Annotated in this window: 56 protein-coding genes (2 of these 56 running past the window's edge); 33 read left to right on the top strand and 23 right to left on the bottom strand. The window is 52.2% G+C overall.

What is annotated here, in order from left to right:
• Positions 1 to 199, top strand: the 3' portion of a protein-coding gene (gene lpxM / locus ACVLVH_RS05645; RefSeq protein ID WP_192411687.1) for a lauroyl-Kdo(2)-lipid IV(A) myristoyltransferase. The gene continues 779 nt to the left of window position 1, outside the view; only the last 199 of its 978 coding nucleotides appear in the window; the start codon falls outside the window, past its left edge; the stop codon is at positions 197 to 199.
• Between the two features lie 24 nt (positions 200 to 223).
• Here lpxM and ACVLVH_RS05640 read toward each other — a convergent pair whose 3' ends face one another.
• The gene (locus ACVLVH_RS05640) at positions 224 to 1,459 is read right to left on the bottom strand and encodes an MFS transporter (RefSeq protein ID WP_101764162.1); all 1,236 of its coding nucleotides are present in this window, start codon (positions 1,457 to 1,459) and stop codon (positions 224 to 226) included.
• 86 nt (positions 1,460 to 1,545) lie between these two features.
• On the bottom strand, positions 1,546 to 3,021 hold the full coding sequence (gene pyk, locus ACVLVH_RS05635; protein ID WP_498948943.1) for a pyruvate kinase: 1,476 nt from the start codon (positions 3,019 to 3,021) through the stop codon (positions 1,546 to 1,548).
• A 182-nt stretch (positions 3,022 to 3,203) separates the two neighbouring features.
• Here pyk and ACVLVH_RS05630 point away from each other — a divergent pair, with 182 nt between their 5' ends.
• The 7 genes from ACVLVH_RS05630 to ACVLVH_RS05600 all read left to right on the top strand — a co-directional run bounded on the left by ACVLVH_RS05630 (position 3,204) and on the right by ACVLVH_RS05600 (position 10,401).
• Complete coding sequence (locus ACVLVH_RS05630) at positions 3,204 to 3,524, top strand: hypothetical protein (protein ID WP_498948941.1); 321 nt, start codon at positions 3,204 to 3,206, stop codon at positions 3,522 to 3,524.
• Positions 3,525 to 3,786: 262 nt separating this feature from the next.
• Positions 3,787 to 5,259 carry a tyrosine-type recombinase/integrase gene (locus ACVLVH_RS05625; RefSeq protein WP_498948939.1) on the top strand — a complete coding sequence of 491 codons (1,473 nt, stop codon included), beginning with the start codon at positions 3,787 to 3,789 and terminating at the stop codon, positions 5,257 to 5,259.
• A gap of 1,102 nt (positions 5,260 to 6,361) precedes the next feature.
• Positions 6,362 to 7,141, top strand: a complete 780-nt coding sequence (locus tag ACVLVH_RS05620) for a KilA-N domain-containing protein (RefSeq protein WP_498948937.1) — start codon at positions 6,362 to 6,364, stop codon at positions 7,139 to 7,141.
• 11 nt (positions 7,142 to 7,152) lie between these two features.
• Entirely contained in the window at positions 7,153 to 7,431 is a 279-nt protein-coding gene (locus ACVLVH_RS05615; RefSeq protein ID WP_275234856.1) for a hypothetical protein, read from the top strand.
• Positions 7,432 to 8,205: 774 nt separating this feature from the next.
• Positions 8,206 to 8,520: a hypothetical protein gene (locus tag ACVLVH_RS05610; RefSeq protein ID WP_275234857.1), complete on the top strand. Its 315-nt coding sequence runs from the start codon at positions 8,206 to 8,208 to the stop codon at positions 8,518 to 8,520.
• A 226-nt stretch (positions 8,521 to 8,746) separates the two neighbouring features.
• Positions 8,747 to 9,166, top strand: coding sequence for a DUF6971 family protein (locus tag ACVLVH_RS05605; protein WP_458038679.1), 420 nt, complete (start codon positions 8,747 to 8,749; stop codon positions 9,164 to 9,166).
• 98 nt (positions 9,167 to 9,264) lie between these two features.
• Complete coding sequence (locus ACVLVH_RS05600; protein WP_498948935.1) at positions 9,265 to 10,401, top strand: hypothetical protein; 1,137 nt, start codon at positions 9,265 to 9,267, stop codon at positions 10,399 to 10,401.
• Positions 10,402 to 10,646: 245 nt separating this feature from the next.
• On the opposite strand, the gene ACVLVH_RS05595 is transcribed toward ACVLVH_RS05600, so the two are convergent.
• Complete coding sequence (locus ACVLVH_RS05595) at positions 10,647 to 11,888, bottom strand: hypothetical protein (RefSeq protein ID WP_498948933.1); 1,242 nt, start codon at positions 11,886 to 11,888, stop codon at positions 10,647 to 10,649.
• A 57-nt stretch (positions 11,889 to 11,945) separates the two neighbouring features.
• Positions 11,946 to 13,766: a DUF4365 domain-containing protein gene (locus ACVLVH_RS05590; RefSeq protein ID WP_498948931.1), complete on the bottom strand. Its 1,821-nt coding sequence runs from the start codon at positions 13,764 to 13,766 to the stop codon at positions 11,946 to 11,948.
• A gap of 1,013 nt (positions 13,767 to 14,779) precedes the next feature.
• Between ACVLVH_RS05590 and ACVLVH_RS05585 the strand changes: the two genes are divergently transcribed.
• Entirely contained in the window at positions 14,780 to 15,367 is a 588-nt protein-coding gene (locus tag ACVLVH_RS05585; protein WP_498948930.1) for a hypothetical protein, read from the top strand.
• A gap of 522 nt (positions 15,368 to 15,889) precedes the next feature.
• Here ACVLVH_RS05585 and ACVLVH_RS05580 read toward each other — a convergent pair.
• Positions 15,890 to 16,744 carry a MurR/RpiR family transcriptional regulator gene (locus ACVLVH_RS05580; protein ID WP_101764164.1) on the bottom strand — a complete coding sequence of 285 codons (855 nt, stop codon included), beginning with the start codon at positions 16,742 to 16,744 and terminating at the stop codon, positions 15,890 to 15,892.
• Positions 16,745 to 17,116: 372 nt separating this feature from the next.
• On the opposite strand from ACVLVH_RS05580, the gene zwf reads away from it, so the two are divergent.
• Together zwf and ACVLVH_RS05570 are read left to right on the top strand one after the other, a co-directional pair.
• Entirely contained in the window at positions 17,117 to 18,592 is a 1,476-nt protein-coding gene (gene zwf / locus ACVLVH_RS05575) for a glucose-6-phosphate dehydrogenase (RefSeq protein ID WP_064738913.1), read from the top strand.
• 187 nt (positions 18,593 to 18,779) lie between these two features.
• Positions 18,780 to 19,421, top strand: coding sequence for a bifunctional 4-hydroxy-2-oxoglutarate aldolase/2-dehydro-3-deoxy-phosphogluconate aldolase (locus ACVLVH_RS05570; protein ID WP_008110463.1), 642 nt, complete (start codon positions 18,780 to 18,782; stop codon positions 19,419 to 19,421).
• Between the two features lie 43 nt (positions 19,422 to 19,464).
• Here the strand turns inward: ACVLVH_RS05570 and purT are convergent, their stop codons facing one another.
• The gene (gene purT, locus ACVLVH_RS05565; protein ID WP_312463971.1) at positions 19,465 to 20,643 is read right to left on the bottom strand and encodes a formate-dependent phosphoribosylglycinamide formyltransferase; all 1,179 of its coding nucleotides are present in this window, start codon (positions 20,641 to 20,643) and stop codon (positions 19,465 to 19,467) included.
• 161 nt (positions 20,644 to 20,804) lie between these two features.
• Between purT and ACVLVH_RS05560 the strand changes: the two genes are divergently transcribed.
• Positions 20,805 to 21,446, top strand: a complete 642-nt coding sequence (locus tag ACVLVH_RS05560; protein WP_192411689.1) for a tellurite resistance TerB family protein — start codon at positions 20,805 to 20,807, stop codon at positions 21,444 to 21,446.
• A 139-nt stretch (positions 21,447 to 21,585) separates the two neighbouring features.
• Positions 21,586 to 23,649: a prolyl oligopeptidase family serine peptidase gene (locus tag ACVLVH_RS05555; protein ID WP_498948929.1), complete on the top strand. Its 2,064-nt coding sequence runs from the start codon at positions 21,586 to 21,588 to the stop codon at positions 23,647 to 23,649.
• Here the strand turns inward: ACVLVH_RS05555 and exoX are convergent.
• Together exoX and ACVLVH_RS05545 are read right to left on the bottom strand one after the other, a co-directional pair.
• The gene (exoX, locus tag ACVLVH_RS05550) at positions 23,643 to 24,311 is read right to left on the bottom strand and encodes an exodeoxyribonuclease X (protein ID WP_101764169.1); all 669 of its coding nucleotides are present in this window, start codon (positions 24,309 to 24,311) and stop codon (positions 23,643 to 23,645) included. The two genes, ACVLVH_RS05555 and exoX, sit on opposite strands and share 7 nt — an antisense overlap.
• 3 nt (positions 24,312 to 24,314) lie before the next feature.
• Positions 24,315 to 24,545 carry a DNA polymerase III subunit theta gene (locus ACVLVH_RS05545; RefSeq protein ID WP_008110458.1) on the bottom strand — a complete coding sequence of 77 codons (231 nt, stop codon included), beginning with the start codon at positions 24,543 to 24,545 and terminating at the stop codon, positions 24,315 to 24,317.
• A 153-nt stretch (positions 24,546 to 24,698) separates the two neighbouring features.
• On the opposite strand from ACVLVH_RS05545, the gene copC reads away from it, so the two are divergent.
• The 7 genes from copC to ACVLVH_RS05510 all read left to right on the top strand — a co-directional run bounded on the left by copC (position 24,699) and on the right by ACVLVH_RS05510 (position 28,228).
• On the top strand, positions 24,699 to 25,076 hold the full coding sequence (gene copC, locus ACVLVH_RS05540; protein WP_192411691.1) for a copper homeostasis periplasmic binding protein CopC: 378 nt from the start codon (positions 24,699 to 24,701) through the stop codon (positions 25,074 to 25,076).
• Positions 25,077 to 25,079: 3 nt separating this feature from the next.
• Positions 25,080 to 25,961, top strand: coding sequence for a copper homeostasis membrane protein CopD (gene copD / locus ACVLVH_RS05535; protein WP_192411692.1), 882 nt, complete (start codon positions 25,080 to 25,082; stop codon positions 25,959 to 25,961).
• A 33-nt stretch (positions 25,962 to 25,994) separates the two neighbouring features.
• A complete protein-coding gene (locus ACVLVH_RS05530; protein WP_192411967.1) occupies positions 25,995 to 26,342 on the top strand; it encodes a YebY family protein in 348 nt (115 codons plus the stop codon).
• A 719-nt stretch (positions 26,343 to 27,061) separates the two neighbouring features.
• On the top strand, positions 27,062 to 27,274 hold the full coding sequence (gene cspE / locus ACVLVH_RS05525) for a transcription antiterminator/RNA stability regulator CspE (protein WP_007889586.1): 213 nt from the start codon (positions 27,062 to 27,064) through the stop codon (positions 27,272 to 27,274).
• Positions 27,275 to 27,276: 2 nt separating this feature from the next.
• Entirely contained in the window at positions 27,277 to 27,420 is a 144-nt protein-coding gene (gene ymcF / locus ACVLVH_RS05520; protein ID WP_312463974.1) for a cold shock small protein YmcF, read from the top strand.
• A 202-nt stretch (positions 27,421 to 27,622) separates the two neighbouring features.
• Positions 27,623 to 27,943 carry a hypothetical protein gene (locus tag ACVLVH_RS05515; RefSeq protein ID WP_192411693.1) on the top strand — a complete coding sequence of 107 codons (321 nt, stop codon included), beginning with the start codon at positions 27,623 to 27,625 and terminating at the stop codon, positions 27,941 to 27,943.
• Between the two features lie 117 nt (positions 27,944 to 28,060).
• A complete protein-coding gene (locus tag ACVLVH_RS05510) occupies positions 28,061 to 28,228 on the top strand; it encodes a hypothetical protein (protein ID WP_168197457.1) in 168 nt (55 codons plus the stop codon).
• 78 nt (positions 28,229 to 28,306) lie between these two features.
• Here ACVLVH_RS05510 and ACVLVH_RS05505 read toward each other — a convergent pair whose 3' ends face one another.
• Positions 28,307 to 29,038, bottom strand: a complete 732-nt coding sequence (locus ACVLVH_RS05505; RefSeq protein WP_192411694.1) for a class I SAM-dependent methyltransferase — start codon at positions 29,036 to 29,038, stop codon at positions 28,307 to 28,309.
• 255 nt (positions 29,039 to 29,293) lie between these two features.
• Here ACVLVH_RS05505 and ACVLVH_RS05500 point away from each other — a divergent pair, with 255 nt between their 5' ends.
• Entirely contained in the window at positions 29,294 to 29,941 is a 648-nt protein-coding gene (locus tag ACVLVH_RS05500) for a metallophosphoesterase (protein ID WP_101764177.1), read from the top strand.
• A 3-nt stretch (positions 29,942 to 29,944) separates the two neighbouring features.
• On the opposite strand, the gene rsmF is transcribed toward ACVLVH_RS05500, so the two are convergent.
• From rsmF to yebS, 3 genes are all read right to left on the bottom strand, one after another.
• The gene (gene rsmF / locus ACVLVH_RS05495; protein ID WP_192411695.1) at positions 29,945 to 31,369 is read right to left on the bottom strand and encodes a 16S rRNA (cytosine(1407)-C(5))-methyltransferase RsmF; all 1,425 of its coding nucleotides are present in this window, start codon (positions 31,367 to 31,369) and stop codon (positions 29,945 to 29,947) included.
• Between the two features lie 78 nt (positions 31,370 to 31,447).
• Positions 31,448 to 34,081 carry a PqiB family protein gene (locus ACVLVH_RS05490; protein ID WP_192234080.1) on the bottom strand — a complete coding sequence of 878 codons (2,634 nt, stop codon included), beginning with the start codon at positions 34,079 to 34,081 and terminating at the stop codon, positions 31,448 to 31,450.
• Complete coding sequence (yebS, locus tag ACVLVH_RS05485; protein WP_498948923.1) at positions 34,050 to 35,294, bottom strand: membrane integrity lipid transport subunit YebS; 1,245 nt, start codon at positions 35,292 to 35,294, stop codon at positions 34,050 to 34,052. The genes ACVLVH_RS05490 and yebS overlap by 32 nt, the downstream gene beginning before the upstream one ends.
• 217 nt (positions 35,295 to 35,511) lie before the next feature.
• Between yebS and ACVLVH_RS05480 the strand changes: the two genes are divergently transcribed.
• The 4 genes from ACVLVH_RS05480 to htpX all read left to right on the top strand — a co-directional run bounded on the left by ACVLVH_RS05480 (position 35,512) and on the right by htpX (position 39,950).
• Positions 35,512 to 36,012, top strand: a complete 501-nt coding sequence (locus ACVLVH_RS05480; RefSeq protein ID WP_101764180.1) for a free L-methionine (R)-S-oxide reductase MsrC — start codon at positions 35,512 to 35,514, stop codon at positions 36,010 to 36,012.
• Positions 36,013 to 36,108: 96 nt separating this feature from the next.
• Positions 36,109 to 36,789: an RNA chaperone ProQ gene (gene proQ / locus ACVLVH_RS05475; protein ID WP_110866294.1), complete on the top strand. Its 681-nt coding sequence runs from the start codon at positions 36,109 to 36,111 to the stop codon at positions 36,787 to 36,789.
• A gap of 19 nt (positions 36,790 to 36,808) precedes the next feature.
• Entirely contained in the window at positions 36,809 to 38,848 is a 2,040-nt protein-coding gene (gene prc, locus ACVLVH_RS05470) for a carboxy terminal-processing peptidase (RefSeq protein ID WP_498948922.1), read from the top strand.
• Positions 38,849 to 39,068: 220 nt separating this feature from the next.
• Positions 39,069 to 39,950, top strand: a complete 882-nt coding sequence (gene htpX / locus ACVLVH_RS05465; RefSeq protein ID WP_101764183.1) for a protease HtpX — start codon at positions 39,069 to 39,071, stop codon at positions 39,948 to 39,950.
• A 47-nt stretch (positions 39,951 to 39,997) separates the two neighbouring features.
• Here htpX and ACVLVH_RS05460 read toward each other — a convergent pair whose 3' ends face one another.
• On the bottom strand, positions 39,998 to 41,380 hold the full coding sequence (locus tag ACVLVH_RS05460) for an MFS transporter (RefSeq protein WP_498948920.1): 1,383 nt from the start codon (positions 41,378 to 41,380) through the stop codon (positions 39,998 to 40,000).
• 192 nt (positions 41,381 to 41,572) lie between these two features.
• Here ACVLVH_RS05460 and kdgR point away from each other — a divergent pair, with 192 nt between their 5' ends.
• A complete protein-coding gene (kdgR, locus tag ACVLVH_RS05455) occupies positions 41,573 to 42,364 on the top strand; it encodes a DNA-binding transcriptional regulator KdgR (protein WP_101764185.1) in 792 nt (263 codons plus the stop codon).
• A gap of 36 nt (positions 42,365 to 42,400) precedes the next feature.
• Here the strand turns inward: kdgR and ACVLVH_RS05450 are convergent, their stop codons facing one another.
• Positions 42,401 to 42,637, bottom strand: coding sequence for a YobH family protein (locus ACVLVH_RS05450; protein WP_008110416.1), 237 nt, complete (start codon positions 42,635 to 42,637; stop codon positions 42,401 to 42,403).
• 216 nt (positions 42,638 to 42,853) lie between these two features.
• On the opposite strand from ACVLVH_RS05450, the gene ACVLVH_RS05445 reads away from it, so the two are divergent.
• The 4 genes from ACVLVH_RS05445 (at position 42,854) to rlmA (ending at position 45,128) form a co-directional block, all read left to right on the top strand.
• A complete protein-coding gene (locus ACVLVH_RS05445; RefSeq protein ID WP_008110415.1) occupies positions 42,854 to 43,129 on the top strand; it encodes a YebO family protein in 276 nt (91 codons plus the stop codon).
• A 683-nt stretch (positions 43,130 to 43,812) separates the two neighbouring features.
• The gene (locus ACVLVH_RS05440; RefSeq protein WP_110866451.1) at positions 43,813 to 43,887 is read left to right on the top strand and encodes a DUF2627 domain-containing protein; all 75 of its coding nucleotides are present in this window, start codon (positions 43,813 to 43,815) and stop codon (positions 43,885 to 43,887) included.
• A gap of 83 nt (positions 43,888 to 43,970) precedes the next feature.
• Positions 43,971 to 44,180, top strand: a complete 210-nt coding sequence (gene cspE, locus ACVLVH_RS05435; protein ID WP_008110414.1) for a transcription antiterminator/RNA stability regulator CspE — start codon at positions 43,971 to 43,973, stop codon at positions 44,178 to 44,180.
• 141 nt (positions 44,181 to 44,321) lie between these two features.
• Positions 44,322 to 45,128 (top strand): 23S rRNA (guanine(745)-N(1))-methyltransferase, encoded by an 807-nt coding sequence (gene rlmA / locus ACVLVH_RS05430; RefSeq protein WP_192411698.1) that lies wholly within the window; start codon positions 44,322 to 44,324, stop codon positions 45,126 to 45,128.
• Here rlmA and ACVLVH_RS05425 read toward each other — a convergent pair.
• The 4 genes from ACVLVH_RS05425 to manX all read right to left on the bottom strand — a co-directional run bounded on the left by ACVLVH_RS05425 (position 45,125) and on the right by manX (position 48,366).
• On the bottom strand, positions 45,125 to 45,583 hold the full coding sequence (locus ACVLVH_RS05425) for a DUF986 family protein (protein WP_110866290.1): 459 nt from the start codon (positions 45,581 to 45,583) through the stop codon (positions 45,125 to 45,127). The two genes, rlmA and ACVLVH_RS05425, sit on opposite strands and share 4 nt — an antisense overlap.
• A 92-nt stretch (positions 45,584 to 45,675) precedes the next feature.
• A complete protein-coding gene (locus ACVLVH_RS05420) occupies positions 45,676 to 46,521 on the bottom strand; it encodes a PTS mannose transporter subunit IID (protein ID WP_008110411.1) in 846 nt (281 codons plus the stop codon).
• A gap of 14 nt (positions 46,522 to 46,535) precedes the next feature.
• Complete coding sequence (locus tag ACVLVH_RS05415; protein ID WP_064738889.1) at positions 46,536 to 47,336, bottom strand: PTS mannose/fructose/sorbose transporter subunit IIC; 801 nt, start codon at positions 47,334 to 47,336, stop codon at positions 46,536 to 46,538.
• Between the two features lie 58 nt (positions 47,337 to 47,394).
• A complete protein-coding gene (gene manX / locus ACVLVH_RS05410; RefSeq protein ID WP_101764188.1) occupies positions 47,395 to 48,366 on the bottom strand; it encodes a PTS mannose transporter subunit IIAB in 972 nt (323 codons plus the stop codon).
• 511 nt (positions 48,367 to 48,877) lie between these two features.
• Here manX and ACVLVH_RS05405 point away from each other — a divergent pair.
• Positions 48,878 to 50,443 (top strand): TerC family protein, encoded by a 1,566-nt coding sequence (locus ACVLVH_RS05405; RefSeq protein WP_101764189.1) that lies wholly within the window; start codon positions 48,878 to 48,880, stop codon positions 50,441 to 50,443.
• A 54-nt stretch (positions 50,444 to 50,497) separates the two neighbouring features.
• Here ACVLVH_RS05405 and pdeD read toward each other — a convergent pair whose 3' ends face one another.
• The 4 genes from pdeD to pabB all read right to left on the bottom strand — a co-directional run bounded on the left by pdeD (position 50,498) and on the right by pabB (position 56,310).
• Complete coding sequence (pdeD, locus tag ACVLVH_RS05400; protein WP_192234061.1) at positions 50,498 to 52,060, bottom strand: cyclic di-3',5'-guanosine monophosphate phosphodiesterase PdeD; 1,563 nt, start codon at positions 52,058 to 52,060, stop codon at positions 50,498 to 50,500.
• 219 nt (positions 52,061 to 52,279) lie between these two features.
• Positions 52,280 to 53,644: an L-serine ammonia-lyase gene (locus tag ACVLVH_RS05395; RefSeq protein WP_101764191.1), complete on the bottom strand. Its 1,365-nt coding sequence runs from the start codon at positions 53,642 to 53,644 to the stop codon at positions 52,280 to 52,282.
• Positions 53,645 to 54,380: 736 nt separating this feature from the next.
• A complete protein-coding gene (locus ACVLVH_RS05390) occupies positions 54,381 to 54,950 on the bottom strand; it encodes a CoA pyrophosphatase (RefSeq protein WP_137385915.1) in 570 nt (189 codons plus the stop codon).
• Position 54,951: 1 nt separating this feature from the next.
• On the bottom strand, positions 54,952 to 56,310 hold the full coding sequence (gene pabB / locus ACVLVH_RS05385) for an aminodeoxychorismate synthase component 1 (protein ID WP_192411699.1): 1,359 nt from the start codon (positions 56,308 to 56,310) through the stop codon (positions 54,952 to 54,954).
• 110 nt (positions 56,311 to 56,420) lie between these two features.
• Here pabB and ACVLVH_RS05380 point away from each other — a divergent pair, with 110 nt between their 5' ends.
• A complete protein-coding gene (locus tag ACVLVH_RS05380; RefSeq protein WP_008110398.1) occupies positions 56,421 to 56,618 on the top strand; it encodes a YoaH family protein in 198 nt (65 codons plus the stop codon).
• Between the two features lie 14 nt (positions 56,619 to 56,632).
• Here ACVLVH_RS05380 and ACVLVH_RS05375 read toward each other — a convergent pair whose 3' ends face one another.
• Positions 56,633 to 56,977: a RidA family protein gene (locus ACVLVH_RS05375; RefSeq protein WP_061718729.1), complete on the bottom strand. Its 345-nt coding sequence runs from the start codon at positions 56,975 to 56,977 to the stop codon at positions 56,633 to 56,635.
• 124 nt (positions 56,978 to 57,101) lie between these two features.
• Between ACVLVH_RS05375 and yoaA the strand changes: the two genes are divergently transcribed.
• A protein-coding gene (gene yoaA, locus ACVLVH_RS05370) for a DNA repair helicase YoaA (protein WP_176970030.1) crosses the window boundary here: on the top strand, positions 57,102 to 57,335 show its 5' portion. It continues 1,677 nt past the right edge of the window; only the first 234 of its 1,911 coding nucleotides appear in the window; it begins with the start codon at positions 57,102 to 57,104; its stop codon lies beyond the right edge, outside the window.

Genomic DNA, 57,335 nt, shown 5'->3' with positions numbered 1-57,335 from the left:
AATCTATGTGCGTCCGCCAATGGATGACTTGCTGGATGCCGATGACAATACGCTTGCGCGTCGCATGAATGAAGAAGTTGAAGTGTTCGTGCGCCCGCATCCGGAACAGTACACCTGGATTCTGAAGCTGCTGAAAACGCGTAAGGAAGGGGATATCGAACCTTATGCGCGCAAAGATCTTTATCCTCGTAGGAAATAAACATGGGGCCGTCTGGCCCCTTTATCATTCTATTGCCGCCACGTGACTGCGACGTTTACGTTCGCGCAGGAACAGGGTCACCAGACCAAACCACAGCACGCCAGCGGCGAAGTTAATTCCGCTAAACCACGGTGTGCCGCCGCTGAAGTAGCCACTTTTTGCCAGCTCAATGCCTACCGCTAAGGTCAGAATACTGATCATACCGAGCATCGCCGCCACGCTGCCTTTACCTTCGTTGCTGGAGTAAAGCGTCAAACGGTACAGACCGGCATTCACCATGCCTGCGCCGAAAGCGTACAAGCTTAACCCGGCTGTCAGCAGCAGATAGGTGTGACTATCGAGCAAATTAGCCAGCAGCGAAATACTCAAACCAATCAGAATCGGCCAGGCGGCAAACTTCACCGGCTGCTCAATCGGCACGCGTCCAGCCAGTTTGCCGAGCGTGATGTTGCCGGCAATCATCGCCAGAAACACCGGCAGCTGCAGCAACGCATACTGCATGCGTGACAATCCTTCATCGTGCATCAAAATCACTGGCGACAGCGCTACCCACGTCAGGATCGGAATAAACACTAAACCAATGGCAAAAGATCCGTACATCACCTGACGATCGCGCGCCAAACGCGCATAGCCGCGCGCCAGCGTTGGCAGGGCGATAGAGTGACTGCGATCGCCAGCGGTTTCCGGCATGACGCGCCACAGCAGGGCAAACGCAATCACGCTGCAAATCGCAAACAGCCAGAACATGCTGCGCCACTCGCCAACGGTGAGCCACGCGGCTCCGGCCAGCGGACCAGCGAGCGGTGCCAGCAGCGCGACGTTGGCCATCAGCGCCATCATGCGTACTGCCAGCGCCTCGTCAAAGGCTTCCTGCACCGCTGCGTAGCTGACGGCGCCAATAAAGCACAGGCTAATACCCTGCACAAAGCGCAGCGCGACAAACTCCTCAATGCTGCTCACCCACGTTGTCAGAATACAGGCGGCGGCAAAGAACAGGATGCCAAACAGCAGCACCGGCCGGCGGCCATATTTGTCAGAGAGCGGACCGAGCAGCCATTGCAGCACCACGCCGCCCATCAGATACGCGGTCAGCGAGGTCGAAACCCATTCCGGGCCGACGCTGAATTCAGACGTCACCAGCAGCATGCCGGGCTGAATCATGTCATGCGCGATATAGGTGGCGAACTCGAAGAGTACCAGCGCGAGCGGGAACAGCAGCACGCGCCCGGTGAGTTGAGTGATAGGTTGATAGCGGGCCATCTGGCCTCCTTGTCAAAAAAATAAAAACGCGACTGCCAGGCAGTCGCGTTTGTCCATGTTGTTACAGCCGCTGTGGGTGGTGCGTATTAGTCTACGCGCAAAACACGGCTGGTATTGGTGGTACCGGTGGTCGACATCACGTCGCCCTGGGTGACAATCACCAGGTCGCCTGAAACCAGGAAACCTTTTTCGCGCAGCAAATTCACTGCATCGTGCGCGGCAGCAACACCATCGTTATTGCTGTCGAAGAACACTGGCGTAACACCACGGTACAGCGCCGTCAGGTTCAGCGTACGTTCGTGACGTGACATGGCGAAGATCGGCAAACCGGACGTGATACGTGAGGTCATCAGCGCGGTACGGCCCGATTCGGTCATGGTGATGATCGCTGAAACCCCTTGCAGATGGTTGGCAGCATACATCGCCGACATGGCAATCGCTTCTTCGACGTTATCGAACTGTACTTCCAGGCGGTGCTTAGAAACGTTAACGCTCGGGATTTTCTCTGCGCCGAGGCACACTTTCGCCATCGCTGAGACGGTTTCAGCCGGATACTGGCCAGCAGCGGTTTCCGCCGACAGCATCACCGCATCGGTACCATCCAGCACGGCGTTCGCCACGTCCATGACTTCGGCACGCGTTGGCATTGGATTAGTAATCATCGACTCCATCATCTGCGTGGCGGTGATGATGGTGCGGTTCAGCTGGCGAGCGCGACGGATCAATGCTTTCTGAATACCCACCAGCTCAGGATCGCCAATCTCCACACCCAAATCGCCACGCGCAACCATCACCACGTCAGAGGCGAGGATGATGTCATCCATCGCTTCCTGTGAGGCAACGGCTTCAGCACGTTCCACTTTCGCCACCAGTTTGGCGTCGCAGCCAGCGTCGCGCGCCAGACGGCGGGCATAATTCATATCTTCGCCGTTACGCGGGAAGGAGACCGCCAGATAATCCACGCCGATTTTCGCGGCGGTAACGATATCAACTTTGTCTTTTTCGGTCAGCGCATCGGCAGAGAGACCGCCGCCGAGTTTGTTGATGCCTTTATTGTTAGAGAGCGGGCCGCCGACGGTGACTTCGGTGAACACTTTTACGCCCTGAACTTCCAACACTTTCAGCTGCACGCGACCGTCGTCCAGCAGCAGGATATCGCCGGGCACTACATCTTCTGGCAGGCCTTTATAGTCGATACCGACTTTTTCTTTATCGCCTTCGCCTTTGGTTAAATCAGCATCCAGCAGGAAACGATCGCCGACGTTGAGGAACACTTTGCCTTCTTTGAAGGTCGATACGCGAATTTTTGGGCCTTGCAGGTCGCCAAGGATCGCTACGTGACGACCCAGTTTCGCCGCGATTTCACGGACTTTATTGGCGCGCTGCTGATGATCTTCCGGTGTGCCGTGGGAGAAGTTGAGTCGTACAACGTTAGCACCCGCCGCGATGATTTTTTCGAGGTTGTTGTCGCGATCGGTGGCTGGACCGAGGGTTGTAACGATCTTGGTTCTTCTGAGACGTCTTGAAGTGGACTTTTGGATGATTGCTGTAGGGCTGGTCATTCGATGATCCTTTTGTTCTAACTGATTGATTAGCCTGATGTTTAATCGTGCGTGCCAGTGTGGGTCTACTTGTTGAGCATATCTTAGCGTCTGTCCGTTGCTATCTGTTTAGCGCTTAAGGTGACACAAGTAGTGCTCCAAATACTGACACAAGGTAAACGCTTACACCTAAGGTACACCAAATGTTTGACACTGTTAAGATGACCTCAAGCCATGCTCGACCTGTATTTACTTATGCCATCCGCAAAGCGGACTCGGTGGTTACTCATAGTGACCAGAGAGGAGTCCACATCTACCATCAAGGCCCATCTGTGCGCACCATGACGCTAGGTCTCATCATGGAATTATCAATCGGTTCTGATTTAGCGTGTTGGTCGATTGTTGATTACCAGACTGCGGGCCCACACACCGTTCTCTATCAGGTCAGTTATTCACTCCTCGATAACCCGGCGGCTCACGACATTACCATTGAGTTGAACTCAAAAGAGGAGGGCGCTCTGTGATGTGTGCTACTGAGTCTTTTTCTTTGGGTGACTTTCCGTGGGTTACGTTAATTATTTCATCTGTGCTTTTCGTCTACTTGCTGAGTTTGGTCTGTCTGGTCTACTGGTGCATGACAGCACCTGATTATGTTGATGCTGATTTCAATCCACACAGGGAAGGAAGCCATTTAACACCCACTTACAGGGGTGAGGAGGTAATTGCGACTCACGATTTGGGAGAGGGCAGCGTGTCCACTCAAAACGAGTCAAAAGGAATCACATCATGAACACTCAGTCGTTATCTCTATCAAGACTAGCTGTCCCTCAGCTTGTCAGACGTCGAGGCTCAGGGCGTTATACAGTTCGATTCAGGGAGATAGGTAATGCGTCTTCTCTGGTCTCTATAGGTCTGCGCACCTCGGACAAGAGGGCTGCAATGATAAGAGCAAGAGAGTTAGCTCAGACCGCTAAAGCGTTCCTTCTTGATAACTCACAGGTCACCAGCAAGGAACTGAACGAGCACCTTAAATCTATGGCCTTAACGTTCCTTACTGACAAGGTAGGGGACTTCTGGTCAGGTCTGGAGGTGGACCACATCGAAGACGCCAGCGTTAATCTACGGTCACTCGCAAAGGAATCAATGACAGTAGACCAGCAAGCACACATCGTTAAGGCGCTGGAGGTCCTGCAAGCTGCGCGGCGTCGTGCGCACAGTGGGGACACTCAGCCTTTACTGTCTGTGCTGGCCTCGTTGGACGGTGATAATGATAAGGGAGTGAACAAAGCAGACGCTCCTACGCGAAATCTGAGAGATGACCAAGCAGTTACCTTTGGAGAATCCAAGCAGGAGCCTCTGAGTTTTGAAACATTATCAGAAATGTATATCGAGGAACACACGGTCAACCTCAAGCCAGCCAGCGTGAGAGACATTCAGTCCGCACATAAGGCGCTCAAGCTGTTCACTGGTTCGATTGATTGGCGTACTCATACAAGGGCTGAGGTCTCAGCTATGCGTGACTCAATGAGGGACTCGGGGCGCTACGCTGACGCTACCGTTAATAAGATGATGGCTAAACTGTGCGCTGTTATGAATTGGGCCTATCAGAATGGACACATCCCGCATGACTACACCAAAGGCTTAAAGGTGAAGGGCGTCAGGAGCGCACGTAGGGCCTACACAGAGGATGAGTTGTCTAAGGTAGTGGACAGGGTTAAGGCTGAGAGAGAACCTCACAAACGCCTTTTTGGGCTGCTTGCTGTTATCACTGGAGCACGAGCCGGGGAGTTAACGCAACTGACCAAGGCTGATGTAGTAGAGGTGAGCGGAGCAAACGGGGAGGCTAGTCATCTATGTATCGACATTAACGATAATGGAGACAAGAGCATTAAGACCGCTGCGAGTGCTCGCTTAGTTCCGCTGACTGATGGCGCTATGGGCTTCTCACTGACAGAGTTCCGGGAGTGGGTCAAAGCGTTGCCCTCTAAAGACTCGTTAGTATTCGGCATGTCCAGAGATACAGCCTCACAGTGGTTTAACAGAGAGGTCCTACCGCAAGCACTACCAAACCGCACAGGTGATCTCGTGCTGCACTCTCTGAGGCACACGCTGGCTACCCTATGTAAACAGGCTGGCATCGCTGAGAGCACGGCTGGTGATATCTTAGGACATACCGGGCAGGGCATAACGTTCGGCCTCTACGGTAAGGCTAAGTCGATTGACCAGATGGCTACTGCTCTCGCTAAGGCTCTGATGTAGATGGTTTCATCGAGTGATCTTTATGGGCTGGCCTAGTGCTGGCCCTTAGTTCTTCGTGGTCTATTGATGATGCTTTAATATTCCATTTAATTATAACTCACTCTTGGGAGATACTGACCAGATCTATTGATTACATACCGTGACCATTAGGCTGCAATTTACACCCACTTTAGGGAAGAGCACACAACACAACGCTCTCTCTCTCACATTCAACTTTCCTTTCAATAAATAGTTATCTGCGCTGGCTTTCAGGGTGGACACACAGACACGCAATCCGGTTTAAATAACTGGCTCTTTGCTATCGGTCTGTGAGTGGATAACCGTAAAGCCTTAATGACCATTATTCTTAATTGGATTATGACCATTATTCACAGGGTGGAAACTCTAAGATTCTTATAGTCTCTCTTTAAGTCTTAATAATAAGATTTAAATAATAAGATTATTAACTCTAAGAGTAACTCAATGAGTAACCCTTTAAGATGCCTCGTTGTTTGATGGTCATCATGCGATAGCAACCATCCCTATAGGTCATCCCTGTATGATCCTCTCAGCGCCTCAGCGGTTACCTCAAGCAAACACATGGCCTAACTCAGTGCGTGGCTCTCCGCTGCTCCTGTGCGGTCTGGTAAGTGTTTGACTACTGGTGTCCTGCTGGTGCCCCATCCTTATATGTATACATGGCCTATCTGATGTTCCCCGCTCATGGTTCCGGCTGTAGGTGGTCATCGGGTGCTCTCCTTTCTGGAGGCAACAGGTCATCCCTCCACGTAGTAACTCAGTGTGACTATTAGGCTGCAATTTACACCCACTATAGGGAGACACACACCTCTCACCGATCACCTCTCACGGTTCTCACTGACACAGTAGCTCATGCTACGACACGCTCAGTTCCCGTAACTTTCAGGTGGTCTCTTTGAGTGTGTTTGTTTTGCTCAACATTGAATACCTCACGCGCATCGCAGCGCATCCACTTTATTTTAAACAAGATCGTCATTCTGTTTGTACTTTGATCTGCTGATACTGATTCCCTTATTTGAGTGGGTCGGTCTGGTCAGTAATCAGGTGCGAACATTTCAGAGTGCAAACAAAAGGAAATACTCAAATGTCTACCTTAAACAATTCAAATATTAATAACGTTAAGCCTCTCATGAAACACGAGGTTGTCTTGCCTGTTATCGTTGACGGCTATTACTGGCATTGTAACGAAGACCGTATGTGGAATCTTAACGAGCTACATAAGGCGCTGACCCTTGGTGATAACAAGGTTCCATCTGAGTGGAATAACCAAGTTAGGCTACATCTTGACCACTCCGGAAATTTCCGGACTGCTTTAGGTGGTGCCAATCCGGGCACATGGGCGACCGAGCAAGGCGCTATCGCTTACGCTATGTGGGTCTCTCCAGAGTTCTACCTGAAAGTTATCAATGCTTTCATCGCTATTCGTAATGACAAGGTGGCCGAAGCGAAAGCACTAGCACAAGACGTAAAGGCGCTTAAGGGTATGAAGCCCGTCAATGATGTGTTCGTGCGCAAGCTGGAGACCGTGGGTCATTCGCTCACCGAGTGCCTTAACGTCCTAGAGTTTCCTAATGTCGGTAAGGTTCGAGAGGTTCTCAAGGACCGTATCTACACCAATCCTTTCTGGTCAAGCTACACGGCTCCTACAGGTCGCGCAGTGGATATCTTCAAGACTACCGATAAGACTGCCAACCTGAACCATAAAGGCCGCGAGAATGGCTACTGGCGCAATCCAGAGGGTGACGCACGGTTCAACAAAGAGGGCGTTAAGGTCCTGACAAAGGGCTTCGAGTGGCTCAAAGAGAACCGCTTAGAGATCATCAAGGTCGCACACGCTAACCTCAAACAGAAACCAAAGAAGTAAGGACTTCTAATATGGATAACTTCAAGCGTATGAATGATGATGAAATCAGACACGAGATTGAACTGATGAGGCACGCAGAGGACCGCCTCAATGGTAACGATGCGCACAGCCTCCGGTGCCTACGTGTGGCCTTCGTGTCTCTCATGGACAGAATCTATGAGGAACTCTCAATCCGACACGATGAGAAGATCACCGAGTCTCTAACAGGACTAACCGGTCCAGACTTCAATCCGGGCATCATAGAAGATGAACCCGAGTGGTCAGGTGATTGGCCTGATGTGGACTACTGACCTCTTAAAAATCCCTATAAATCAATCACCTCAATTACACTCGGTAATGGGAGACAATCCCGACCCAATTATCACCCACTTTAGGGAGACACACACCAGACCTCAGCGGCTCTTTATGACTATGCTCATATTCCGCACATGGTCTAAATCTAAAAGAGGAAAATTTCCTTTATTAGATAACCTCGTGTGTGTGTGTCGTCCCTCCCACACAGCTACATAGTCAATCAGCCAGCGTCCTAGACAGGGCCTAACCGTTACAAACATCAGACAATCCATTTAAGAAATCAATTATGTAATAAATCAAAACTGATAAAGATATTCCTTGCGTATATCCAAGGGTCATCCAGTGATGTTTTAGGCATGAGCGTTTCTCCTCTCAAACTTATGTTAACTCCCCGAGTAACGGCGGGTGTCTGATGGCGACCATTTCGGGCGCTGACTGATTCACTATGACTGTGATTCTATTCCTGTGCGATTAGAGGCCCAGACTGATTCCCTGCGGCCTCGCTTTAATTCTTCACCTCTATATCAAGTTAATCGGACAGTGCTCCGTTAAGGCAGCACATAACGCATACAAACGCTAGACGCCATCTCTTATCAGAGTAACTCACTTGAGTATGCGCAAGAGTCTGGCTGTGAGCACCGGGAGTGCTGTCCGATTCACTTGATGTAATCCTGATTTATCTACCTTTCAGCGGTCCTTTATTGGGCCGTTCTTTTTGCTCAACTCTGAACACCTCCACCTATCCGCATCTATCACAAAGGATTCCTACCATGACCACTATCCGCAAACCTGCCACGGTTGACCGTGAGTCTCTCCGTGAGCACTTATCGGTGTGGCTCTCTGATCCTCAAGGCTACACGGTCTCACTCGAAGACCTTGCCGTTATCACTGGCAAAGTGAAACGAAACGTCAAGCGTGACGTAAAGCGCCTGATGACCCTCAAGAATCAACCTAATTGGGACGGTGAGTTTATCCACGGTTCCGACTTCGTGACCCTCTTAGCTAGTTATCAATCCGCTGTGAGTTTCATTGTGGTTGACACATTGGCTGAACTCTACGCCGAACAACAGGAGCAACCATTATGACATTCCCTAGCGTATTCGATACGAGCAAACCTGAAGGCCGTAAGGCTCTCAGATTAGCCACAGTAAGCAGCAAAGCATTAGCTGACAGATTAGCACTCGGAACACTTGAAGGCCGCGAGAAGCTACCTAAAGCGACCCTGTGTCACATGGCTGTTGCCGCTGGTCTGACCCTGCGTGACTTCGCTTAATTAACATTAACTTAACATTTATTCAGAAGGTACAAACTATGTCTATTTCATATCGCAAACTCGACCTGACCCTAAGCGCAGATAAGGAAACCGTAATGATCTTTGGTCAAGAGATGGCGACCAAGTATTTCACTGAGATTGTCGTGGTGACCATGCTCAACGGCTGTGGCAATGACTTCGGTAAGAGCAACGCGATTCTAAACGCTCTGCACTCCGTTGGTCTGAACGCTGGCGACTACAGCAAGTATTCCCGAGAGTGGGCGCACAGTAACGCTGAGGCACGTAAAGAGGCTGAACGTAAGCGCATTGAAGCCGAGAAGGACCGAGAGCGTGTAGCCGCTATGCACGCGACACCTGCTGAGATCGCTAAGGCCGTTGCTGAACGTAAAGCGCGTGAGGAAGAGATTGCCCGTAAGTTCGGCGCTCGTGGTCAGGCTGCACACTTTGGCGGCTTCTAATAGCCACTCTTTGAGGGTCTGCAATCCGTGGACCCTTAGTAACAAACTCTATGCACATTCAGTGCAATTCTATTCATATTCCAAATAAGGTACATACCATGTCTTTTAACTCAACTCCTAAATTCACTACCCCGGCCCGTAACGCAGACGCACAGGTTAAACCTTTCGCGCCTAAGATGGCTGACGTAAACAACTCAACGTACATTGAGGCAACTGGTGAGGACACTGTAGCCTCTGGCATCCTGCAAGTGAACGGCACAGGCTTTAATGACCTGCCGTTACCGGGTGGTAATGACAGCGCGTCTTACTCTAAGGCTCTGGCTGCTTCACTTGATGCGACCTTCAATGACGGTGAGTTCAAAGTGGGCATTAACGAAGTTGTCTTACCGTCTGAGTTCCGTGATTTCCGCAATGACCCAACTCCGGTACAGCGTCACACTCTGGTTGACCGCTCAGTCATCTACGACCGCAACAGCCCGTTTGACCCCGCGAAGGATGCACCAGAGGTGACCATTCCGGCTAACACAACGATCATCATTAACCCACTGTTGAACCCTCGTGACGATAAGCCTATGGCTACTGGAATCATGGTCTCTGCTGTGACCTTCGTTAGTGACTTCAATATGATTGGCGGTTACACACACGGTTCACTGGAGGCATCCGTTAAGGATGTGAAGTATCAATTTGAACAGAAGATGTTCGCACAGGTGGCGGGAGTTCTCGATAAGGCTGCAACGCTGAACGATGTAGATCGCTTTGTTGCTCCGGGTCTCGCTATGGTCACTCCAAGCAAAGCCGCTGAGGAAATCTTAGATTGGCTGACCGAGTACATGCCGACCCACTTAGGCGATTCACTGTCTGATTTCGCTATCCTGCTGCCTGCTAAGATGCACGGTAAGTTAGAACGTGCTGCACACAAGGCGGGGATGGCTGACGTAAGCGACCTGATTGGTGCCTCAGTGTTCTCCTATGAGGGAACGGCTAACACTACCGTTTACCTACTGCCTAAGCGTTATGCGATGCTGTCATTCCGTACCATCAACGGAGATGTAGCTAAGGTTATCCGTAGCCGTGATGCTGGTCGCCAAGGCTGGAACGTTGAGATCATTCTGATGCTTGAGGTTATGGCTGCGCCGTCCATCAAGATTAAAGACGGTGACGGTTTCCCGATTGAATTGGTTAACGGTTTCCCTCTGGTGACCGCTATCGACTTCTCTGGTGAGCGCATCAAGTAATCGCAATGATCATAACGATATCTAGCAAACTCGAAGGCTCACCTTTAGTTAATTCTATTGGTGAGCCTTTTTTATTTCTCATTCCTAAAACTTCATGGCATCTATAGGTGAATCTTGCAGGGTATTACCCCTTATCATCTCACCAGTTTTATATGGGGGATCATGAATTGCATATGAAATAATTATCCATAAATAAATCGTAAAGCAATCTCCTTGTGTCTAGTGTAACTTTAAGCTCAATTTCGCTACAAGGTGAAAGACGGAAGCTCTCCAGACTCAGACTCAAATAAGTACTGCAAGTGCATTTCAATAAACCACAAAGCTACTATCTTTATCGTAAGTTTGTTACATAAGTATAAGAATCGAGTGTAGCTAATATCTCTTTGTGCCCCTGTTCCACCACTCCGATACTTGATCACCTCTCCGTCGTGCCATATAGATGCATGGTGCGAACCATTTCTTATAGTAGATTCCAAGTCACTCTCACAGAAAGCAGACATTAATGGGTTTGTTTTAAATGGATTTGTTTTATTTTCTTTGCTCACATCTTTTATATATTTGTTTAAAGTCATTGATTTAAATTCATCATAGCCTCTACCGTCAGTTATGTTATTTATACACGCGAGGACAGTTACATTGGAAGTTAAAGTTTCGTATGCGTCCCCATAAAAATTCTTGATTGAATCAAAGTTTTTAGAGCTAACAATGAGGTCGTCAATATCATCGTAAGATACTCTTGCGTAATACATTAATTGACCGAAATGATCACGATTGACCATATATGACGATAGAATATTAATGTAGCGCTGAAGGTTTTCTGTTTTGATTTCTTGTTTATAGAAGTTGTAGAAATCATCAAGCTTACCCTCTGCTTTTAAAATATCCAGCTTATCAATTATGGGATCAGCTATGGCAGGTGCAAGTGGGTAATGAAGTTTTTCAAGGTATTCATATAGTAAACTGAAGTGGGAATAATTTTCTCCGGAAACATAATATCGCCCATCCTCATTACGTTTCTTCATGTATATTTTCGCAATTCTCTCTGCATTATCCTTCTTATCATTTAAAAGCATTTGTAAGGCAGTCTTTAATTGTGACCATTTAGTTGGCGCATTAGGCACATCAAAATCATGCGACAAGCTAATCATTCGCTGGTTTTCATGAACTCTTAAGTGTTTATGTAGTAGGCTAAGCATATCCATAGAAGCGAACTTTCTAGGGTCGTGTAGGTCTTCTTTATTAAAGGCGCAAGCAGGGTGGAAGTTGATAATAGTTAATTGATCGTCGGGGATCCTTGGGATAACTTCGCAATTACTAGTTGCTTCTATGCTTGCATTCGGAGGGTCTGCTCTTACGGCAAGTACAATCGGTAAAAAACATTTTATGCAATCTAAATAATGTTGCTGATAACCGTCAATCCCTACACCGATTCTTGCTCTGTACACCTCTCCACAGGAAGAGCATTTAATGACTTCTGAAATTACCATGACCCATTTCCTCTATGAAATAACTATTATAAAATTAACTCTTTACTGTAATCACTTCTAAAATTTATATTTTTTCAGTAAGGAGTTATGCTTCTCTACTGCCTGTTCATACCAACCAAGAGTCCACGACCAGTCATCCTTTCTGGGCCGACAATCTGAGCATTTATCACAGAATGATTGTTTAAAGCTGTATCCAAAGTCGGGGCCACCAGTGTTGTCATAAAGCATATTCAATAGATTACCTGTTCCCTGAGCGTGACCATGCTGTAGACAAATCATCATGTGCATTCCGCCTAAAGAATGCATTCTAAGTGATTGCGCTAATAAACCGCCGGGTCGATAGTGCACGAATAAACTCTCACAGTTCTTCATAATAACTGTAGGATCATAATTTGCGAATCCAATTTTCATAAATTCGTAATGTTCTCCTTCCGTATCATCTGGGTCTAAGCCAAGATTTTTTGCCATGCTCAGAAAGTAATTTTTCTGTTCCTGAATTGTTAGCGAGAAGAAGTCTTCCTGACTATTTAAGTTGATCACGTATTGTTCCATTTCATTTAACACTTGGTTAAACTCAGGAATAGAAGAAAGGATGATTTCACGGGCATTTTTAGTTGCATCAGGGTTATCTTTTAGTGAAGCACTAAGAAGAAGATACAACCTTTCAGTTTTATTTATATCACCTGAGATAACACAGTAAGTCATGACAAGAGAAGATAATTTCTCGCTCCAATCGTCAAGGAACTTAATTGATTCTTTAGAGCCGCGAGCTTTGTGAATACCTTTGAATGCAAAAATTGAGGGGTATACATCAACGAAGATGTCCGTAAGAATATGGAACTGCCCATCACGAGTTACTCGATTACATAGCTCGATGATTTTTTGTAGAGATAAACAGCACTTTCTATAAAAATCTTGAGTTTGGTTGTTAAATATATAATGTTCAAAGGAGTCTTTCTTGAAATGATTTACCGAATGATGATGTGCATAAAGTTGATCAATCTGAATCTTAAATATAGCCTGTCGTGATTTACCAAAAGCTATAAGTCTATGCAAGCGACTCTTTTGGTCACGCGCCAGAGAAATCAGTGAAGAGCATATATTATAGTTCTCCCGTAAGATTTCCCTTTTAATATTTGTGAAAGGTGATATTTGAAATGCCTGCCAATAGTATAAAAGTGCCGTGAATCTATCTTTAGCTGGGACTATAGCTGATGCATAGAGTTCAAAAGAACGTGAGAGAACATCATTGTATTTCTTATCTGATAAAAGATTATGTAATTGTTGATGGTATGCCTTAAATAATGCCTCACCAATGTCCTCAATTTTCTTATTAAGAGTGGCTGGAGAGACCATGGGGTATCTAATGATTGATTCTTTAAGACCCTTGATGTCCAGATAATCCCAACAATCTGTGACTACATCCAGTATCCTAGAGGCCGAATGGTCGTCTTTTCTAATTAAGGTGTTTTCGACGGGGATATGAATCTGAATGAATTCGTTTAAGTTGGCACCCGCTGCCTTAACTCTAAGATCTTCATCATTGGTTAATGGTAACCAGTATATTTTTTCTGATGAAACTTCAACAACTATTAAGATAACCGGCACTTTAAATTCAAAGTAGTATCGTAGTCTCTCTAATTTTAGAGTGAAAGACAGAAGAGAGTTACCCTTAATATAATTTGATTGCTCTTCACCTTTGATTTGTACTTTAAATACGCTTTCTTTTCCGATAGCTTTGCCGCTGCTATCTTTAATTTCAATTTCACCGTCAATGCCAAAATCATTCTGGTCTTCCTGACTGCGAAATATCCAACTATTTGGAAGGTTGTATTCAAAAATGCGCCCAGCTTGAGTACCTATTTCACCAGAGTTCATTATGCACCCACTTAATTTTTATACTTTTAGTTAGAAAATGTTTGGAGTAAAGATCGGTGCTGAAGATGTTTAGCCTTCAGGATTTAGTTAGGCGAAGATACTGTTTGTAGGAATGCCCTAACTCTACGCAATAGCCCATTCGGAACGGTGCACACACTCAACGTCTGAGCTTGCGACTTCATGAGACTAATCTTAAACACGATGGCATCACATGGCAAGAGCTACATATACACTTCCCAACTTGAACCGGAAGTGGTAGTCAAGATTTTTAATTAACACCCACTATAGGGAGGGCACTCAGAATAATTCTTTCAGGGGATTACGATAGGTGCCACTAGCAGTGAATTGAGATAGAACTTTGAGACCACTGTCAACAAGTTTAATTACGACTCACTACTGGGGAGAGACTCAGAATAATTTATGTAGACACGCTCTGACCCACTTGTTACTCGCTTCTTTTCAGGGTGGGAACACTGTTACGCTTCGCGGTCTCTATGAGCCTGCTTCTTAGCTATTGGACAGTGAGGGTAATGAGTTTAGTAGACGCTAAGTCTACAGGGTGGAAAATCATAAAGATAAGACTTTGAGTGATGGTGATTATTAGCGATGAGCTAGACACCTTACTTTATGTTTATTCTTTTGGTTTAAAACCTAAGACACTTTAGATACTTACAGTGTAAAAGAATTGATTTAATTAAAAGATAATACTCTTTGATTAACTCTAAGATACCTCTAAGTAAGATGGCCATCATGTGATAGCAACCATCCCTCTTTATTCCCTCTCATAGTCACTCTGACCTATTCGCTTCGATTTAATCAAGTGGATCACTTTCTGACCACACCTTGTTAGACCCTGTAGTAAACCCCAAGCCATCGCAGGGCTTACCTTAATATAATCTTACACAGTCATTCTGTTTGCACTCTCAGTGCCTCTGCTGGTCCCCTTTTTGGTGGGACTGTGTAGGCCATCGGAGGGTGCGACTCTGAGAATGCAAACAAAAGGAAATACCAAAATGTTTACCTCATCTAATTTGAAGAATCACAAGCACGCCGACCATATCATTATTATTGAAGACCACGCCTTTAGAGCTAACGCTGACGGTATGTGGAATCTTACAGAGATCTGGAAGGTGCTCGAACTGACCCGCTCAAAAGAACCGGGCCGATGGGTCAATAAAGAATCTAAAGCCCTACGCGACAGGAACGAAATTTCGGTTCTGAAAGTCGGCAAGGTTTCACAGACGTTCGGCTCCAAGTTCGCAACCCTGCAATACGCTGGGTGGGTCTCTATGGAATTTGCTATGACTGTTTATGCCGCCTTTGAAGCTATCCTAGAGATGCCAGAAGTTGCCACAGTGGTGGCTAATAAGATGGTAGAGCTAGGCTACAACAAAGAAGCTGAACTCCTAGAGCGACAGAAAGATGCTCACCGCTACGCTATGGGTGAACTCAAAGCAATCTCTACTCGGGTCGATGGTCAACAGCCAGCCCGTATCTACGAGGCCCTTAAGCGCGGTAACGTGACCAAGGAGCTAGCCTTAGAGATGATCCCTGTGAAATCCGTTTGGCATAAACGAGTGGTGACCTTTGGGGTCATCTAAGCACAACAATGACAAGGAGGCTCCTATGGGTCATTCAAACTATGACCTGTCGGACCTCTTACTGATTCTGCAAGTGCTCCTATGGTCAATCAAGGTGGTTACTTAGTGACCTCTTTAAAAAATATAGCTCACGTGTGAAAGACCATTTAATAGATAAAGGTTCCCACTTTACCCCCATAGGGTGCCACTCTATGACCCTCTAAGTTCACCCTGTGTGATTCCCTTCCTTTATACGTTGCGTGTCTCTCCGTGATTCCCACAGCGTCTGGCGGTGACTCTCAGTGCTACCTACTGACACAAATACTGATACACGAGTGACACAAATAGTCTTGACCTAACGTGTAACCCTATGATCTACTGAGGGTCCTCCACCTAGTATCACCTCATGTTTCGTTCTTCTGAGACGTCTGGACATGAAGGACTCCGTTAGCAAAGTATCGTGTCGCTCTCAAGTGACACGTAGTGTTCATCTATTCTATATGATCGATGGGCTGTGATTCGACTCACATTGTGAATGTGATGTTAATTATTTTCCTGCGCCTGTTTCTCCAGGCGTGAATCTTTCAGCGCTTCTTTCACCCGTTTTAAATTTTCACGGAAAGCAGCGCCGCGCTCAAGGGTAAACCCTGTCGCCAGAACATCAATCACGGTTAATTGTGCGAGGCGGGAAACCATTGGCAGGTAGATATCGGTATCTTCGGGTACGTCGAGCGTCAAAGCCAGCGTGGCTTCCGCCGCCAGCGGGGAACCCGGAGAAGTGATAGCCAGCACAGTGGAAGCGTTTACACGCGCCAGGCGAGCCAGTTCTACCATATTTTTGGTGCGACCAGTATGTGAGATGAGAACAAACACATCGTTTGGACCACTATTTATGCAACTCATGCGCTGGATCACAATATCCTCTGACCAGATGACCGGCAGATTAAATCGCAAAAATTTATTGGTGGCGTCATGTGCCACCACGGCGGAGGCACCAAGGCCAAAAAAGGCAATTTTATGCGCCTTTGACAGCGCCTGAACCGCCTGACGAATCACCTGAGAGTCGAGTTGCTGGCGGACGCGGCTGAGGCCGGCTAACGCGGAATCAAAAATTTTGTGGCTATAGCTTTCCACACTGTCATTTTCTTCCACATCGCGGCTCACCCAGTTCGGGCTTTTGACCAGGCTCTGCGCGAGTTGCAATTTGAAGTCAGGAAAGCCGCGCGTGCCCATACGATGGCAGAAGCGATTCACCGTCGGTTCGCTGACGTCAGCGGCGCGTGCCAGCGTGGCGATGCTGGAGTGCATCGCCTGTTGCGGCGCGGCAAGAATCTGCTCTGCGACTTTACGTTCTGATTTGCTTAACGCATCGAGTTGCGCCTGAATCTGTTCCAGCATGGTTTAACCTAATGAGCGTCAATCACTTTTTCGCGTTCATCAATCAATGAAATCGCTGCCAATTCACAAGAATATACCGTGTAATAGCCCCTCGCACGCAGCGGAGGACAAATGTAAACGCGATTTTTTTGCGATACTTTGATCGCTGACGTGTTTTGCCACGACAAATATCGAAACAGAAAATGTGCTCAAATGGCACGCTACAACACACTTAACACCTTTATTACGTTCACAGTTAACGCCAGCAAAACACTGCGTTCGGGTTGTCCTAAACCCGCTAAAAACGTACATTGTGCTGTAAGAAAATTACAATAAGGACCTGGCGTGATGAGAACGCTCAAGCCGGGTATATCCTGCAACGAGGAGAGGAAAATGGCGGTTACACAAACAGCCCAGGCATGCGATCTGGTGATTTTCGGTGCCAAAGGCGATCTCGCGCGCCGTAAACTGTTGCCATCACTGTATCAGCTGGAAAAAGCCGGTCAGATTCATGAAACCACTCGCATTATTGGCGTGGGTCGCGCGGATTGGGATAAAGCCGCGTATACCAAAGTGGTACGTGAAGCGCTGGAAACCTTCATGAAAGAGAAGATCGATGAAGCGCTGTGGGACACCCTCAGCAGCCGTCTCGACTTCTGTAACCTCGACGTAAATGACACCTCGCATTTCACCAAACTGGGCAAAATGCTTGACCAGAAAAACCGCGTCACCATTAACTACTTCGCCATGCCGCCAAGCACCTTTGGCGCGATTTGCGACGGTCTGGGCGCCGCCAAGCTGAACGCCAAACCGGCACGCGTAGTAATGGAAAAGCCGCTCGGCACCTCATTGGAAACCTCACAAGAGATCAATGACAGCGTCGGCAAATACTTCGAAGAAGGCCAGGTTTTCCGTATTGACCACTATCTCGGTAAAGAGACGGTGCTCAACCTGCTGGCGCTGCGTTTTGCCAACTCCATCTTCGTCAACAACTGGGACAATCGCACCATCGATCACGTGCAGATCACCGTGGCAGAAGAGGTGGGCATCGAAGGCCGTTGGGGTTACTTCGACAAAGCCGGCCAGATGCGTGACATGATTCAGAACCACCTGTTGCAGATCCTCACCATGATTGCCATGTCGCCGCCGTCCGATCTGAGCGCGGATGCGATTCGTGATGAGAAAGTGAAAGTGCTGCGCTCACTGCGTCGTATCGATCAAACCAACGTGCGCGAGAAAACCGTACGCGGTCAGTACACCGCCGGCTTTGTGCAGGGCAAGAAAGTGCCAGGTTATCTGGAAGAAGAGGGCGCTAACAAGCAGAGCGCCACGGAAAGCTTTGTTGCTATTCGCGTGGATATCGATAACTGGCGTTGGGCTGGTGTGCCGTTCTATCTGCGTACCGGCAAGCGCTTGCCAACCAAATGCTCTGAAGTGGTGGTGTATTTCAAGAATCCTGAGATGAACCTGTTTAAGGATTCGTACGCTGAACTGCCGCAGAACAAGCTGACCATTCGTCTGCAGCCGGACGAAGGCGTGGATATCGAAATACTGAACAAAGTGCCGGGACTTGACCACAAGCATAAACTGCAGACCACCAAGCTGGATTTGAGCTACTCCGAAACCTTCAACCAGTCGCATCTGGCCGATGCTTACGAGCGTCTGCTGCTGGAAACCATGCGCGGTATTCAGGCGCTGTTTGTGCGTCGTGATGAAGTTGAAGCAGCGTGGGGCTGGGTGGATTCGATCATTGATGCCTGGAGCGCCGATGCCGAAGCGCCGAAGCCGTATCAGGCGGGAACATGGGGACCGGTTGCCTCTGTCGCGATGATTACTCGCGATGGCCGTTCCTGGAACGAGTTCGAATAGAAACCTCATGCTGAGCCCGCCAAATGTGCGGGCTTTTTTACGTCCACAATTCATTTTTCTGAAAAGTGAACCAGAGTTTCAAAAAATTCTGATATCCGATGGACGCCGCTCCAGACGATCTTGTATGGTAGAGCCCAATTATTGACAGCGTGGCTAAACGCCGGGCTGATGCAACTAAGGAAACGTGATGAAGAACTGGAAAACAAGTGCTGAACAGATCCTGAAAACTGGCCCGGTCGTGCCGGTTATCGTGGTGAACAAGCTGGAACACGCGGTGCCGATGGCGAAAGCGCTGGTGGCTGGCGGTGTGCGCGTGCTGGAAGTGACGCTGCGTACCCCGGTGGCGATGGACGCGCTGCGTGCCATGATTAAAGAAGTACCGGAAGCGATTGTCGGTGCGGGCACGGTGATCAACACCCAGCAACTGAAAGAAGTCACTGACGCCGGTGCGCAGTTTGTCATCAGCCCAGGATTGACGGAATCGCTGCTGAAAGCCGCGGTTGAAGGTCCGGTGCCATTGATTCCAGGTATCAGCACGGTTTCAGAACTGATGACTGGCATGGATTACGGCCTGCGGGAGTTCAAATTCTTCCCGGCGGAAGCCAATGGTGGCGTGAAAGCATTATCCGCGATTGGCGGTCCGTTCCCGCAGGTGCGTTTCTGTCCAACTGGCGGCATCTCGCCAGCCAACTATCGAGACTATCTGGCGCTGAAAAGCGTGCTGTGCATTGGCGGTTCGTGGCTGGTACCGAATGATGCGTTGGAAAGCGGTGACTGGGATCGTATTACGCGTCTGGCGCGTGAAGCGGTTGAAGGGGCTCGCGCATAAGTTCATGAAGTGGTCGTCATTGATGGCGACCACTTCATCTTACTTAACCTTCGACTTGTACCGCGGCCGCACTCGCCACGGCGCGCGCGATAGCGTCATCGGTGTTTTCACCGGTTGCCAAAGCCACGCCTAAACGGCGCTGACCGGCGATTTCCGGCTTACCAAACAGGCGCAGCTGCAATCCGGCACCCAGCGCGGCTTCGATATTGCCGAACACGACGTTCTGGCTGTTCAGCTCAGGCAAAATCACTGCCGACGCAGCGGGACCGTATTGACGAATGCCGCCAATCGGCAGGCCGAGGAAAGCGCGCACATGCAGCGCGAACTCGGACAGATCCTGCGAAATCAGCGTGACCATGCCGGTATCATGCGGACGCGGTGACACTTCGCTGAACACCACTTCATCACCGCACACGAACAGCTCCACGCCAAACAGGCCGTATCCACCGAGCGCTTTTACCACGTTAGCGGCGATATCCTGCGCGCGTTGCAGCGCCAGTTCACTCATCTGCTGCGGCTGCCATGATTCACGATAATCGCCATCTTCCTGACGATGACCAATCGGCGCGCAGAAGTGAATGCCATCTACTGCGCTGATGGTCAGCAGGGTGATTTCAAAATCAAACTTCACCACGCCTTCAACGATCACGCGGCCCGCACCGGCACGTCCGCCTTGCTGCGCATAATCCCAGGCTTTGTCCAACTGGCTGGCTTCGCGAATAAAGCTCTGGCCTTTACCGGATGAGCTCATCACCGGCTTAACGATGCACGGGAATCCAATCGCCTCAGCCGCGGCCACAAAATTCTCTTTGCTGTCAGCAAACTGGTAAGTCGATGTTGGTAAGGACAACTCTTCCGCCGCCAGACGGCGAATGCCTTCGCGGTTCATGGTCAGACGTGCGGCGCGTGCGGTCGGCACCACTTTCTGACCTTGCGCTTCCAGCTCCAGCAGTTTTTCGGTGGCGATGGCTTCAATTTCTGGTACCACGAAGTGCGGCTTTTCCTCTGCAATCAGCGCGGCCAGCGCGTCGCCGTCCAGCATGTTGATCACATAGCTGCGATGCGCAACGTGCATCGCCGGAGCATCGGCGTAACGATCCACCGCGATCACTTCCACACCAAGACGCTGGCACTCAAGTGCCACTTCTTTGCCTAATTCGCCTGAACCTAACAGCATGACACGCGTAGCGGCAGGGCGCAGCGCGGTTCCGAGAGTCGTCATAATTTCACCTTAGCAGTCAAAATGCGCGCGCAGTATAAACGAAAACGTTTGCGTACTCACGCTTTCGCCGCGATGAGGTTTGCCATACTTTTCCCGCTCTGACGTTAACTGACACAGCCTGCGGCAGCATGGAGAACGGAAAAGTAAACAGGAGTTAAACTATGAGCAATTGGCTGCAGCAAATTCAATCGGTGCTGGCGAAAAAGTGTGGAGACGGAAAATCGGGCGGTTTAAGTGACATGCTGGCCCCCGGCGCATTGGGCGGGCTGGCGGGATTGCTGGTAGGCAGCAAATCCACGCGTAAGCTGCTGACCAAATATGGCGGCAAAGCCTTGCTGTTGGGCGGCGGCGCGGCGGCGGGCGCGCTATTGTGGAACAAATACAAACAGCGCATACGTGAAACCCATCAGGACGATGCGGGCTTTGGCCAGCTGCAAACGCCGATGGATCAACGCGCAGAGCGTTTAGTCACGGCGCTGGTGTTCGCGGCGAAAAGTGATGGTCACATTGACGATCAAGAGCGTGCCGCAATTGAGCAAAATATCCAGCAGGCCGGCTACGGCGCACAAGCCGAAGCGCTGATTCAGCAGGCGATGAATCGCCCGCTCGATCCCAACTGGCTGGCCGCTGACGTTAAAAACGAAGAAGAGGCGCTGGAACTCTATTTCCTCAGCTGTGCAGCCATTGATGTCGACCACTTTATGGAGCGTAGCTATCTCTCCGCGCTCGGCGATGCGCTGAAAATTCCCCAGGATGTGCGCGACGGTATTCAGCGCGATATCGACGCGGAAAAAGCTGCTTAATTCCGTGCGAAGGTTGCATCCGCAGCCTTCGCTTTTCATCTTTTGCTTACCCTGCGTAAAGTGATGCTGCGTGTAGCTTGGCATCGTGCGTGATTAGTGCCACGCTTGCTGAATGTTGTCCTTCAGGGAGAAGAGCCTAATGAATCAGCCACACGCGAAAAAAATTCCCCATGTCATGAAGCTGCACGGTGAAACGCGCATCGATAATTATCATTGGTTACGTGATGACGACCGCGAGAATCCAGAGGTGCTGGCCCATCTGCACGCCGAAAATGATTACGGCCGTGCGATGATGGCGTCGCAGAATCCGCTGCAGGAACGGGTGTTGAAAGAGATCGTTGACCGCATTCCACCGCAGGATCACTCGGTGCCCTATGTGAAAAACGGTTATCGCTATCAAAGCCGCTATGAAGTGGGCAACGAGTATCCGGCTTATTTCCGGCAGCCCGTTGACGCGCCAGCTGATGAGCCCTGGCAGCTATTGCTCGATGGAAACCAGCGGGCTGCGCACAGTGATTTTTACACCATGGGCGCGCTGGCGATTACACCGGACAATCAGGTGATGGCCTTAGCGGAAGACTTCCTGTCGCGCCGCCAATACGGCATTCGCTTCCGTAATTTGCAGAGCGGTAGCTGGTATCCGGAAGTGCTGACCAATGCGTCATCCAGCGTTGCCTGGGCCAACGATTCCCGCACGCTCTATTACGTGCGTAAGCATCCGAAAACGCTGCTGGCGTATCAGGTGTGGCGCCATGAGCTGGGCCATCCGCAATCTGACGATCAGCTGGTGTATGAAGAGAAGGATGACTCTTTTCACCTCAGCGTTCATAAAACCACCTCCGAGCACTTCATTCTGATTGCGTTGTACAGCACCAACACCAGCGAGATTCTGCTGATCGACGCCGAATATCCGGATGCGCAGCCGCAAGCCTTTTGTCCACGTCGCCGCGACCACGAATACAGCATCGATCACTACAATCATCAGTTCTACATTCGCTCAAATCGCGATGGCAAAAATTTCGGGCTTTATCGCAGCGCGTGGCTGGCGGAAGCACGCTGGCAATCGCTGATCCCGGCGCGTGACAATGTGGTGCTGGAAGATTTTCAGCTGTTTCGTCATTGGCTGGTAGTCGAAGAGCGTCAGCACGGCGTAAACACCTTGCGGCAGATAAACTGGGAGAGCGGCGAAAGCTTTGGTATCGCCTTCGACGATCCCGCCTATGTCACCTGGCTTGCCTACAATCCTTCGCCAGAAAGCGACACCTTGCGCTACGGCTACTCTTCCATGACCACGCCGACTACCTTGTTTGAACTGAACATGGAAACCGGCGAGCGTCGCGTGCTAAAGCGCACGCCGGTGCCGGGCTTCAAATCGGAGGATTACAAAAGTGAGCACCTGTGGATCACGGTGCGTGATGGCACAGAGGTTCCGGTTTCGCTGGTCTATCACCGCAAGCATTTCCAGCGCGGCAACAATCCGTTGCTGGTGTACGGTTATGGCGCTTACGGCAGCAGCATGGATGCCAGCTTTGGCACCAGCCGCATCAGCTTGCTGGAGCGCGGCTTCGTCTACGCGATAATTCACGTGCGTGGCGGCGGCGAGCTCGGCCAGCAATGGTACGACGGTGGCCGCCTGAAGAATAAAATCAACAGCTTCACCGACTTTATTGATGTCACCGAAGCGCTGGTGGCGAAGGGTTATGGTCATCGCCAGCAGCTCTACGCGATGGGCGGCAGCGCCGGCGGATTACTGATGGGCGGCGTGGTGAACATGGCGCCGGAGCTGTTCCACGGCGTGGTGGCGCAGGTGCCATTTGTCGATGTGGGAACGACCATGCTCGATCCGACGATTCCGCTGACCACCGGCGAATACGATGAGTGGGGCAATCCCGAACAGGCGGAGTTCTATCACACCATTCGCCAATACAGTCCGTATGACAACATCGAGGCCAAAGCCTATCCGCATTTGCTGGTTACCACCGGTTTGCACGATTCGCAGGTGCAGTATTGGGAACCGGCTAAGTGGGTGGCGAAACTGCGTGAGCTGAAAACCAACGATTCACTGCTGTTGCTCTGCACCGAGATGGATTCTGGCCACGGCGGTAAATCGGGCCGCTTCAAAGCGTATGAAGGGGTGGCGCAGGAGTTCACTTTCCTGATTGGCCTGGCGCAGGGCAGCTTGCCAGACCGCGTCGATTACTGATCGCTCTTCACATACTTGCGCAGCGCCTGCCGTAACGGTGGGCGCAAATCACGCACATTTTCCAGCACCCAACGCAGATAGCCGGGATCTTTACGCGCGATACTGCCAATACTCTGACCGCGATATTTGCCGAACGGGAACACATCGCCGCTCACGGGCGCGGGCTGGCACAAATTCGCCATCTGCTCGGCGTTCCAGCCGGAGGTTTCCATAATGCGGATCAGTAGCGCAGCGGTGACGTAGCAGTCATACAATGCGCGGTGCGCATGCAGTTCGGCCGGTGGCGTGACATCCAGCTTCAGGCTGTGGCGCAGCGCCTGATTGCCATATTTGATGCCTGGCCACAGCTGACGCGCCAGCGTCATGGTGCAGATCCATTCGCCCGGCATAGTGGGCAACATGCGGCGATCAAAACTGGCGTTGTGTGCCACGTAATGCGGACTGCCGTGATAGCGGCCAATCGCTTCTTCGATAGTGGGTTTTCCCATCACCATCGCTTCAGTAATGCGATGTACCGCCATCGCCTGACGACTGATTGGGCGATCCGGGCAGATTAAGTCGCTCATCGGATTGACGATCTGACCATCAATGACATCCACCGACGCCACTTCCACCACGCCACCCTGCAGGCCGCAGGTTTCGGTATCAATTACACGTAACATAAATTACTTCTGCTTCGGTTCGTAGGGCAGGCGCGACAGGCTAAGCGAAGCCTGGCGATAGTTCATTAAGCGCTGACGAAACCAGTCACGCAGCGCTTCGGGCTGCTCGCGTTCCACCATTTCGGCAATCACCGGCATATTGTAGCGCTCTTTGAATGCAACGCCCGCGGCGGCCAGATCGACATTGACTTTGTCTTTCTCTTCCTGCGAGAGCAGGGCAAGGTTTTGGCTCATGCTTTTCTCCTGATAAACAGGGGCAAAAGTAATGGTTTCGGACCCTGGGATCAAGCGGATTGGATCGCACCGCAAGTCTCGACACCTGCGGATCGGCGGCGTATCCTGCTGCCACGTTTGCGGTGGTTTGCCGCAGTTAATAGGGAAGAAGTCATGAAGAAAACTGCGTTCAACGCTGTCGTCGCGCTACTTCTGGCGTCATCAACGCTGGCCTTCAGCCAGGTTGCTATGGCACACGCTCACCTGAAAACCCCGGTACCAGCCGACAAAGCGGTGGTGGAAACCTCCCCGCAGAATTTAACGTTGACCTTTACCGAGGATGTTGAAGCGGCATTCAGTGGCGTGGATGTGCTCGATGCACAACATCAACCCATTACGGTCGGGAAAGCCAGACTCAACGATAAACAACACCATCAGCTGATTGTACCGATCAGCCAGCCGCTGCCGTCGGGCAACTATCAGGTGAACTGGCATGTGCTGTCCGTTGACGGACATAAAACTAAAGGCAGCTACACCTTCAGCGTGAAGTGATTGATGAGTTTGAGCACGCTGTGGATTGGACTGCGAGCGCTGCATTTTTTGTCGGTGCTGCTGCTCGCCGGTAGCGCCTTTTATACCGCGCTACTGGCGCCGCGCCGCTATCGTCCGCTGCTATCACAGCGTTTAGCTTTACTTCTCCGTACCAGCGCGCTGCTGAGTTTATTCAGCGCCCTGTTGATGCTGGCAACGCAAACCGGCTTGATGAGCGGCGACTGGCGTAATGTCAGTGACAGCGCAACCTGGCAGGCGGTGCTCAGCACGCGCTTCGGCCAGGTTTGGTGTTGGGAAATCGCTTTTGCACTGCTGAGCACGTTAGCGCTGCTGCTGCGTGGCACACTGCGGCAAAATCTGCTGCTATGCAGCGGCCTGTTACAGTTGGTGGCGTTAGCCGGTGTTGGGCATGCCGCGATGCGCGATGGCTGGCCCGGATTGCTGCAACAAGGCAATCACGCGCTGCATTTAATTGCGGCTGCATTTTGGGCGGGCGGATTACTGCCGTTGTTATTACTGATGCGTGAAGCGCGGCAGATCGCTTTTCGCACCGATGCGATTCGCTGCATGATGCGCTTCTCGCGTTACGGTCACCTGGCGGTGGCGCTCGCGCTGCTGACGGGCATCATCAATAGCGTGCTGATTGCCGGTTCGCCGTTGCATTGGCAAGCCACGCTGTGGAGCGAACTGCTGGTGGTGAAAGTGCTGCTGGTCATGCTGATGATCGCTATTGCGCTGACCAATCGCTATCTGCTGGTGCCGCGCTTTCGCCTGGCGGCCAGTAACGCAGCGCATCTGTTTATTCGCCTGACGCAGCTTGAGCTGCTGCTGGCCATTATTGTAATTGGGTTGGTGAGCGTGTTTGCTACGCTGTCACCGGCCTGAATGTGACATTCAAGAAGATGAAATGAGGTCGATATTTTGCTGAAGAAACTGATTCCAGCTTGCGTATTGATGGCGCTGTGCAGCCAGGCGATGGCGGCACAGATTATTACCGTCAGCCGTTTTGAGATTGGAAAAGACAAATGGCCCTTCACCCGCGAAGAGGTGATGTTGACCTGCGAGAAAGACGGCGCGCTGTTCGCGATTAACCCGGGCACTTTGTTGCAGTATCCGCTCAACGATAAAGCCTTTGCGCGCAAAACGGCCGGGCGGGGCACACTGCAATCGATCGACACCATTGTCGCCGTTGATAAAGCCCATCCAGGCCAGAAAATGAGTCTGCAACCGATCATCGACCGCGCGCAGCAACTGTGCGGTAAGTAATCCCTATATTCTCAGGCGTAGCGCACAATTCTGCCGCTACGCTTGCTTCCTCGTTCTGTCACCACGATCACAGAGTTGTCACCTTTCGCGACCAAACCGCATGATTGGCTGGAAAACCAGCAATCCTGGTCTACCTTTAAATGGCAAGGCGTCCTCGCCTGCAAAAATGCCAACTTTTAGCGCACGGCTCCCAAAGAGCCATTTCCCTGGACCGAATATAGGAATCGTATTCGGTCTTTTTTTATCTGCATAATAATGAATTGTCTGCACGCGTTAGGCTTACCTTTATGCTGGCATCTACACTTAATTCTCTTAGCAACTCAGGAGGATTTATGTCTGATAGACCGATTGAAGCGGATGAGCTTGAAGAAGATACTAAGGTGAAGCCGGATGAGCATGAAAAAGACGATGAGAGTCTGGCACCGGAGTCGGGCGACAAGCAGCCTGATTGATGATTAAACCCACTTCGGTGGGTTTTTTATTTTCTGTTTTTCTTTTTTATATGAAATAAAAATTTTTTTACCTTGCTACCTGGTAAGATAAATGCGTTAATGCGTCGTCGGTCTGAATAGCAGACAGTTAGAAGGTTAGTTCCCATTGTATTTCTCATCCCGGTTAGTGCCGCTTCAAGCCCTTTCTCTTTGAGTCTTATCCTAAGTTCTGATTCGTATCTGCAACTCGGCCCTTACGCCAATAGGCTCATTTAAAAGGTAAAAATTATGTCTAATAAAATTCTTGGAACGGTAAAATGGTTCAACTCAGAAAAAGGCTTCGGCTTTATTTCTCCTGAAAATGGCAGCAAGGACGTTTTCGTCCACTTCTCAGCCATTCAGGGCACTGATTATCGCTCACTTGATGAAGGTCAGCGTGTTGAGTTTTCAGTTGAAGATGGTCCAAAAGGTCCGTCTGCAACAAATGTATTAGGTCTGTAATTATTCGCATTTATAATCGTTTAAGATGTCCGCATTGCCAGAGTTCACAATATCGTACCTCCGCGTTCGATATTACGAAAGTGAACCCACATGGCGCTAAATGTATTTTCTGCAAATCATCAATGATTGTGTTGAAAACTGCTTAATAGCGGATATTCTGCCCTGATAATTATCAGGGCTTATCAGGCAATTGCCTGATATCAGAATCATTAGCACTGCTCAGGCAGTGCTTTTTTATTTTAAATACCCCCGCACATCTTCACTTATTCCCACGTTTACCCTCTTACCCACATGCTACTTTTTCTCTTATTCCGAAATAAATTACCGTCGTAGAGAGAATCTTGCGAGATGCACAAGCCCGTTATCCTGATCGCCTTGCTGCTGAGTGGTTGCGCACTGAAACAGTATCCGCAGTCCGCCAAAGTGAGTGATGCCGAAGCGCAAACCTATGACTGTGCAGCACTGAATCAGGAGATCGCTAAAAGCCAAAGCGTTCAGCAGCAGATTGATAAAACCGGCGAGTTTGATGCGCTAACGGTATTGGGATTCGTCGGGGATTTTGGTATCGGTAACGGCGTTGCAAAGGTCAGCGCTAACAATAAAGCTGCGGCGCGTTTGCAACAGCTGGAAAATCTCAAAACAGTGCGTTGTGCGCATAACGCGACTTGATCGTTAACGGGTGGCAAATAACCTGCAAAAAAGATGCGGTCATATAGCAGCAGTCAGCCTGTGCGAAAAATGGTATAACGTTGGCGCATCTGATTAATGGCCGGATAAGGATCCTTCATGGCAAATACACAATATCTACTTTGGGTAATGATTGGCACACTCACGCTGCTTTGTATCTTTATTGGTGTGGTGGTTGGCCGCGCCAAAACGCCGCGCATTGGAACGCTGACATTCGCCGGTTTATTAGCCTTCTTCTTGATGGCGATCTTTTTAATCACACGCTAGTACGCAATGCGCGCTCAATGCCGTTAATAGCGCTGCAGAGATTTGTAAAAGGCTGCAGTGCGCAGCCTCAATTCAACGTCACAGCGGTTTACGCGCGGCCAGCAAGAACATCATCGGACGATCGCGTTCTTCCGCCAGCGCGGGATTGAGTGCAACCATCTCTTCGCTCGGGCCCCATTCATCAAGATGTACGATCTCAAATCCTGCGCCAATTAACGCATTGATCCAGGTTGCCAGCTTGCGATGTTGCTTCTTCACGCCATCGGCAAACCAGTTGCTGATGCGTTCCCCTTCCTGCTGGTAATGATTAACTGGCCAGCTGCGCTGCTGCTGTTCATCCACAATCCACTGCTGTTGAGTAGGTGCAGTGTAAATCGGATGCTCACAGGAAAACACCAGCGCGCCGCCCGGCGTTAGCGCCTCAAACACGGTTGCGAAGAGTGCGTCAATATTGCTGAGGTAGTGCAGCGCCAGCGAGCTGTAGGCGAGATCATAGGATTCGTTCAGTTGCAGCGATTCTAAATCGGCGCGCTGATAGCGAATCCCGGTTCCCTGCGTCATGGTCGCGGCTTGCGCTAACATCTTCTCGGAAACGTCCAGACCTAGCACCTCGCGCGCGCCTTGCTGCTGCGCGTAGCGGCAAAACCAGCCGTAACCGCAGCCGAGATCGAGAATACGTTTATCATGCAGGACGGGTAGTAGCGCACGCAGTGCGGGCCATTCTGGCGCGCCGTCTAATCCCTTAACGGAACGTGGCAAAGTGGCGTAACCGGCAAAAAAAGTGGGGTTGTCGTAAATATTCTGGCTCATACAGGCTCCTTTATATGATGCGCAAAGGAGTTTAGGCGTTTAGCGCGGAATGTAAAGTCGCGTAATTATCCCACAAATAATAGATGTACCAGACGAGCGAGTGATTCCAGCAGCAGCAAGCTACCGATGAAAATAACGATTAATACACCAATGAATTGCTTCCGTCCGCTCATGCTGTTCCCTCCGCTGGCTAACGTTGCCGGACTATACTTTAAGCCGGGCTCACTAAACTTCCAGTCAACCGGGGAAGATTACATGCTTTACCAAAAGGTGAACGCGCAAATGTGGCGAAATATTTGGGTGGTTGGCGATCTGCACGGTTGCCGCGCCCAACTCGATGCGCAACTGCTCAAGCGGGATTTTGATAAGCAGCAGGATCTACTGCTGTCGGTGGGCGATTTAATCGATCGTGGCCCGGACAGCCCCGGCTGTTTAGCGCTGATGCAGGAGCCCTGGTTTCGCTGCGTGCGCGGCAATCATGAGCAGATGGCGCTCGCTGCGCTGGATGGGCGCGACCAAACCTTGTGGATGATGAACGGCGGCGAGTGGTTCTGGCAACTCAAAGGCGCAGCGTTGATCGCTGCGCGCCATGCGTTGAAGCGCTGTGCTGAGTTACCGTTGATCCTGCATCTGGATTTCGGCGATCGCGTGGTGGTGATTGCCCACGCCGATTATCCCGCCAGTCATTATGCGTTAGGGAAAGAGGTTGACTGGCAGCAAGTGGTGTGGAGTCGCGATCGACTGGGACGCCATCAACGCGGCAGTTCAGCCCACATCGATGGCGCCAGTGATTTCTACTTCGGCCACACGCCGTTAGAACAACCGCTCAATGTGGCGAATCAGCATTACATCGATACCGGCGCGGTCTTCGGCAATCGCCTCACCCTGGTGCAGTTGCAGTAACGCTTAGCGGAACAGACGTCCGTCGCGCACCAGTTCACGCGGATAACTGTTTTTAATCCGATTACCCACTTTCTTCGCCAATCCCAGCGGCTGCTGCTGGTAAGTGACGATCACCTCATCCCGGCTGGGCAACGTGTCCGGATGAATATCCTGACCGCGATACCAGGTTTCCGCTTCTGCATCGGTGAGTTCGAAATCCAGCGCGCTGCCTGGCTGCGTCAACGCCACGACCGCTTCATGCTGCCAGCGATAGCCTTTCGGGAAGGTCTCGGCCAACTTGAGGCCGATGCGTGAGAAGCGCACTTTACCCAGCCAACCCTCCAGCGCCGCGGGGAACAGCCACAGCTCTTTATCGCGCTGCCACAGCGTGTGATTTTCATCCCACCGCAAGCCGACTTTGGCCGCGGCCTGTTGCACTTCGACGCTCAGCTTGCGGCTGGCCGGAGAGAAGGGCAGTTTGCCGACTTTGTAGGTTGGCGTTGGCAGCGCGGGAATGCTGGCGGTTTTACGCAGACGCGCGACGAAAAAACCTTCACTATCGAAAATCTGCGGGAATACGTGCAGGAAACCTTCGGCGGTTAACGCCTGATCGGCTCCGTCGAATAAACCGTTCAGCGGCACGATTTCAACCGCGTCGGGATAACGCTGCTGCAACCAATGAATCACCTGCTGATTCTCGATTTGATTCAGTGTGCAGGTAGAGTAAATCAGCGTGCCGCCTGGCTGTAAGGCATGGAAAGCGCTGTCGAGCAGATCGCGTTGGGTTTCCGCAATCGCTTCAGTGCTGGCCAGCGTCCAGTTACGCAACGCATCAGCATCTTTGCGCACCACGCCTTCGCCAGAGCAGGGCGCATCGAGCAGAATGGCATCGAAACGCTCCGGCAGCGCGGCGCCAAATACACGGCCATCAAAATGGGTCAGCGCAACATTGCTGACGCCACAGCGGCTGATGTTAGCGTGCAGCACTTTAACGCGGCTGGCCGAGTATTCGTTCGCCAGAATGGCGCCTTCATTGCGCATCAGCGCGGCCATCTGGGTGGTTTTAGAACCGGGCGCAGCAGCCACATCCATCACCTGACGCGCACCGGGTGCGGCGTCAAACAGCGCGGTAACCGGCAGCATCGAGCTGGCTTCCTGAATGTAGAACAGTCCGCTCAGATGCTCCGCCACGCTACCCAGCGGCAGCGATTCGTCGTCACGCTCGATCCAAAACCCTTCGGCGCACCACGGAATGGGCGATAAGCGCCAGCCATAGTCGGCGGTGCGGGCGAGGAAATCATCCACGCTAATTTTTAAGGTGTTGACGCGTAAGCTGCGACGCAGCGGTTGCTGGCTAATGGCGAGAAAGCGCTGCAGTTCGGCGTCGTCAGCAAGGCTGGCGCGCATCAGCGCGAGGAAATCTTCGGGAAAGCGATCGGACACGGGCATCTACCGGGAAACGAAATGAGCGCGAAGTGTAACACGCGAAAAAGAATCGGGCAGCCAGGCTGCCCGATTTGCTTAAGGTTAATGAGGGTCCGGAATCGCCGTGCCCCAGTCGCGCCACGCTTTCGGCGCTTCATCCTGTAGCAGGAAGTGTTTGTTGGCGCCGGCCTGCGGTGCTAATGGCACCGTCGGCGGCGTGGCAAACTGTACGCCGCCGCGAATGAACTGCTGGAAGGTGCCGGTTTTCAACACGCCGCCGATCAGACCAAAATCGAAGTTATAGCCGGAAGCCAGCCAGAACACCGAGTTGTTGCGCACCAGATGTTGGTACTTTTTGCTGATACGCAGCGCAATCTGCACGCGATCCGCCATATTGCCCAGCGACGTTCCGGTGACGGTGCCCACTTCAACGCCCCGGAACAGCACTGGCGTGCCCACCGACAGCGATCCCGCGTCGGCGGCATCGACATATATTGTCAAGCCGTTCAGGTAGCGTGAATCGGTGATGGTGCTTTCCTGCAGTTCAAAGGTGCGCGCCGGCGAACCTTTGCCCGGATCGACGTTGAGATAAGGCTGCAGCAGCGTTTCGATATGGTTAACGCCCGCCGCAGAAATCTCCGGCGACACCACCGAGAAGCGGCTGCCGATGCGCGCGAAGTCCTGCACGTATTCCGGATAAAGCACCGCTTTGGCGACAACCTGATTGTTATCAGAACTCAGCGCCAGTGATTCAACCTGACCAATGTTGATGCCGAGATAGCGAATCGGCATGCCCGCCGCCAGTTTGCTGGCATCGAAGGTGTGCAGCGTAATCTGGCTGCCAACTGCACGCGCCGCGGTTTCAGACGAGTAGAGCACGCGTTTCACGCCTTTCGCTGCCTGCGCGCCGGTGAGATTATCGAAACTGATCGCGCCTTTGAGCGCGCGGTTGAGCGGGGATGCTTGCACGGTCAAACCGCTGCCGTTGAGCTGCACTTTCGCGCCACCTTCGGCCCAGAACACACTCTCGCTGGTCAGCAACTTGCGATACTGCGGCTGGATGTGAATCGAGATTTCAAACGCATCCGCGCGCGGCACTACATCCACCACTTCACCGACCTGGAATTTGCGGTACAGCAGCACTGAACCGGCCTGTACATCCGGCAAGCTTTTGGCGGTAAGTTTCAGCGTGGTTGGCGGCTGTTCACCCACGATGCCTTCTTCGGCACGTTCCGCATCCGCATATAAAGGATAACGACTGGAAGGATTGCCTTTCGCGCCGGGAATCAGGCGAATGCCGCCATCTACCCACTCGCGCGCGCTGGCGCCCAGCACTTTCATCCCGTCGAGTCCAAACTTCACATCGAGGCGGCTATTCACCACAAACTTGCTGTCAGCGTGTACCAGATTACGGTGCTCCGGATTGATGGCCGCCACAAAGCTGATGCCATTTTCATCCAGCGTGCGTGAAATCACCTGACCGATTTTCATGCCATACAACATCACCGGCTGGCCGGCATCGATACCGTAGGTTTCCGGCGCGCTGAGTTTTACCGTCAGCACGTCAGGTTTCTGCAGCAATGTTTCGCTGGCTGGCAACACGGTAAAGTGATCCTGCGGCTCGCCTTCGCCTGGCACCAGTTCAAAAGTATTACCGGTTAACAGGCTGCTGAGATTGGTGTCTGTCAGGCTGATCTTCGGCGTGCGCATTTCAATGCGCGTCCCGCTGCGCATCAAACCGGTTACTGAAGGATCAACCGTCAGCTCGCCGGTGACTTTGCCGCCATCCAGCAGGTTGAGTTTGGTTAAGGTGCCGACTTCCAGTCCCTGATACATCAGCGGTGTGCTATCGGCTTTCAGGTTATCGCCGCTCGGCAGGTTCAGTTTCACTTGCACGCCGCGCTGACTGCGTGCCAAATCCGGATAGAGCTGGTAGTTGGCATCCACCTGAGCTTGCTCGCCGTCATTAGGTGAATCGAAGGCAATCGCGCCATTCACTAACGCGGCCAGGCTTTCCAGCTTCACTTTGGCACCGCTCAGGCTGACATCCGCATCAACGCCGGAAACATTCCAGAAGCGGCTCTGCTTTTTCACCAGATTGATAAAGCGGCGCTCAATCAGCACATCAATGGTGACGCCGTCGGTGCTGTTGTTGAGGCTGTAATCGTAAACGCGACCCACCGGAATTTTGCGGTAATAAACCAGCGAACCGGTGTTGAGCGAGCCGAGGTCGGGCGCGCGCAGGTGGATAAGCAGTTCGCCGGTATTAACGCGATACTTCGGTTGGGTATCGAGTGCGGTGAAGTGATCGCTCTCTTTACCTTTACCCGGCATCATGCCGATGTAGTTACCGCCGACCAGCGCATCAAGCCCGGAGACGCCCGCCAATGACGCTTTCGGCGTCACCAGCCAGAACTGAGTGTCTTCACGCAGTGCATCGCGCATGTCGCTTTTGATGCTGGCTTTAATCTGGATGCTGCGATAGTCATCACTCAGCACAATGCCTTGCACCGTACCCACTTCCACGCCCTGATAACGAATCGGCGTACGGCCTGGCACAATCCCGTCGGCAGTCTGGAAGTTAATGGTGATCGTCGTACCGCGCTCCTGATAGTTGGTCCATAGCAGCCAGCCAGCAATCAGCAGGGCGATGATGGGCAATAACCAGAATGGCGAAATCTTGCGCTTGTTGCGCAGATTAGCGCTAGTCGGTGTAGTCGGCGTTTCCTGTTGCATGTGCATCCCAGATCAGGCGGCTATCAAGCCACTCTACAGCCATAATGGTCAGGACAACGGCGGCACCAAAATAGAAGGCGGCCGGTCCCATGGTGAAAGCCAGCAGCTGATCACGATTGACCAGCGACATGGTTACAGCAATGACGAACAGATCCAGCATCGACCAGCGGCCCACCCAGGTGACGGCGCGCAGCAGGCGAATGCGGGTTTTTAAGCCCTGTTCGCATTTAAAGTGAATGCTGAGTAACAGAGTCAACATCACTAACACTTTGGTAAAGGGCACCAGAATGCTGGCGATAAACACCACTGCGGCCACCGGTATATTGCCCGATGCCAATCCCAGAATGCCGGAGAAGATGGTGTCTTCACGGCGTGCGCCATTAACATAGACCACCGAAATCGGCAGCAAATTGGCGGGGATCAGCAGCACAATCGAGGCGATGAGCGCTGCCCAGGATTTCTGCAAACTGTGGCGTCGGCGGTAGTCAAGCGGCGTGTGACAACGCGTGCAGCGCCCACGCTCATCGGCTACACCGGTTTGATGGCAATTCAGGCACACTTGCCACTCTTCAGGCGGGGAAGTGGGCATCGCTTGCGGATAATAGTGTTCCCACAGTTGCTCGACGTTCAGGTGGATCAGCGTCAGCAGGCTCAGCACCGTCAGCGCAATATAGGCCACTAAACCGTAGCCCACTTCCAGTGAGGCGTAATCCTGCACTTTGATCGATGCCACCGCCACGCCGACCAGATAGATATCCAGCATCACCCACTCTTTGAGCTTGTCCATCATCAGCAGGACCGGGCGCAGGTTCATTCCGAGCGCGTTGCCCACCCACAAATAGAGAATGCCGATGACCAGCGTAACCGGCGCGCCAATGGTGCAAAACGCCACCATTGAAGCGGTGAGGATGTTGCCTTGCTGCGTCATTTGGATTACGCCCTCCAGCAGGCTGGCGTTAATACGCATGCCCAGCAGGCGAATATCAACTAACGGCAAGCTAAAGGCGAACGGCATCAGCACGATCATGACCACCGCCATGGCGGTGAGTCGCGTCATCGACCAGTCACGACCGCTCTGAATTTGTGCATGGCAGCGCGGGCAATAGGCTGTCTGATGCGATTTCACATCCGGTATGGAAAAAAGGGTATCGCATTGCGGACAACGCTGATAACGTGCGTGGGGCAACGTCTGGCTGATAGCGTGAATTTTCATAGGTGACGCAAGTGCCCATCGTTCGTTACGGTTACCGGCATGCTGAGTAGCGCAAAGTTGCCTGCAATATTCGGTGGTACCAGAATACGCTTATCCACCGACTGCTAAGGGTATAGTAACTAACAGAATGATTCACCTTCTGCGCCTGGATTATTAGTGCTTATTTTAACAACTGAGTGACAACAAGGTCACCCCAGTGACGAGTTATGGTTGAACAATGAACAAAAAAGCTTTTTACGAGGATTTGAATCGCGATGTCCGCGCCCTGTTGGCGGGTGAAACCTCGTTCCTGGCCGCGCTCGGCAATTGCAGTGCACTGCTTTTCGAACGCCTGGAAGGCGTGAACTGGGCTGGATTCTATTTACTGACGGAACCGAACACGCTGGTGCTGGGCCCGTTCCAGGGCAAAATCGCCTGCGTACGTATTCCGGTTGGCAAAGGCGTGTGTGGAACCGCGGTAGCCGAGGACAAAGTGCAATTGGTGGAAGACGTGCACGCGTTCCCTGGCCATATCGCGTGTGACGCCGCCAGTAATGCCGAAATCGTGATTCCTCTGAAAGTAAATGGCACCCTCGTGGGTGTTTTAGACATTGATAGTACGGTTTATTCTCGCTTCGATAGCGAGGACGAAGCGGGGCTGATGGCCCTTACCGACGGGCTTTGTGAAGTGCTGGCGGGCAGCGACATCGTAAAATTTATTCAGCTGACGCACAGCTAATCGACTGGATCACATAGCATTTGGCGATGTTGTCATTATAATGTCGCCTGTTCATGCCTGCTCTGGTCGGCAAATCCGTTGTAATCAGGAAATTTCATGGAAAATCAACCTAAGTTGAATAGCAGTAAAGAAGTCATCGCCTTTTTGGCGGAACGTTTTCCGCAATGCTTTAGCGCCGAAGGCGAGGCGCGTCCGCTCAAAATCGGCATTTTTCAAGATCTGGTCGAGCGTGTTCAAGGCGAACTGAGCCTGAGCAAGACGCAACTGCGTTCTGCCTTACGTCTTTATACCTCTAGCTGGCGTTATCTTTATGGCATCAAAGCGGGTGCCATTCGTGTCGATCTCGATGGCAACGCCTGTGGCGTGCTGGATGAGCAACACGTAGAACATGCGCGCAAGCAACTGGAAGAAGCGAAAGCCCGCGTTCAGGCGCAGCGCGATCAGCAGAAAGCGAAGAAGCGTGAAGCCGGTGAAGAGACCGCTGAACGTCGTCCGCGCAAGCCTGCTCCGCGTAAAGCTGCCGAAGGTGATGCAGCGCGTAAGCCACGTCCTCAGGCGCCGCGTGCGGCCGCGACTGAGCGTGCAGCCGCACCGCAGCCACCGCGGGCCAAACCTGTCACTGATACCTCAACGTTGCAGCCCGGCCAGAACATTAAAGTGACTGCAGGCAAAGGTGCAATGGACGCTACCATTCTTGAAATTACTAAAGATGGCGTTCGGGTTCAGCTCGCTTCCGGCATGGCTATGATTGTGCGCGCAGAACATTTGCAGTTCTGAAACGGAGGCTGACCCTGGCATGAACAACATTTTAAAGATCGGTATGATCGCGGGCCTGCTTTTAGCAGGCCCCACCTTTGGTGCAGATAATATTACCCGCGCCGACCAGATTCCCCAGCTACACGAAGAGCCACAGCATCCCACCGTCAGCGAACGCGTTACCTCGCGTTTCACCCGCTCTCACTATCGTCAGTTCGATTTAAATCAGGACTTCTCCGCGAAGATTTTTGATCGCTACCTGAATCTGCTCGACTACAGCCATAACGTGTTGCTGGCATCGGATATCGCGCAGTTCGCCGATAAGAAAACCACCGTGGGTGATGAGTTCCGCAGCGGTAAGCTGGATGTGTTTTACGATCTCTACAATCTGGCGCAGAAACGCCGCTTTGAGCGCTATCAATATGCGCTGAGCGTGCTGAATCGCCCAATGAATTTCACCGGCAATGACACCATTGACATTGACCGGGCAAAATCGCCATGGCCAAAGAGCGTCGATGAGCTCAACGCGCTGTGGGATGCCAAAGTTAAATATGACGAACTGAGCCTGAAACTGGCCGGTAAAGATGAGAAAGAGATCCGCGAAACGCTGACCAAGCGTTACAACTTTGCCATCCGTCGTCTGGCGCAAAGCAACAGTGAAGATGTGTTCCAGCTGGCGATGACTGCGTTCGCGCATGAAATCGACCCGCACACTAACTATCTTTCGCCGCGCAACACCGAGCAATTCAACACCGAAATGAGCCTGTCGCTGGAAGGTATCGGCGCTGTGCTGCAGATGGATGACGATTACACGGTGATCAACTCGATGGTCGCAGGCGGTCCGGCGGCGAAGAGCAAAGCGATCAGCGTGGGCGACCGTATTGTCGGTGTCGCTCAGCCGGGCAAACCGATGGAAGATGTGATTGGCTGGCGTCTGGATGATGTGGTTTCAAAAATCAAAGGACCGAAAGGCAGCAAAGTACGCCTGGAAATCCTGCCTGCTGGCAAGGGCACCAAAACCCGTACCGTGACGCTGACGCGTGAAAAAATCCGTCTGGAAGATCGCGCTGTAAAAGGCACCGTGCATAACGTCGGCAAACAGAAAGTTGGCGTGCTCGACATTCCTGGCTTCTACGTTGGTCTGACTGACGATGTGAAGGTGCAGCTGCAGAAGCTGCAGAAGCAAAACGTCGACAGCGTGGTGATCGATCTGCGTACCAACGGCGGTGGCGCGTTGACCGAAGCCGTTTCACTTTCGGGCCTGTTTATTCCAAGCGGTCCGGTGGTGCAGGTGCGTGATAACAATGGCCGCGTGCGTGAAGACAGCGATAACGACGGCATCGTCTATTACAAAGGTCCGCTGGTGGTGCTGGTCGATCGCTTCAGTGCTTCGGCTTCTGAGATCTTCGCTGCGGCGATGCAGGATTACGGCCGTGCGCTGATTGTTGGTGAGCCGACCTTCGGTAAAGGCACTGTGCAACAGTATCGTTCGCTGAACCGTATCTACGATCAGATGCTGCGTCCAGAGTGGCCAGCGCTGGGTTCTGTACAGTACACCATTCAGAAGTTCTACCGCATTAACGGTGGCAGCACCCAGCGTAAAGGCGTAACGCCAGATCTGCTGATGCCAACCGGCGTTGAAGCGGCAGAAACCGGCGAGAAGTTCGAGGACAACGCGCTGCCTTGGGACAGTGTGAATGCGGCAAGCTACACCAAAACCGGCGATATCGCGCCGCTGGTACCTCAGCTGACCAAAGAGCACGGTGATCGCATCGCTAAAGATCGCGAGTTCCAGTACATCATGAAAGATATTGCGCGTTTCGATGCGATGAAAGACAAGCGTAATATCGTGTCGCTCAATCTTGCCCAGCGTGAGAAAGAGAACCGCGAAGATGATGCACTGCGTCTGGAGCGCATTAACGCGCGCTATCAGGCGGAAGGTAAAGCGCCGCTGAAGAGCATCGAAGATCTGCCGAAAGACTATAAAGAGCCGGATCCGTATCTGGATGAAACGGTGAAAATCGCTAACGATATGGCGCAGCTGGAGAAATCTCAGCCTGCTGCCGCAACCGCGAAGTAACCGTCTGGCTTGTGAAATAGCACCGCTTCGGCGGTGCTTTTTTTTACGCTAAAATCGTTGTTAAGCCTTACTAACGCAGCGAACTTCGCACTTCATTGCCTAATGTAAAGTTATGTCTTTTTAGGCACTTAAAGATTAAGGTTGCTTGAAATGCGCGGCGATGACCATAGGATAGATATCCGCGCATATGCGCGTGCACAACTGAGGAAGATTAACGTTTATGATGCGTATTGCTCTTTTCCTGCTCACCAACTTGGCGGTGATGTTGGTATTCGGACTGATTTTGAGTCTGACAGGAATCCAGTCAAGCAGTGTTATGGGTCTGATGATTATGGCAGGTCTGTTTGGCTTCGGCGGTGCGTTTGTTTCACTGCTGATGTCTAAATGGATGGCGTTACGATCCGTTGGCGGTGAAGTCATTGAACAACCGCGTAATGAGACGGAACGCTGGCTGATGGATACCGTCGGCCGCCAGGCACAACAGGCTGGCATTGCGATGCCGCAGGTGGCGATTTATCACGCGCCCGACATTAACGCCTTTGCGACAGGCGCACGCCGAGACGCGTCGCTGGTCGCTGTTTCCACCGGCCTGTTGCAAAACATGAGCCGTGATGAAGCGGAAGCGGTGCTGGCGCACGAAATCGCCCATATCGCCAACGGTGACATGATCACCATGACGCTGATTCAGGGTGTTGTGAACACCTTTGTCATCTTCATCTCGCGCATTTTGGCGCAAATCGCTTCCGGCTTCCTGTCGGGTAACCGCGACGGTGAAGAGAGCAGCAACGGAAACCCGATGGTGTATTTCGCGGTCTCGATGGTGCTGGAACTGCTGTTTGGCTTCCTCGCCAGCATCATCACCATGTGGTTCTCACGTCACCGTGAATTCCACGCCGATGCGGGTTCTGCCAAACTGGTTGGTCGCGAGAAGATGATTGCCGCACTGCAGCGTCTGAAAACCAGTTACGAGCCGCAGGAGCCAAGCAGCATGATGGCATTCTGCATCAACGGTAAAAACAAATCGTTGAGCGAGCTGTTCATGTCGCATCCGCCGCTCGATAAACGTATCGAAGCGCTGCGTAGCGGTGAATACCTGAAGTAGTCGGTAATAGACAGAAAAAAGGGCGCCAGATGGCGCCCTTGCTGTTTCTATGACTCAGCAGCCTGCCTCGACTGCGTCATGCGCGCCAGGCTCACTACGGCAGCGACGCTGGCAAAGCTACCCGCTAGCAGCAGTGAGGCGTGTGTACCGCTGTCGTTAAACAGATTAAACATTAGCGCCACTAGCGCCGCGCCGCTGCTTTGTCCCACCAGACGCGCGGTACCCAGCATTCCGCTGGCACCACCGCTGCGGTTACGCGGTGCTGCGGTGATGATGGTGTGATTGTTAGGCGACTGGAACAGGCCGAAACCGGCACCGCACAGCATCATGCGCCAGATGATATCCACGTCAGTTGGCTGCGTCGGTAAAAGCGCCAGCAGGAATAGCCCGGCAGCGAACATCGCTAATCCCAATCCGCCTAATAATCCGGCATGGAACTTCTCGATCAGGCGACCTGCAATGGGTGCCATCACCATGGTTGCCAGCGGCCACGGCGTGAGCAGCAAGCCGGTTGCCATTTCATCCCGGCCCAGCACGTTTTGCAGGAAGAACGGCAACGCCACCATCGCCAGCATCTGCGCGCAGAACGAGCAAATTGAGGTGCCTATCGACAGTGAAAAGATCGGAATGCGCAGCAAGTCCACCGGCAGCAATGGCACCGGCATCGCTAACTGGCGACGAACGAAAACAATGCCCACCAACACCAATGCCACCAATTCGGCCACAATCAGCCAGCCGTTTTGTCCCTGCGAGAAACCGCTCAGTGCAGATATGAGCAGGCCAAAGAACAGCGCATTCATCACCGCGCTTGGCACGTCGAATTTCTGTTGTTTGGCTTTCTGGGTGTTATCCGGCAGGAAACGCAACGCCAGCCACAGCGCAACGATGCCGAGCGGAATGTTGATCAGGAACAGCCATTTCCAGCTGGCGACAGACAGAATCGCCGCCGCTACGGTTGGACCGGCCGCGCTGGAGACCGCGACAATCAGCGAATTGATCGCCATACCGCGCCCGAGGAAGCGCTGCGGATAGATGATGCGGATCAGCGCCGTGTTCACGCTCATCAATGCGGCACCACCAAAGCCTTGCAGCACACGCGCCACGGTCAGCGTATTCAACGATGAGGAGAGGGCGCAAAACAGTGAGGTAGCGATAAACAGCGCGAGTCCAACCTGATAGACGCGGCGGTAGCCGAGCATATCGCCGAGAAACGACAGCGACAGCAGCGAAATAACGATGGCGATTTGGTAGGCGTTAACAATCCAGATCGATTCGGCTGGGCTGGCATTCAATTCACGCGCAATGGTTGGTAAGGCCACGTTGGCGATAGCTCCATCCAGCACCGCCATCATAATACCGAGTGCAATGGTGATGATCGCGCCATAACGCTGTGGAAGGGGTAATCCATCCTGGGCAACAGTAGAAGGCATAAGTAAAGTAAGTAAAGAGAGTGAATATCATCATGCTAATCAATTCGCTGCCGAAAAGCACCGCATTCATTGACATAAAATTACGTGTGGATGTGTCACTTAGCGTCAGTCGTTGCCGCCATCAGGCTGAAACGCATATACTGGCGCTTCTGTTCCGTTTTTTTTGAAACACTGTCAAAAAGGATACGCGCCATGGCGAGCAGTGATAATGATAAACAGCCAGACTCGGTTTCATCAGTGATGAAAGTGTTTGGCATTCTGCAGGCGCTGGGCGAAGAGCGCGATCACGGCATCACCGAACTGTCCCAACGCGTGATGATGTCAAAAAGTACCGTTTATCGCTTTTTACAGACCATGAAATCGCTTGGCTATGTGGCGCAGGAAGGAGAAAGTGAGAAATACTCGCTGACGCTCAAGCTGTTCGAACTCGGCGCCAAAGCGTTGCAGAACGTCGATCTGATTCGTAGCGCCGATATTGAGATGCGTGAGCTGTCGCGTCTGACTAAAGAAACCATTCACCTCGGCGCGCTGGAAGAAGACAGCATCGTCTACATCCATAAAATCGATTCTCTTTATAACCTGCGTATGTATTCGCGCATCGGCCGCCGTAATCCACTGCACACCACCGCGATTGGTAAAGTGCTGCTGGCATGGCGCGATCGCGCTGAAGTGCAGGAGATCCTGAGCGAAGTGGAATTCCGCCGCAGTACCGCGAAAACCATTGTCACTGCAGAAGCATTGCTGGCGGTGTTGGATCAGGTAAAAGTACAGGGATTTGGTGAAGATAATGAAGAGCAGGAAGAGGGCTTACGTTGCATCGCGGTGCCGGTATTTGACCGTTTTGGCGTGGTGATTGCGGGGCTAAGCATCTCGTTCCCCACCATTCGTTTTTCCGAAGAAGCCAAAAATGAGTATGTGGCGATGCTGCATCGTGCGGCGCGCAATCTGTCTGAACAAATGGGCTACCACAACTATCCTTTCTGAAATGAAAAACGGGCTGTTGCCAGCCCGTTTCAACGCTTAATTGTCGACCACTTCGCCACTTTTCTTCAGCAGTGGACAATCCGTTACGCCGACGATACCGCTGTCTGTATGCAGATACTGTGCCGTAATCATACCGCGTGCGGTCAGATAGCTGCATTGCAGCCCCAGTCCCGCCGCATTCTTATTGCTGCCGGTGAGTACGCCATAGCCGGTCAGCAGCATCGCTAACCAAATTAATGCCACCAGCATAATCGTCCGAATAAGTAGTTTCATCTTATCTCCTTGTGATACACAACGCAGCGCATCCAACCTTGCTGCGAATCTACTGTAACAGCATGCCGCGCTTTAGCCATCGAATCGATCAGAGATAACTGAAAGAGAGGGCAGGCGGGATAATCTGCTTTCCGTCGCTACCCATTATCTTTTGCGTCGGCAGCGAGTAGAATCAGCGGCGGAGTAGATGTTTGATTTTTGACTATAGAGGCAGTTATGAACGAATTAGCCGCAAACACCAGCCCGCTGTTTAACTATGGCGTTCTGGCCATCATCATTCTTGTGGCCTTTATTGTCTGGTTCTTTGTCAACCGGGCTAGCGTGCGCGCCAGTGAGCAGATCCGTTTGCTGGAAGCCGTTATCGAAGAGCAAAAGAAACAGAATGCGCTCCTGCGCCGTCTGGTTGACGCACAGCCATCCACAGCAAAACCACCAGCGGATGAAGACGCGGATGAAAAACGCGATTTTATTCGGATGATCCCGGAACGTTAAGCCGTTAAAAGGGGTGAAATAATCGCCATTATGGCAACCGATGCGCACTGAAATGGTGCGTGGCGGGATAATGACTTTTAGTAAATTCCCTTCTAAGCCAGGTATGAATAGCAACAATCCCTGCCCGAATGAATATCAACTAAGATTTATCCTAAGGAGTTTTTGTTAAATCAAGCTCTTCAATGTTCTTTTTAACATTTAATTGTTGGGTAGATAGTTAAAATTGAGATAAATGCCACCTAATGTTAATGCGTTTATATGGGGCGCATATTATTGGTTTCTCCTGATTTTGGTGCAAAGCAATTAATAACTTATACCTGAGAAAACTATTTGTACAAGATTTGAACGGCGCGCAGTTGTTGTGTGGCGAGCGAAGTTTTCAGTGGAATATTTTATTGATGCCATATTAGTGCAATATTTTTGTCGTACTGTTAACCCCTAAAATTGTACCAATATAGACATTGCCGCTGCGCTTGACTAAGCGGCAATCAAGCGCTAACTATACTGACTGATAACCTTTTTTTGCGCACCTTCCGCGCTGGGTGTCAATATGTTGATTGATGAAGTGCCGCGCCTATTAACTAATTATGTGCGTCACGTCGATCACCGTTTAAAAATGGCTTGCCATTAATTTACGGATATGTGATAACAAATCGTAGGTCAAACGAGGTACAGTTCTGTTTATGTATGGCATCTTCAGTAAAGAAGTTACGAGTAAAGACGTTGACGTTGAATACCGCTTCCTTGCCGAACCTTAAATTAGTGCCTCATTCAGTAATGTCTCTGGTTTATCTGTAAGTCTGCCTGCGGGCAATATAATCATTGAAAGGAAATTTGCGAAATGGCAAAGATTAAAGGTCAGGTTAAGTGGTTCAACGAGTCTAAAGGTTTTGGTTTTATTACTCCTGCTGATGGTAGCAAAGATGTGTTCGTACACTTCTCTGCAATCCAGGGCAATGGTTTTAAAACTCTGGCTGAAGGCCAAAGCGTTGAGTTCGAAATCCAGGATGGCCAGAAAGGTCCTGCTGCGGTCAACGTTACCCCAATCTGATTTCGCCCTCAGGCTCGGTGCCATGCACCACTGAAACGAATCCTAAAGCCCCGTTCACTGAACGGGGCTTTTTCTTTTATCCTTTCTGTAGCCAGATGATCAGGGTAAACTGCGCCGCGAATTGCTAACCCGGAGTTATCTATGTCTTTGATTTGCCCACTTTGTCATCAGCCTTTATTGCAGCAGGTGAATAGCTTCCGCTGTGATGCAGGTCATCAGTTTGATCAGGCGAAAGAAGGGTACGTCAATTTACTGCCGGTGCAGCACAAAGGTTCGCGCGAACCGGGCGATAGCGCCGAGATGCTGCAGGCACGACGCGCCTTCCTCGATGCCGGACACTATCAGCCGTTGCGCGCGGCTGTCGCCGGGATCCTCGCGCAGCATCTGGGTGAGCAAGGTACACAGCTGTTAGACCTCGGATGCGGGGAAGGTTATTACACTGCGGCGATGGCCGATGCGTTACCACAGGCGCAACTCTTTGGTCTGGATGTGGCGAAAGCAGCGATTCGCATGGCCGCTAAACGTTATCGCGAGGTGAAATTTTGCGTGGCGTCCAGCCAGCGTTTACCTTTTGCTGATGCTTCTCTGGATGGCGTGGTGCGCATCTATGCGCCCTGCAATGAAGATGAGCTGAGCCGCGCGATCAAAGCGGGGGGTTACCTACTAACGGTGACGCCGGGACCGCATCACTTGCAGCAATTCAAGGCGCTGATTTATCGCGAAGTGCAGCTGCACGCGGCGGAAGAGAAAGTGTATGCCGGCTTCAGGCAGGTCGATCAACAAAACCTGCATTACAGCATGACGTTGAGCGGAAGTGAGGCGGTGAGCTTATTGCAGATGACGCCATTTGCCTGGCGTGCACGTGAAGAAGTGTGGCAGAACCTGGCGGCATCCAGCGAGTTTAACTGTGATGCCGACTTTGTGCTGACGTTATGGCAGCGCGATTAACGCGCTTCCACCAGCGTATTGTAGATCCGTTCCAGGTCATCAAGCTGTTTGACAGCAATCAGGAGGCGGCGCTGCTCCAGTTGCATCACCAGAATGCCATCCTCTGACAGATTCATACTCTGAATGCGACCGTAGTCGATCCACACGCTGCCAAAAAACAGTCCATTTTCTTTCATCAACAGCTTCGGGCTGCGAACCCAGAATAACCAAATCGCCATAAAGCACAGCACCATCAGCAAATTGGTGGTGAGTTGTGTGCCATGTTTATCAATGTTGTTCCACAGCAGAATCAGCAGCAGCACCACGAAAATGGCGCTATCGATTTTATGGCGACGGCGCAGTGCGACGCGCAGTTTTGTCGGGCCATTGCGGCGCGGCAGGATCGCTTCATCATAGATGGCGAACAGAATGAAGCCTGCAATCAGCAGCGCGATCAGGGCGTCAGTCAGTGACATTAGGTGTTCTTCCTCAAGCGAAATTATCTCAACGTGGGCGCTCAAATAATGCCGCTCAATATTAGCCGGGAGCAGGGCTCCCGGCGGGATGATTACAGACCGAGCAGGCCGATCCAGTAACCGAAGATACCGAGGGCGAAAAAGCCGACGATAATCCACAACGCATTCACCTTACGACGCAGCAGCCACATACAGCCAAAGGTTAGCAGCAGTGGAATCAGGCCTGGCATCAGCTGATCAAGGATAGATTGCACCGTGGTAACCGTGGTTTTACCGGTCTGGTCGGTAATGCGCGACACCACCAGCGGCACATTCACATGCGTCCACTTGTTAACCAAGGCCCCCATGACAAAGAGGCCGAGAATCGACGCGCCCTCCGTCAGTTTCTGCAGGAAACCGCCGCCCATATCGCTGACGATATCCACGCCTTTACGGTAGCCATACGCCACACCGTAATAACGCGTCAACAGACGCACGGCGTTAAACAGGATGAAGAACAGCAATGGACCCAGCAGGCTACCGCTCATCGCGATACCGGCACCCAGCGCAGCAAACACCGGACGCACGGTACCCCAGAAGATCGGGTCGCCCACACCCGCCAGCGGACCCATCAGACCCACTTTGATGCCGTTAATCGCCGCATCATCAATCGGCGCACCGTTGGCACGCTGCTCTTCCATCGCCATGGTAACGCCCAGCACCGGCGCCGCTACGTAAGGATGGGTGTTGAAGAACTCGAGGTGACGTTTAATCGCCTGTTTACGTTCGTCGTTGTTTTCTGGATAGAGGCGACGAATCACCGGCACCATTGAGTAGCAAAAACCCAGCGCCTGCATACGTTCAAAGTTCCACGAACCCTGAAACAGGTTAGAGCGCAGGAACACACCGCGGACATCGCCGGGGGTGAGTTTCTTTGGAGTGTTAGTTGTATCAACCATGATTTCACCTGTTCCTAGTCGAGTTCGTTATCGAGGTCATTGTTTGCAGGACCGCTGGTTGCAGCACCTGCAACGCGGTTATATTTCGGTGCCAGCTGGATATACAGCACCGCCATCACCACGCCAATCACGCCAAGCGCAACCAGGTTGAAGTTGGTGAAGGCTGCAGTAACGAAGCCAAGGTAGAAGAACGGCATCAGGTAGCCCGCGCGCATCATGTTGATGACCATCGCGTAACCCACCACCACGATCATGCCGCCGGCGATGTTCAGGCCGTTGGTGACCACGTCTGGAATTGAGTTCAGCAGTTCCTGAACCACGTGAGTACCGACAGAAATCGCCACGATCAGTGCTGGGATGGCAATACGCATCGCCTGCAGTACCAGCGCGGATACGTGGATCCAGCTGATCGCCGTCAGGTTACCTTTCTCGGCTGCCTTATCGGCGGCGTGCTGGAAGGCTACGGTGATGGTACGCACGATGATGGTCAGAACCTGACCGGCCGCAGCCAGCGGAATCGCCAGCGCGATACCGGCGCCCACGCTTTGACCACCGGCAATAACCAGAATGGTTGAGATAATCGAAGCCAGCGCCGCATCCGGTGCAACGGCCGCACCGATGTTCATCCAGCCCAGTGCAATCATCTCCAGCGTACCGCCGATGATGATACCGGTTTTCATATCACCGAGGACCGCACCAATTAAGGTACAAGCCACCAGCGGACGGTGGAACTGGAACTCATCAAGAATCGATCCCATCCCGGCAATACAGGCCACAATAAATATCAAAATGATTTGTAGCGTGGTTATCTCCATTGCATTTCTCCTCTGCAAGGTCTCTAAAATTCGCCCACGTATGCAGGCAAAGGGCGAACTACGGATTGACCTTGGCGATCAGGTCCATCATTTTCAGTCGCTGATCGCTGGACACTTTACGTACTTCCAGTTCAATACCGCGCTCATTAAGTTTGCGGAACGCCGTGATATCTTTTTCATCCACCGATACCGCGTTGTTCACCTGGGTTTTGCCCTGACGGAACGCCATGCCGCCAATATTGACCGACTTAATGTCCACGCCTTGCTCGACAATCCTCACCACATCGGTGGGATTGGTGAACAGCAGCATCACCTTGTCATTGCCATATTTCGGGTTGTTCCACACGCGAACCATCTTATCGACATCCACCACGTGCGCGGTAACGCCCGGCGGGGCCACCTGCGTCAGCAGCGTTTTGCGCACATGATCGTTCGCCACTTCATCAGACACCACGATGATGCGGGTAACGTTGGTCTCTTTGGTCCAGCGCGTGGCCACTTGCCCGTGAATCAAGCGGTCATCAATACGCGCCAGGCCAATTTTCATGTGATCGCCTGCAGCCATTGGTTTTTGCGGCTGAGCAGGCGCTTTCGCTGCAACCGGAGCAGGCGCAGCTGCGGCTTGCGCTGGCGTTTCAGTTTTGAGGGCTTTAACGCCTTCACGACCGGCTTCCACCGCGATGTGAATCAGTTCTTCCAGCGATGGGTTGTCATCACGTCCCATCAAGGTTTCCACCAGCATCGGGATGTTGACGCCAGCGATGACATCATAGCCATCCTTATCCACCACAATGCGGCTGGCCGCATTAAATGGACTGCCACCCCAGGTATCGACCAGGAACAACACGCCCTTTGACGTGTCGAGATCGGCCAGCCGTGCCTGATACTTTTCGATTAGCGTTTCTGCATTTTCGCCGGGAACGAAATCAATCCATCCGACATTTTCCTGCTCACCCAACAGCATCTCTGCTGTTTTAAGCAACTGTTCTGCCGCCCAGCCATGTGTACCAATTACAATAGCAATGGTCACTTGCTACCTCCGTTCGCGTGAGAGATTCTCTGGCATTGCCGGGAATCATTGAAAATTACCGTTAGTGTTTCAGGTGGATCGTTAATGATGTGATAGAGAAAAAGCATCAATAAATAAAACGCAACAATCCGCTGCACAGCGATAAGGTCGCGATTTATTTTAGTGATCGAAAAAATAAATTATGTGATGTTTGTCAGCTATTTCGCGCGTAACGGTGCTAATGTGCACTTTTGTTCGATATTCCTGCGTTAACGTAGATATTTGTAAATGTAATAAATTTTTTTGACGTCGTTGATGTAACTGATACATTAGCGTTCTGTTTTTTATTCAGGAGTAACGGGCTTCAGCTCACCTTTATGGACCGTCACCGACGTCGCTCAACATGTTCTCAGCGCTTTTCCGCGCCCGCTTCCACGCTCTTCAGCGTTATCACCGCCTGTAACGATCTCTCGTCTCGCCCTCTGGTGCAGACTCAATTTCGTGCGCCTTTACGTCCGGTAAGGAGTCATTGATGGAATTTCTCTTCGACCCCTCAATTTGGGCGGGTTTGCTCACGCTGATCGTGCTGGAAATTGTTCTCGGCATTGATAACCTGGTGTTTATCGCCATCCTCGCGGACAAATTGCCGCCGAAGCAGCGCGATAAAGCCCGTCTAATTGGTTTGTCGCTCGCCCTGGTGATGCGTCTTGGCTTGCTGTCGCTGATCTCCTGGATCGTGACGCTGACGCGGCCCCTATTCAGCGTAGGCGATTTCAGCTTTTCCGGACGAGATTTAATTCTGTTGTTTGGTGGTTTGTTCCTGTTATTCAAGGGAACCATGGAACTGCATGAGCGGCTCGAGAACCGCGGGCTCGAACATCAGGGCAATAAGAGCTACGCCAGCTTCTGGGCGGTGGTGATTCAAATCGTGGTGCTGGATGCGGTGTTCTCACTCGATGCGGTGATTACCGCGGTCGGCATGGTGAACCATCTGCCGGTGATGATGACCGCCGTGGTGATCGCCATGGGCGTCATGCTGCTGGCCTCGAAACCGCTGACGCGTTTTGTGAATGAACACCCAACTGTGGTGGTGCTGTGTCTGAGCTTCCTGCTGATGATTGGTTTGTCGCTGGTGGCCGAAGGTTTTGGTTTCCACATTCCCAAAGGTTACCTGTACGCTGCGATCGGCTTCTCGATCATCATTGAGCTGTTTAACCAGATTGCGCGCCGTAACTTTATTAAGCATCAGGAACACCGCCCGATGCGTGAACGCACCGCAGAAGCGATTCTGCGTTTGATGGGTGGACGCCAGCGTAAGCAAGCGACGACAACTGAAGAAACCTCATTGACCGAAGCGATGCCGCAGGAAGCGTTTAAGGACGAAGAGCGCTACATGATCAACGGCGTATTGACGTTATCGCAGCGTTCAATCCGTAGCATCATGACGCCGCGCGGTAACATTTCGTGGGTGGATGTTTCGCGTCCGCTGGATGAAATTCGTATTCAGCTGCTGGATACGCCACACAGCTTGTTCCCGGTATGTCGCGGTGAGCTGGATGAAATCATCGGCGTGGTGCGTGCCAAAGAGCTGCTGGTGGCGCTGGAACACGGCATGGATGTGGCGACCTTTGCGGCTAACACGCCGGCGATAGTGGTTCCGGAAACCCTGGACCCAATCAATCTGCTGGGCGTGCTGCGCCGTGCTAAAGGTAGCTTTGTAATTGTCACCAACGAATTTGGTGTGGTGCAGGGCTTAATCACGCCGCTGGACGTGCTGGAAGCGATTGCCGGTGAGTTCCCGGATGAAGACGAAACGCCAGATATCATTGCCGATGGTGACGGTTGGTTAGTGAAGGGCGGGACCGATTTACACTCGCTGCAACAGCTGCTGGATCATCACGAGTTGGTGAAAGCCGATGAAGATCACGCCTCGCTAGCCGGTTTGTTGATTGCACAGAAAGGCCAGTTGCCGCTGCCCGGCGAAGTGATTGATTTGCCGCCGCTGCACTTCCAGGTGATTGAGGCGACCGATTACCGTATCGATCTGGTGCGCGTCACCAAAGATAAGCCATTCGATCACGAAGAACACGCCGGGTAAGTCATCGGACTGAAGTAAACAATAACGGCCACGCCAAAAGGAGTGGCCGTTTTTTTATGCGCTTAGCTGCGCCTGATGCTGCTCCAGCCATTGCGGGAAATCCTCAATCGGCATCGGGCGCGCGTAGAAATAGCCTTGCAGATGGTCGACGCCGCGCTCACGTAGATAGTGTGCCTGCTCGGCAGTTTCCACACCTTCCGCCACCAGTGAAATATTCAGGCGCTGCGCCAGCGAGATCACCATATCGGTAACGGTCGCGTTAATCGCATCGGTGCCAATGGCGGCGGTGAAAATCTTGTCGATTTTAAGCACATCCGGTTGGAGGTCTTTCAGATAAGCCAGCGAACTGTGGCCGGTACCGAAATCATCAATCGCCAGACGCACACCAATTTCATGCAGTTGCGACACCACCGATTGATCGATGATGGGCAAAGCGTCACGCTCCGTCAGCTCAACCACTAGTTTTGGCATGGGATTGGCCGGCCACCAGATATTTTGCAGATCTTCCACAATGGCGCGATCGCGAAAATGGCTGGCGGCAACGTTAATCGCAATGTGGAACGACGGACATTGCGGCAGATTGGGCAGCTCAGCCACGACTTTCGCCAGCACGAAGCGGGTCAACGGCGCGATCAGGTTTTGCCGCTCGGCCAACGGAATAAACACGTCCGGCGCAATCCAGCCCTGACGCTGGTTATGCCAGCGCAGCAGCAGCTCCATGCCGTCACACTCGCCGCTTTTGGCGTTAATCAGCGGCTGGCAATAAACCATAAATTCGTTAGCGGTGATGCCATAACTGATCTGCCAACTGAGGCTCATGCGATTGGCGGTCGCCAGCCAGACGATGTACCCCATCAGCAGGCTGAGCATGAGCGCCAGCGGCAGCTGTGAAGGTAGCGTGTTAAGCGCCAGCCGGGCGGGAGAAGGGCCGTACAAGGTGATGCTAAACGGATAGCGCAGTGATGCCTGATCGTACGCCACTTCATCTTCAGACGGTTCAGTTTGTTCAATCAGCGGATTACCGTATTCAAGGCTCTGACCACCCACGTTGAAAATGGCGCGCTCAACCCACGGCAACTGCGGCTCCAGCAGATAATTGGTCATCAATTCAATATTAATGACTTGCAGCAGACCTTCGCGATTATCCAGCGATTTTGGCGTCCACAGCAGCAGCACCGGCGATCCTTTCAACAGATCACTGTCCGTGGCCAACATCATGCGCTGATTATTGATAGCTAATTCAGGATAGGTTTGGCTGAAGGAGAGGTTTTGCGGGCCAAAAATGCTGGAGCAGTAGAGCGCGTCGTCCTTAACCAGCAGCACGGTGCGCACGGTTTGCAGCGCGGCAATTTTCTCAATCAGCGGATAACGCACTTGCGCACAAGGTACGCCAACCAGACCGAGTGTGTTGTTGGCGGAAACATCCAGCGGCGAGAACATACGATCAAAGCGTTCAATCGCGCGGGTGGCGAAATTCAGCGACTGCTGCTCAATGCGCGATTTCTCTTCGATATAACGAAAAGTTAGCGTCAGGACCAGAACCAGCGAGGCGATCACTAACGCAATAAGCAGTCGCTTACGGCGAAATTGACCCACAAATTGCTGGGGAATGAGCATCAGTAACCACCTTGCAAAACAAAGATTGAAGCCAAATTAACGTGTAGGTTATCGGCATTGAGGCGGCCAGGTTTAGCGCGGCTGAATAAAAAATACGGCACTAAAAAAAGCGCGGCCACAAAGGGCCGCGCTCGAAATCAATGTATCTGTTTTACTCAGTTGGAGGTAGCTACAGATGAATAAAAATAGCCAACTGTTGTTTAAATCACCAGCGAAGCGTTAATCGCACTGGACCTTAATCGCTAATCCGCCGCGAGAGGTTTCACGGTATTTAGCGTTCATGTCCTTACCGGTTTCGTACATGGTCTCAATCACTTTATCCAGCGACACACGTGGTTCACTGGTACGGCGCAGCGCCATGCGCGCGGAGTTAATGGCCTTCACGGAAGCGATGGCGTTACGCTCAATGCACGGCACCTGAACCTGGCCGGCGACGGGATCGCAGGTTAATCCCAGATTGTGTTCCATGCCGATTTCCGCCGCCACGCACACCTGTTCCGGGCTGCCGCCCAGTAGTTCCGCCAGACCGGCGGCTGCCATGGAACACGCCACGCCTACCTCGCCCTGACAGCCCACTTCGGCACCCGAAATAGAGGCGTTCATTTTATACAGCACGCCAATCGCACCAGAAGAGAGGAAGTAGCGGATGAAGATATCGGGCGTAACGGGTTCGATAAAGTGATCGTAATAGGCCAGCACTGCCGGCACGATGCCGCAGGCACCGTTAGTAGGTGCCGTCACCACACGACCGCCGGCCGCGTTCTCTTCATTCACTGCGAGCGCAAACATATTCACCCAGTCGATCACATCCATCGGATCTTTCGAGTGCTTTGAGGATGACACCAGCAGACGGCGCAGTGAAGCCGCACGACGAGGTACGCGCAACGGACCCGGCAGCACGCCTTCGGTATTCAGACCACGATCGATACAGGCCTGCATGGTTTGCCACACGTTGCCAAAATAGGCGTAAATCTCGTCGCGAGTATGCAGCGCCAGTTCGTTTTTCATTACCAAACCGGACAGCGACAGCCCACTTTCCCGACAGTGGCTGAGCAGCTCTTTAGCAGAGTGGAAAGGCCACGGCACGGAAACTTCGTTCAACACCGGTTGGCCGAAATGCTCTTCATCGACGATGAAACCGCCGCCGATGGAGTAGTAGGTTTTACTCAGAATCAGCAGATCGCCCGCGAAAGCAAATACCGTCATGCCGTTTTCATGCAGCGACAGGTTTTCGCTGCGGAACACCATGCCGCCTTCCCGTGGGAAATCCACTTCGCGCGCGCCGTTGGCTAACAGCAGACGCTCGCGCTGCTCCACGTCTTTAATGAACGCAGGAATGCCATCGATATCCACGGTGGCCGGTTCGAAGCCCGCCAGGCCCATGATAATCGCGATATCAGTGTGGTGACCTTTGCCCGTGAGCGACAGCGAACCATAGACGTCAACCGCCACGCGCGTCACGTCCTGCAATTTGCCTTGTTCGGCCAGCAGATCAACAAACTGCTTGCCCGCTTTCATCGGGCCGACGGTATGTGAACTGGATGGGCCGATGCCCACTTTAAACATGTCAAAAACACTAATCACCGGTGACACTCCTCACAAATCTTATTCTGCACGGCATAAGCCGTTTATGCGGCTAATAGTAATCGCCCATGCCGTATAACGAGCAGCTTTTCGCATGAAATAAACTAATTATAAACCCCAGAAATAGTTATCCGTTTGTACAGTTGTGAAGCGGATCGGTTTTCCCGGCGAAAGGCTAACGAAACGGGGTTTTACGGCACATTGTTTGTTTGGTCAGCAAACGAAGAGTGAGCTGGCCGGGGCCACTTTTGGTCCGGCGGTCCTCGCGCCGCTAACGCGGTACCTTCACTTCGCTCGTCTGCCTGACGGACCGGCGGAGACGGGACTTCCTTGTCCCGGCTCCGCCTTTCGCCCGCGTCCTGCGGGCTCTCCTGGCTTCCTCGCTTCGTTCAGCGCTGCGGAATGCCTGCCCAAAAGCGGCCCCGGCCTGCTCTGAAGCTTCAGTGTATGTTGATGAAAGGGGCTCATTTGCTAAAGGCGCTGGCGCGTCTGCTGTGGCAAAAGGGCCATTCGCAGCGCTGAGGCTTTTACGTTGGGCCAGGAGCCTCACGCATGGATGCGTGAGGCAGTTCGGGGCCGGCCAGGATGGCCGATCCGCGAACGGTCCGTCGGCACGACGTGGAAGCCGAAGGCACCGCGCTAGCGGCGCGAGGACGGCCCGTGACGCAGCAGATGTGTCAGAGCCCGCACCAGATCTGAAGCAAAAAGACAGTTTAACTGGCAAGCATTAGGTGATTTACGGCAGGGCGATTTGTTGACCGAGCGCACGAATAATCCCGGCGGTCATGCCCCAGATAAAATAATCCTCATACCAGGATAACCAAACCTGATGTTGGCGATGACCACGGCGCAAGGTGAGATCGCTGTAGCGGCTCAAACGCAATGCTTCCGCCAGCGGCATGGCAAAGGCGCTTTCCACTTCGTCCGGATTGAGCTGCAAAGCAAAATCAGCCGGAATAATGCCCACTACCGGCGTCACAGCGAAACCGGTGCTGCTGGTCACCGGCGGCAGAACACCGATGATCTGCACCTGTTCCGGCTGAATTCCCACTTCTTCCTGCGCTTCACGCAGTGCGGTGTGGATCAGCGAGGTGTCTGTGGCATCCTGCATGCCGCCGGGAAAGGCGACTTGCCCGGCGTGTTTACGCAGGTGTGATGAGCGCCGCGTGAGCAGCAAGCCAGGTTCTGCGCCGTCGATCACCGGCACCAGTACCGCCGCACGGCGTCCGCTGATGGCACTTTTCGGCGCATGCAGCGGCGGTTGCAGGACAAAGCGGCTGAGGAACTGCTCAAGGGTTAAATTCATTTCAGGTCCCATCACGCAGGCTGGGCAAAATACGGTTCACCTTATGGAAGGTTTCCTGATATTCGGCATCAAGGTCGCTATCTGCCACTAATCCGCCACCGGCGGCGCAGTAAAGCTGATGGTTTTCCGCAATCAACGTGCGAATGGTGATGCTGGTATCCATACGGCCACACAGGCTGATGTAGCCGATGCTGCCACACCAGGCATTGCGGCGATGCGGCTCTAACTCTTCAATGATCTCCATCGCGCGGATCTTCGGTGCGCCGGTGATGGAACCTCCGGGGAAGCAAGCACGCAGCAAATCGGTTGCGCTCAGCGTCTCAGGCAAACGTGCACGCACGGTGCTGACCAGATGATGCACCGCCGGGAAAGGTTCAACCACGAACAGTTCCGGTACGCTGACGCTGCCGGGCACGGCCACGCGGCCAATATCATTGCGCAGCAGATCGACAATCATCAGGTTCTCAGCGCGATCTTTCTGCGAGTTGGCGAGCTTCTCTGCCTGCAAACGGTCGGCCTCGGCATCAGCAAGACGCGGCAAAGTGCCTTTAATCGGACGTGTTTCAATCTCCTGCTGCTGTAAAGCGAGGAAGCGCTCTGGCGATAAACTCAGCAGCACGCTATCCGGCAAACGCAGGAAGGCGCTGAACGGCGCGCGATTCGCCTGCGTCAGACGCAAAAAGGCCTGCCACTCATCACCGCGATAGCCCGCCTGAAAACGCTGTGCCAGATTCACCTGATAACAATCACCGGCTTGAATATAGGCCTGCACCGCGTGGAACCGCTGCGCATACTGGTCATAACTGAGGTTGGATTGCCACTCGCTGGTCAAGGCGAAAGGCTCGGCGGGCGGCGCGGTTTGTGCTTGCAGCCAGTGCCAGCGCTGCCCGGCATCGGTGAGCGAAACCAGCGTCAGTTTTTGCAGATGGTGATCGGCGATCAGCGCCCAGTCATAAATGCCCACCGCCATATCCGGCGTGGTGAGATCCTGCTGCGCGCGCTGCGGCAGGTCTTCAAAGCGTCGTCCTAAATCGTAACCGAACAGGCCGAGGGCGCCGCCCTGAAACGGTAACCCGGCATCAAAAGCCGGCGTGACACCCAGCGCGGCACATTGTTGTTGCACCAGCAACAGCGGGTCGGCGGCGGAGTGAATGACGTCATCACCGCAGATAATTTCAGTGCTGGCACCGCGCGTAGTCAGCGTCGCGCGCGGATCGGCGGTGAGGATATCAAAGCGATTATCCGCATGATCGGCCTGGCCGGAGGTCAGCAACATCGCCCAGCGTTGGTGGGCTAGCGGAGCAAAAAGGTCTAACAGCGTTTCGGGCGTATACTTCAGAACGAGACTTTTTACCATCATTGGACAAATCACTTCAGCAAGCAGGTCGCTAGCCTGACATATTTTTTTGTTGCTGGCACCCGTTTGTTCCACGTGGTAATAATGCGTCCCCCATGCACCAGGAGTGAATTATGTTTACAGGTCTTCCAGCGTTATCCCATGAGCAACAGCAGCAAGCGGTTGAACGCATCCAGGAATTGATGGCGGGCGGTATGTCGAGCGGACAGGCGATTGCGCAGGTGGCGCAGGAGATTCGTCAAACCTATAAAGGTGAAGCCATTCGGGCGATGTTCGAAGACGACGAGGATGAAGAAGACGACAACGAATAACGCCCGAACGGATTTTACAGCGCGGCGATGATTTTAATTTCGACTTTATACTTCGGGTTCATCAAACCGGCCTGCACGGTGCAACGCACCGGCGCATTGCCTGGCGAAACCCACGCATCCCAGGCGCGATTCATCGCCGGAAAATCGCTTTTCTCCACCAGAAAAATGGTGGCGTCGAGGATCTTGCTCTTATCCGATCCCACGCGCGTCAGAATGGCGTCAATCACCGCCAACGCATTGGCGGTTTGCGCTTCCGCATCTTCATCCAGGTTTTCCGGTACGCTGGTGTAATAGACGGTTTGGTTATGCACCACGGCTTCGGACATACGGTGCTCTGGATCAATACGCGTAATGGTCATGCTGTTCTCCTTTAATTTTGCTGCGCTAGCCTGCCATATCCCAGGGGCGCATGTCATCTGTTGTGGTTGCCCGCCGGGAATCCTGACATAATTACAGTGGTTTTAATTTTTGATGTGAGGAAGTGTGGCAGACGATTTTGCAGCTGATGGCGCACTGGCGCAGGCAATTCCGGGCTTTAAACCGCGTGAAGCACAGCGCCAAATGGCCAAAGCGGTAACCGAGGCGGTGAAAACAGGCGGCGAGCTGGTAGTAGAAGCGGGCACCGGAACCGGTAAAACCTATGCCTATCTGGCGCCGGCATTGCGGGCAAAGAAAAAAGTCATTGTTTCCACCGGATCCAAAGCGTTGCAGGATCAG

The organism is Kluyvera sp. 1366 (assembly GCF_054823405.1).
Note: the sequence above shows the minus strand (reverse complement) of the source record. Positions and strands in the feature narration are given on the sequence as shown.

Coding starts and splice junctions, on each gene's coding strand:
- copC (WP_192411691.1), top strand. CDS start 24,699: ATGAAGAAAACTGCGTTCAACGCTGTCGTCGCGCTACTTCTGGCGTCA.
- ACVLVH_RS05615 (WP_275234856.1), top strand. CDS start 7,153: ATGGATAACTTCAAGCGTATGAATGATGATGAAATCAGACACGAGATT.
- cspE (WP_007889586.1), top strand. CDS start 27,062: ATGTCTAATAAAATTCTTGGAACGGTAAAATGGTTCAACTCAGAAAAA.
- zwf (WP_064738913.1), top strand. CDS start 17,117: ATGGCGGTTACACAAACAGCCCAGGCATGCGATCTGGTGATTTTCGGT.
- ACVLVH_RS05640 (WP_101764162.1), bottom strand. CDS start 1,459: ATGGCCCGCTATCAACCTATCACTCAACTCACCGGGCGCGTGCTGCTG.
- ACVLVH_RS05610 (WP_275234857.1), top strand. CDS start 8,206: ATGACCACTATCCGCAAACCTGCCACGGTTGACCGTGAGTCTCTCCGT.
- ACVLVH_RS05375 (WP_061718729.1), bottom strand. CDS start 56,977: ATGACCATTACGCGTATTGATCCAGAGCACCGTATGTCCGAAGCCGTG.
- ACVLVH_RS05500 (WP_101764177.1), top strand. CDS start 29,294: ATGCTTTACCAAAAGGTGAACGCGCAAATGTGGCGAAATATTTGGGTG.
- ACVLVH_RS05605 (WP_458038679.1), top strand. CDS start 8,747: ATGTCTATTTCATATCGCAAACTCGACCTGACCCTAAGCGCAGATAAG.
- pdeD (WP_192234061.1), bottom strand. CDS start 52,060: ATGCTCATTCCCCAGCAATTTGTGGGTCAATTTCGCCGTAAGCGACTG.
- ACVLVH_RS05560 (WP_192411689.1), top strand. CDS start 20,805: ATGAGCAATTGGCTGCAGCAAATTCAATCGGTGCTGGCGAAAAAGTGT.
- pyk (WP_498948943.1), bottom strand. CDS start 3,021: ATGACCAGCCCTACAGCAATCATCCAAAAGTCCACTTCAAGACGTCTC.
- yebS (WP_498948923.1), bottom strand. CDS start 35,294: ATGAAAATTCACGCTATCAGCCAGACGTTGCCCCACGCACGTTATCAG.
- kdgR (WP_101764185.1), top strand. CDS start 41,573: ATGGCGAGCAGTGATAATGATAAACAGCCAGACTCGGTTTCATCAGTG.
- htpX (WP_101764183.1), top strand. CDS start 39,069: ATGATGCGTATTGCTCTTTTCCTGCTCACCAACTTGGCGGTGATGTTG.
- ACVLVH_RS05420 (WP_008110411.1), bottom strand. CDS start 46,521: ATGGTTGATACAACTAACACTCCAAAGAAACTCACCCCCGGCGATGTC.
- ACVLVH_RS05625 (WP_498948939.1), top strand. CDS start 3,787: ATGAACACTCAGTCGTTATCTCTATCAAGACTAGCTGTCCCTCAGCTT.
- ACVLVH_RS05425 (WP_110866290.1), bottom strand. CDS start 45,583: ATGTCACTGACTGACGCCCTGATCGCGCTGCTGATTGCAGGCTTCATT.
- ACVLVH_RS05450 (WP_008110416.1), bottom strand. CDS start 42,637: ATGAAACTACTTATTCGGACGATTATGCTGGTGGCATTAATTTGGTTA.
- ACVLVH_RS05590 (WP_498948931.1), bottom strand. CDS start 13,766: ATGAACTCTGGTGAAATAGGTACTCAAGCTGGGCGCATTTTTGAATAC.
- ACVLVH_RS05405 (WP_101764189.1), top strand. CDS start 48,878: ATGGAATTTCTCTTCGACCCCTCAATTTGGGCGGGTTTGCTCACGCTG.
- ACVLVH_RS05415 (WP_064738889.1), bottom strand. CDS start 47,336: ATGGAGATAACCACGCTACAAATCATTTTGATATTTATTGTGGCCTGT.
- ACVLVH_RS05505 (WP_192411694.1), bottom strand. CDS start 29,038: ATGAGCCAGAATATTTACGACAACCCCACTTTTTTTGCCGGTTACGCC.
- ACVLVH_RS05515 (WP_192411693.1), top strand. CDS start 27,623: ATGCACAAGCCCGTTATCCTGATCGCCTTGCTGCTGAGTGGTTGCGCA.
- cspE (WP_008110414.1), top strand. CDS start 43,971: ATGGCAAAGATTAAAGGTCAGGTTAAGTGGTTCAACGAGTCTAAAGGT.
- copD (WP_192411692.1), top strand. CDS start 25,080: ATGAGTTTGAGCACGCTGTGGATTGGACTGCGAGCGCTGCATTTTTTG.
- proQ (WP_110866294.1), top strand. CDS start 36,109: ATGGAAAATCAACCTAAGTTGAATAGCAGTAAAGAAGTCATCGCCTTT.
- ACVLVH_RS05545 (WP_008110458.1), bottom strand. CDS start 24,545: ATGAGCCAAAACCTTGCCCTGCTCTCGCAGGAAGAGAAAGACAAAGTC.
- ACVLVH_RS05580 (WP_101764164.1), bottom strand. CDS start 16,744: ATGCTGGAACAGATTCAGGCGCAACTCGATGCGTTAAGCAAATCAGAA.
- ACVLVH_RS05390 (WP_137385915.1), bottom strand. CDS start 54,950: ATGAATTTAACCCTTGAGCAGTTCCTCAGCCGCTTTGTCCTGCAACCG.
- ACVLVH_RS05480 (WP_101764180.1), top strand. CDS start 35,512: ATGAACAAAAAAGCTTTTTACGAGGATTTGAATCGCGATGTCCGCGCC.
- rlmA (WP_192411698.1), top strand. CDS start 44,322: ATGTCTTTGATTTGCCCACTTTGTCATCAGCCTTTATTGCAGCAGGTG.
- ACVLVH_RS05380 (WP_008110398.1), top strand. CDS start 56,421: ATGTTTACAGGTCTTCCAGCGTTATCCCATGAGCAACAGCAGCAAGCG.
- purT (WP_312463971.1), bottom strand. CDS start 20,643: ATGACGACTCTCGGAACCGCGCTGCGCCCTGCCGCTACGCGTGTCATG.
- prc (WP_498948922.1), top strand. CDS start 36,809: ATGAACAACATTTTAAAGATCGGTATGATCGCGGGCCTGCTTTTAGCA.
- ACVLVH_RS05600 (WP_498948935.1), top strand. CDS start 9,265: ATGTCTTTTAACTCAACTCCTAAATTCACTACCCCGGCCCGTAACGCA.
- exoX (WP_101764169.1), bottom strand. CDS start 24,311: ATGTTACGTGTAATTGATACCGAAACCTGCGGCCTGCAGGGTGGCGTG.
- ACVLVH_RS05630 (WP_498948941.1), top strand. CDS start 3,204: ATGTTTGACACTGTTAAGATGACCTCAAGCCATGCTCGACCTGTATTT.
- ACVLVH_RS05445 (WP_008110415.1), top strand. CDS start 42,854: ATGAACGAATTAGCCGCAAACACCAGCCCGCTGTTTAACTATGGCGTT.
- pabB (WP_192411699.1), bottom strand. CDS start 56,310: ATGATGGTAAAAAGTCTCGTTCTGAAGTATACGCCCGAAACGCTGTTA.
- ACVLVH_RS05595 (WP_498948933.1), bottom strand. CDS start 11,888: ATGGTAATTTCAGAAGTCATTAAATGCTCTTCCTGTGGAGAGGTGTAC.
- ACVLVH_RS05620 (WP_498948937.1), top strand. CDS start 6,362: ATGTCTACCTTAAACAATTCAAATATTAATAACGTTAAGCCTCTCATG.
- ACVLVH_RS05555 (WP_498948929.1), top strand. CDS start 21,586: ATGAATCAGCCACACGCGAAAAAAATTCCCCATGTCATGAAGCTGCAC.
- ACVLVH_RS05460 (WP_498948920.1), bottom strand. CDS start 41,380: ATGCCTTCTACTGTTGCCCAGGATGGATTACCCCTTCCACAGCGTTAT.
- rsmF (WP_192411695.1), bottom strand. CDS start 31,369: ATGCCCGTGTCCGATCGCTTTCCCGAAGATTTCCTCGCGCTGATGCGC.
- ACVLVH_RS05570 (WP_008110463.1), top strand. CDS start 18,780: ATGAAGAACTGGAAAACAAGTGCTGAACAGATCCTGAAAACTGGCCCG.
- ACVLVH_RS05585 (WP_498948930.1), top strand. CDS start 14,780: ATGTTTACCTCATCTAATTTGAAGAATCACAAGCACGCCGACCATATC.
- ACVLVH_RS05510 (WP_168197457.1), top strand. CDS start 28,061: ATGGCAAATACACAATATCTACTTTGGGTAATGATTGGCACACTCACG.
- ACVLVH_RS05490 (WP_192234080.1), bottom strand. CDS start 34,081: ATGCAACAGGAAACGCCGACTACACCGACTAGCGCTAATCTGCGCAAC.